Origin of the sequence: Helicobacter sp. 11S02596-1 (genome assembly GCF_002272825.1) — a bacterium.
Taxonomy (GTDB): Bacteria; Campylobacterota; Campylobacteria; order Campylobacterales; family Helicobacteraceae; genus Helicobacter_J.
In genome coordinates this window covers 57,672-115,342 of the sequence record NZ_MLAM01000003.1, presented here as the reverse complement: position 1 = coordinate 115,342, position 57,671 = coordinate 57,672, and the positions used below count along the sequence as shown (strand labels likewise).

General features: G+C 40.8%; 56 protein-coding genes, 1 tRNA gene and 3 pseudogenes (2 of these 60 cut by a window edge). 38 read left to right on the top strand and 22 right to left on the bottom strand.

Going from position 1 to position 57,671, the window contains the following annotated elements:
• The 3 genes from BJI48_RS03050 to BJI48_RS03040 form a co-directional block, all read right to left on the bottom strand.
• On the bottom strand, window positions 1-44 hold the start of the coding sequence (locus BJI48_RS03050) for an autotransporter outer membrane beta-barrel domain-containing protein (protein ID WP_095331756.1). 3,868 nt of this gene lie to the left of the window's left edge; only the first 44 of its 3,912 coding nucleotides appear in the window; the start codon lies at window positions 42-44; its stop codon lies beyond the left edge, outside the window.
• Window positions 45-947: 903 nt separating this feature from the next.
• On the bottom strand, window positions 948-1,736 hold the full coding sequence (locus BJI48_RS03045) for an ATP-binding protein (RefSeq protein ID WP_257874362.1): 789 nt from the start codon (window positions 1,734-1,736) through the stop codon (window positions 948-950).
• On the bottom strand, window positions 1,733-3,088 hold the full coding sequence (locus BJI48_RS03040; RefSeq protein ID WP_095331754.1) for an MFS transporter: 1,356 nt from the start codon (window positions 3,086-3,088) through the stop codon (window positions 1,733-1,735). Before BJI48_RS03040 ends, BJI48_RS03045 begins: the two co-directional genes overlap by 4 nt.
• 150 nt (window positions 3,089-3,238) lie before the next feature.
• Between BJI48_RS03040 and BJI48_RS03035 the strand changes: the two genes are divergently transcribed.
• On the top strand, window positions 3,239-3,952 hold the full coding sequence (locus tag BJI48_RS03035; RefSeq protein ID WP_257874361.1) for a non-canonical purine NTP pyrophosphatase: 714 nt from the start codon (window positions 3,239-3,241) through the stop codon (window positions 3,950-3,952).
• A 10-nt stretch (window positions 3,953-3,962) separates the two neighbouring features.
• Here the strand turns inward: BJI48_RS03035 and BJI48_RS09635 are convergent.
• From BJI48_RS09635 to BJI48_RS03015, 3 genes and pseudogenes are all read right to left on the bottom strand, one after another.
• A pseudogene (locus BJI48_RS09635) lies at window positions 3,963-4,693 on the bottom strand (methyl-accepting chemotaxis protein).
• A 662-nt stretch (window positions 4,694-5,355) separates the two neighbouring features.
• Window positions 5,356-5,856, bottom strand: a complete 501-nt coding sequence (locus BJI48_RS03020) for a PAS domain-containing protein (protein WP_095331748.1) — start codon at window positions 5,854-5,856, stop codon at window positions 5,356-5,358.
• A gap of 256 nt (window positions 5,857-6,112) precedes the next feature.
• A complete protein-coding gene (locus tag BJI48_RS03015) occupies window positions 6,113-6,607 on the bottom strand; it encodes a PAS domain-containing protein (protein ID WP_095331746.1) in 495 nt (164 codons plus the stop codon).
• A gap of 118 nt (window positions 6,608-6,725) precedes the next feature.
• On the opposite strand from BJI48_RS03015, the gene truB reads away from it, so the two are divergent.
• The 13 genes from truB (at window position 6,726) to BJI48_RS02950 (ending at window position 15,787) form a co-directional block, all read left to right on the top strand.
• Window positions 6,726-7,556: a tRNA pseudouridine(55) synthase TruB gene (truB, locus tag BJI48_RS03010; protein ID WP_095331744.1), complete on the top strand. Its 831-nt coding sequence runs from the start codon at window positions 6,726-6,728 to the stop codon at window positions 7,554-7,556.
• Window positions 7,550-7,780, top strand: coding sequence for a carbon storage regulator (locus BJI48_RS03005; RefSeq protein WP_095331742.1), 231 nt, complete (start codon window positions 7,550-7,552; stop codon window positions 7,778-7,780). Before truB ends, BJI48_RS03005 begins: the two co-directional genes overlap by 7 nt.
• Window positions 7,781-7,789: 9 nt before the next feature.
• Entirely contained in the window at window positions 7,790-8,605 is an 816-nt protein-coding gene (locus BJI48_RS03000; protein WP_095331740.1) for a 4-(cytidine 5'-diphospho)-2-C-methyl-D-erythritol kinase, read from the top strand.
• Entirely contained in the window at window positions 8,602-9,060 is a 459-nt protein-coding gene (gene smpB / locus BJI48_RS02995; RefSeq protein ID WP_095331738.1) for an SsrA-binding protein SmpB, read from the top strand. The genes BJI48_RS03000 and smpB overlap by 4 nt, the downstream gene beginning before the upstream one ends.
• 2 nt (window positions 9,061-9,062) lie before the next feature.
• A complete protein-coding gene (gene exbB / locus BJI48_RS02990; protein WP_095331736.1) occupies window positions 9,063-9,524 on the top strand; it encodes a TonB-system energizer ExbB in 462 nt (153 codons plus the stop codon).
• A 12-nt stretch (window positions 9,525-9,536) separates the two neighbouring features.
• Window positions 9,537-9,935 carry a biopolymer transporter ExbD gene (locus tag BJI48_RS02985; RefSeq protein ID WP_095331734.1) on the top strand — a complete coding sequence of 133 codons (399 nt, stop codon included), beginning with the start codon at window positions 9,537-9,539 and terminating at the stop codon, window positions 9,933-9,935.
• Window positions 9,936-10,004: 69 nt separating this feature from the next.
• Window positions 10,005-10,139, top strand: coding sequence for a 50S ribosomal protein L34 (gene rpmH / locus BJI48_RS02980; protein ID WP_095331732.1), 135 nt, complete (start codon window positions 10,005-10,007; stop codon window positions 10,137-10,139).
• Window positions 10,099-10,524, top strand: coding sequence for a ribonuclease P protein component (gene rnpA, locus BJI48_RS02975; protein ID WP_095331730.1), 426 nt, complete (start codon window positions 10,099-10,101; stop codon window positions 10,522-10,524). Before rpmH ends, rnpA begins: the two co-directional genes overlap by 41 nt.
• A gap of 59 nt (window positions 10,525-10,583) precedes the next feature.
• On the top strand, window positions 10,584-10,946 hold the full coding sequence (gene yidD / locus BJI48_RS02970) for a membrane protein insertion efficiency factor YidD (protein WP_095331728.1): 363 nt from the start codon (window positions 10,584-10,586) through the stop codon (window positions 10,944-10,946).
• A gap of 3 nt (window positions 10,947-10,949) precedes the next feature.
• Entirely contained in the window at window positions 10,950-12,680 is a 1,731-nt protein-coding gene (gene yidC, locus BJI48_RS02965; protein ID WP_095331726.1) for a membrane protein insertase YidC, read from the top strand.
• Window positions 12,677-13,471 (top strand): Jag N-terminal domain-containing protein, encoded by a 795-nt coding sequence (locus BJI48_RS02960; protein ID WP_095331724.1) that lies wholly within the window; start codon window positions 12,677-12,679, stop codon window positions 13,469-13,471. Before yidC ends, BJI48_RS02960 begins: the two co-directional genes overlap by 4 nt.
• Window positions 13,464-14,834 carry a tRNA uridine-5-carboxymethylaminomethyl(34) synthesis GTPase MnmE gene (gene mnmE, locus BJI48_RS02955; RefSeq protein ID WP_095331722.1) on the top strand — a complete coding sequence of 457 codons (1,371 nt, stop codon included), beginning with the start codon at window positions 13,464-13,466 and terminating at the stop codon, window positions 14,832-14,834. The genes BJI48_RS02960 and mnmE overlap by 8 nt, the downstream gene beginning before the upstream one ends.
• A gap of 38 nt (window positions 14,835-14,872) precedes the next feature.
• The gene (locus BJI48_RS02950; protein ID WP_095331720.1) at window positions 14,873-15,787 is read left to right on the top strand and encodes a pyridoxal-phosphate dependent enzyme; all 915 of its coding nucleotides are present in this window, start codon (window positions 14,873-14,875) and stop codon (window positions 15,785-15,787) included.
• Window positions 15,788-15,790: 3 nt separating this feature from the next.
• On the opposite strand, the gene BJI48_RS02945 is transcribed toward BJI48_RS02950, so the two are convergent.
• From BJI48_RS02945 to BJI48_RS02920, 6 genes are all read right to left on the bottom strand, one after another.
• Window positions 15,791-16,510: a TerC family protein gene (locus tag BJI48_RS02945; protein ID WP_095331718.1), complete on the bottom strand. Its 720-nt coding sequence runs from the start codon at window positions 16,508-16,510 to the stop codon at window positions 15,791-15,793.
• Window positions 16,510-17,472 carry a magnesium/cobalt transporter CorA gene (gene corA / locus BJI48_RS02940; RefSeq protein WP_095331716.1) on the bottom strand — a complete coding sequence of 321 codons (963 nt, stop codon included), beginning with the start codon at window positions 17,470-17,472 and terminating at the stop codon, window positions 16,510-16,512. The genes BJI48_RS02945 and corA overlap by 1 nt, the downstream gene beginning before the upstream one ends.
• 118 nt (window positions 17,473-17,590) lie before the next feature.
• Window positions 17,591-18,802, bottom strand: coding sequence for a phosphoglycerate kinase (locus BJI48_RS02935; protein ID WP_095331714.1), 1,212 nt, complete (start codon window positions 18,800-18,802; stop codon window positions 17,591-17,593).
• A 988-nt stretch (window positions 18,803-19,790) separates the two neighbouring features.
• A complete protein-coding gene (gene cydB, locus BJI48_RS02930; RefSeq protein WP_095331712.1) occupies window positions 19,791-20,930 on the bottom strand; it encodes a cytochrome d ubiquinol oxidase subunit II in 1,140 nt (379 codons plus the stop codon).
• Window positions 20,923-22,497 (bottom strand): cytochrome ubiquinol oxidase subunit I, encoded by a 1,575-nt coding sequence (locus tag BJI48_RS02925; protein WP_095331710.1) that lies wholly within the window; start codon window positions 22,495-22,497, stop codon window positions 20,923-20,925. The genes cydB and BJI48_RS02925 overlap by 8 nt, the downstream gene beginning before the upstream one ends.
• Window positions 22,498-22,506: 9 nt before the next feature.
• The gene (locus tag BJI48_RS02920; RefSeq protein ID WP_095331708.1) at window positions 22,507-22,725 is read right to left on the bottom strand and encodes a DUF4492 domain-containing protein; all 219 of its coding nucleotides are present in this window, start codon (window positions 22,723-22,725) and stop codon (window positions 22,507-22,509) included.
• Between the two features lie 160 nt (window positions 22,726-22,885).
• Between BJI48_RS02920 and BJI48_RS02915 the strand changes: the two genes are divergently transcribed.
• The 5 genes and pseudogenes from BJI48_RS02915 to BJI48_RS09715 all read left to right on the top strand — a co-directional run bounded on the left by BJI48_RS02915 (window position 22,886) and on the right by BJI48_RS09715 (window position 26,663).
• The gene (locus BJI48_RS02915) at window positions 22,886-24,832 is read left to right on the top strand and encodes a 6-hydroxymethylpterin diphosphokinase MptE-like protein (protein ID WP_095331706.1); all 1,947 of its coding nucleotides are present in this window, start codon (window positions 22,886-22,888) and stop codon (window positions 24,830-24,832) included.
• 58 nt (window positions 24,833-24,890) lie between these two features.
• Complete coding sequence (locus BJI48_RS02910; protein ID WP_180763030.1) at window positions 24,891-25,685, top strand: hypothetical protein; 795 nt, start codon at window positions 24,891-24,893, stop codon at window positions 25,683-25,685.
• A gap of 126 nt (window positions 25,686-25,811) precedes the next feature.
• A complete protein-coding gene (locus tag BJI48_RS02905; RefSeq protein WP_095331702.1) occupies window positions 25,812-25,979 on the top strand; it encodes a type II toxin-antitoxin system RelE/ParE family toxin in 168 nt (55 codons plus the stop codon).
• A 288-nt stretch (window positions 25,980-26,267) separates the two neighbouring features.
• Complete coding sequence (locus BJI48_RS02900) at window positions 26,268-26,489, top strand: type II toxin-antitoxin system HicB family antitoxin (protein WP_095331700.1); 222 nt, start codon at window positions 26,268-26,270, stop codon at window positions 26,487-26,489.
• Window positions 26,482-26,663, top strand: a pseudogene (locus BJI48_RS09715) (type II toxin-antitoxin system HicA family toxin). The gene BJI48_RS02900 and the pseudogene BJI48_RS09715 overlap by 8 nt, the downstream one beginning before the upstream one ends.
• Before the next feature lie 787 nt (window positions 26,664-27,450).
• Here the strand turns inward: BJI48_RS09715 and BJI48_RS02885 are convergent.
• Window positions 27,451-32,241, bottom strand: coding sequence for a vacuolating cyotoxin family protein (locus tag BJI48_RS02885; RefSeq protein WP_180763029.1), 4,791 nt, complete (start codon window positions 32,239-32,241; stop codon window positions 27,451-27,453).
• Window positions 32,242-32,754: 513 nt separating this feature from the next.
• Between BJI48_RS02885 and BJI48_RS02880 the strand changes: the two genes are divergently transcribed.
• Genes BJI48_RS02880 through BJI48_RS09705 form a run of 3 tightly spaced genes read left to right on the top strand, consistent with a single transcriptional unit; the run spans window position 32,755 to window position 33,241 of the window.
• Window positions 32,755-32,973: a hypothetical protein gene (locus BJI48_RS02880; RefSeq protein WP_095331694.1), complete on the top strand. Its 219-nt coding sequence runs from the start codon at window positions 32,755-32,757 to the stop codon at window positions 32,971-32,973.
• Complete coding sequence (locus tag BJI48_RS09710) at window positions 32,970-33,113, top strand: hypothetical protein (protein ID WP_180763028.1); 144 nt, start codon at window positions 32,970-32,972, stop codon at window positions 33,111-33,113. Before BJI48_RS02880 ends, BJI48_RS09710 begins: the two co-directional genes overlap by 4 nt.
• On the top strand, window positions 33,110-33,241 hold the full coding sequence (locus BJI48_RS09705) for a type II toxin-antitoxin system mRNA interferase toxin, RelE/StbE family (RefSeq protein ID WP_143428762.1): 132 nt from the start codon (window positions 33,110-33,112) through the stop codon (window positions 33,239-33,241). Before BJI48_RS09710 ends, BJI48_RS09705 begins: the two co-directional genes overlap by 4 nt.
• A gap of 102 nt (window positions 33,242-33,343) precedes the next feature.
• Here BJI48_RS09705 and BJI48_RS02870 read toward each other — a convergent pair whose 3' ends face one another.
• Window positions 33,344-34,636 (bottom strand): MFS transporter, encoded by a 1,293-nt coding sequence (locus BJI48_RS02870; RefSeq protein ID WP_257874358.1) that lies wholly within the window; start codon window positions 34,634-34,636, stop codon window positions 33,344-33,346.
• A gap of 129 nt (window positions 34,637-34,765) precedes the next feature.
• Window positions 34,766-35,464: a Fic family protein gene (locus tag BJI48_RS02865; RefSeq protein WP_095331692.1), complete on the bottom strand. Its 699-nt coding sequence runs from the start codon at window positions 35,462-35,464 to the stop codon at window positions 34,766-34,768.
• A 317-nt stretch (window positions 35,465-35,781) separates the two neighbouring features.
• On the opposite strand from BJI48_RS02865, the gene BJI48_RS02860 reads away from it, so the two are divergent.
• Both BJI48_RS02860 and BJI48_RS02855 read left to right on the top strand, forming a co-directional pair.
• Window positions 35,782-36,333, top strand: a complete 552-nt coding sequence (locus BJI48_RS02860) for a YbhB/YbcL family Raf kinase inhibitor-like protein (protein WP_095331690.1) — start codon at window positions 35,782-35,784, stop codon at window positions 36,331-36,333.
• Window positions 36,334-36,441: 108 nt separating this feature from the next.
• Window positions 36,442-37,140 carry an outer membrane protein gene (locus BJI48_RS02855; RefSeq protein WP_180763027.1) on the top strand — a complete coding sequence of 233 codons (699 nt, stop codon included), beginning with the start codon at window positions 36,442-36,444 and terminating at the stop codon, window positions 37,138-37,140.
• A 27-nt stretch (window positions 37,141-37,167) separates the two neighbouring features.
• On the opposite strand, the gene BJI48_RS09400 is transcribed toward BJI48_RS02855, so the two are convergent.
• The 3 genes from BJI48_RS09400 to gap all read right to left on the bottom strand — a co-directional run bounded on the left by BJI48_RS09400 (window position 37,168) and on the right by gap (window position 40,379).
• The gene (locus tag BJI48_RS09400; RefSeq protein WP_180763026.1) at window positions 37,168-37,320 is read right to left on the bottom strand and encodes a hypothetical protein; all 153 of its coding nucleotides are present in this window, start codon (window positions 37,318-37,320) and stop codon (window positions 37,168-37,170) included.
• A gap of 786 nt (window positions 37,321-38,106) precedes the next feature.
• On the bottom strand, window positions 38,107-39,378 hold the full coding sequence (locus tag BJI48_RS02850) for a glucose-6-phosphate isomerase (RefSeq protein ID WP_095331826.1): 1,272 nt from the start codon (window positions 39,376-39,378) through the stop codon (window positions 38,107-38,109).
• A gap of 8 nt (window positions 39,379-39,386) precedes the next feature.
• Window positions 39,387-40,379 (bottom strand): type I glyceraldehyde-3-phosphate dehydrogenase, encoded by a 993-nt coding sequence (gene gap / locus BJI48_RS02845; RefSeq protein ID WP_095331686.1) that lies wholly within the window; start codon window positions 40,377-40,379, stop codon window positions 39,387-39,389.
• 195 nt (window positions 40,380-40,574) lie between these two features.
• Between gap and BJI48_RS02840 the strand changes: the two genes are divergently transcribed.
• From BJI48_RS02840 to BJI48_RS02830, 3 genes and pseudogenes are all read left to right on the top strand, one after another.
• Entirely contained in the window at window positions 40,575-40,862 is a 288-nt protein-coding gene (locus BJI48_RS02840) for an HU family DNA-binding protein (RefSeq protein ID WP_095331824.1), read from the top strand.
• A 57-nt stretch (window positions 40,863-40,919) separates the two neighbouring features.
• Window positions 40,920-40,996: transfer RNA gene (locus tag BJI48_RS02835), tRNA-Arg, on the top strand.
• Window positions 40,997-41,235: 239 nt separating this feature from the next.
• Window positions 41,236-41,910: pseudogene (locus BJI48_RS02830) on the top strand (integrase arm-type DNA-binding domain-containing protein).
• A gap of 326 nt (window positions 41,911-42,236) precedes the next feature.
• Here the strand turns inward: BJI48_RS02830 and BJI48_RS02825 are convergent.
• Window positions 42,237-42,767: an LPP20 family lipoprotein gene (locus BJI48_RS02825; RefSeq protein WP_095331684.1), complete on the bottom strand. Its 531-nt coding sequence runs from the start codon at window positions 42,765-42,767 to the stop codon at window positions 42,237-42,239.
• A 422-nt stretch (window positions 42,768-43,189) separates the two neighbouring features.
• On the opposite strand from BJI48_RS02825, the gene BJI48_RS02820 reads away from it, so the two are divergent.
• From BJI48_RS02820 to BJI48_RS02805, 4 genes are all read left to right on the top strand, one after another.
• A complete protein-coding gene (locus BJI48_RS02820) occupies window positions 43,190-43,828 on the top strand; it encodes a hypothetical protein (protein WP_095331682.1) in 639 nt (212 codons plus the stop codon).
• 55 nt (window positions 43,829-43,883) lie between these two features.
• Entirely contained in the window at window positions 43,884-45,383 is a 1,500-nt protein-coding gene (locus BJI48_RS02815) for a hypothetical protein (RefSeq protein ID WP_095331680.1), read from the top strand.
• Window positions 45,380-45,994, top strand: a complete 615-nt coding sequence (gene lpoB / locus BJI48_RS02810) for a penicillin-binding protein activator LpoB (RefSeq protein WP_095331678.1) — start codon at window positions 45,380-45,382, stop codon at window positions 45,992-45,994. Before BJI48_RS02815 ends, lpoB begins: the two co-directional genes overlap by 4 nt.
• Window positions 45,995-46,095: 101 nt before the next feature.
• On the top strand, window positions 46,096-47,037 hold the full coding sequence (locus BJI48_RS02805) for an LPP20 family lipoprotein (protein ID WP_095331676.1): 942 nt from the start codon (window positions 46,096-46,098) through the stop codon (window positions 47,035-47,037).
• Window positions 47,038-47,286: 249 nt separating this feature from the next.
• Here BJI48_RS02805 and BJI48_RS02800 read toward each other — a convergent pair whose 3' ends face one another.
• The 3 genes from BJI48_RS02800 to BJI48_RS02790 all read right to left on the bottom strand — a co-directional run bounded on the left by BJI48_RS02800 (window position 47,287) and on the right by BJI48_RS02790 (window position 49,562).
• Complete coding sequence (locus BJI48_RS02800) at window positions 47,287-47,796, bottom strand: DUF3972 domain-containing protein (protein WP_095331674.1); 510 nt, start codon at window positions 47,794-47,796, stop codon at window positions 47,287-47,289.
• An 85-nt stretch (window positions 47,797-47,881) separates the two neighbouring features.
• A complete protein-coding gene (locus tag BJI48_RS02795; RefSeq protein ID WP_095331672.1) occupies window positions 47,882-49,219 on the bottom strand; it encodes an aminotransferase class V-fold PLP-dependent enzyme in 1,338 nt (445 codons plus the stop codon).
• Window positions 49,220-49,229: 10 nt separating this feature from the next.
• Window positions 49,230-49,562, bottom strand: coding sequence for a histidine triad nucleotide-binding protein (locus BJI48_RS02790; RefSeq protein WP_095331670.1), 333 nt, complete (start codon window positions 49,560-49,562; stop codon window positions 49,230-49,232).
• Between the two features lie 213 nt (window positions 49,563-49,775).
• Here BJI48_RS02790 and pheS point away from each other — a divergent pair, with 213 nt between their 5' ends.
• The 7 genes from pheS to serA form a co-directional block, all read left to right on the top strand.
• Window positions 49,776-50,765 (top strand): phenylalanine--tRNA ligase subunit alpha, encoded by a 990-nt coding sequence (gene pheS / locus BJI48_RS02785; RefSeq protein ID WP_095331668.1) that lies wholly within the window; start codon window positions 49,776-49,778, stop codon window positions 50,763-50,765.
• Window positions 50,765-53,128, top strand: coding sequence for a phenylalanine--tRNA ligase subunit beta (gene pheT / locus BJI48_RS02780; protein WP_095331666.1), 2,364 nt, complete (start codon window positions 50,765-50,767; stop codon window positions 53,126-53,128). The genes pheS and pheT overlap by 1 nt, the downstream gene beginning before the upstream one ends.
• 2 nt (window positions 53,129-53,130) lie before the next feature.
• On the top strand, window positions 53,131-54,465 hold the full coding sequence (aroA, locus tag BJI48_RS02775) for a 3-phosphoshikimate 1-carboxyvinyltransferase (protein WP_095331664.1): 1,335 nt from the start codon (window positions 53,131-53,133) through the stop codon (window positions 54,463-54,465).
• Between the two features lies 1 nt (window position 54,466).
• Window positions 54,467-55,291 (top strand): 4-hydroxy-3-methylbut-2-enyl diphosphate reductase, encoded by an 825-nt coding sequence (locus BJI48_RS02770; protein WP_095331662.1) that lies wholly within the window; start codon window positions 54,467-54,469, stop codon window positions 55,289-55,291.
• Between the two features lie 80 nt (window positions 55,292-55,371).
• Window positions 55,372-57,030 (top strand): 30S ribosomal protein S1, encoded by a 1,659-nt coding sequence (locus BJI48_RS02765; protein WP_095331660.1) that lies wholly within the window; start codon window positions 55,372-55,374, stop codon window positions 57,028-57,030.
• A gap of 44 nt (window positions 57,031-57,074) precedes the next feature.
• Entirely contained in the window at window positions 57,075-57,548 is a 474-nt protein-coding gene (locus tag BJI48_RS02760) for a hypothetical protein (RefSeq protein WP_095331658.1), read from the top strand.
• 15 nt (window positions 57,549-57,563) lie between these two features.
• Window positions 57,564-57,671, top strand: partial view of a phosphoglycerate dehydrogenase gene (gene serA, locus BJI48_RS02755; protein ID WP_095331656.1) — the beginning only. It continues 1,473 nt past the right edge of the window; the window shows 108 of its 1,581 coding nt (coding positions 1-108); its start codon is at window positions 57,564-57,566; its stop codon lies off the right edge, out of view.

Below are 57,671 nucleotides of genomic sequence, written 5' to 3'. Positions count from 1 at the left end.
ACACGAACAAATAGCGAAAAAAACGATGGTGTTGGAGACATCATTGAGAAATCCTTTTTGTAAAATTTAAAAATTTGATTGGCCGATGGGCGATTCCAATCAATCAGATTAGGCAACTATAAGTTACAATAATAATAAGCTATATTATTTTATCGGCATTTAAGCATAAAATTGAATTTATTTCAAGGTATTTTTTAAATTTTTTTATAAATTACTAGTAATTATTGATTTTTTGAATCATCATATTTCGTAATTTGAGGGAATTATAGATAATTTAAAAAATATTTTTTATTGAGAATATTTTTATTGCCTATTATCTGGTGCTTGGGGTAGGGGAGTGTTAGGAATTTTTTGGTTTTGGTATCCAAAAAGTGGATATAAGTGAATATTTTTAATAGGAGGAGCGTTAAGGTTAAGCCAACTGCTTGGCTTCACTAGCTCCGCACGGCGATGGCGATATGCGACTTTGGGAGCATACCATACGCCCATACTTTAGGAGCGAACACCGATTCAATTGGCGGGAGCGGTCTTCAGATTCGGGCTTTAACCCGAATCGAGTAAAAAATAATAATTCTTTTCCATAGCGATGTTTTCTAATAATTGTTTCTCATACTCGCTAGAAAGGGACTAGGCTGACCCGCCCACCCATAAAAGCTTAGAATTGCGAAGACCGCCCTTTATGGGTGGGCGGGTCAAGAAAGCCCCTTAAACAATGGGCGGGCGGGTAAAAACCCCTGTCACGCCCCCTTAATAATTCCAGATGAAAAAGCGTAGATAGCTTTTTTGTTAGCGGATAGGATTTTCAAAACCTTAGAAACCTATCTCCAATATTCAAGCTTGCTTGAATATGAGATGGTAGCTTTAGGAACAAACAGGGATTCATTCCCTGTGAGTGATCTTCAGATTCAGTTTAAAAAACTGAATTGAGTAAGCATAATGAAAACATATTACAAATGCAAATGATTTTTGTCGCTAAAGCTTTCTGCGTGCAGGTTACAAAAGGCATTTTTGAGGGATTTGAAAAATTCAGGATTACTCGCTTCCATCTGTGCGAGGAAGTTTTTGGTCGCAAGCCTTGCGATAGGGGGCTTGTCAGAATCGGGCTGTTTTGCAGGGCAGTTGCAATCGGGCGCTGTGGGGATATTTTGCGATTTGACAAAATCAATGGTTTGTCTTTCGCGTATGTGGATAAGCGGGCGGATAACGTGGAGACCATTTTCAGCCCGATAAATGGGCGACATACTCCGCAAAGAGCCATTATAAGTGAGATTCATAAAAAAGCTCTCTGCTGCATCATCGAGATGATGGGCGATGGCAACCTTGTTGTAGCCCAACTCGAGAGCCTTAGAATACAGCGACCCCCGGCGCATTCGCGAGCAAAAACTACAATACGAACTCCCCTCGCGCCGTTTTTCTTTGATGGTATCAGCAATCGTGGTGTAGGCGATTTCGTGCGGGATACCTTGTCGTTGGCATAATTGCGTGAGCCAATCGAATTTCTCGCCCAATCCATAATGGATCGTAACGGCTTTAAATTCAAAATTAAATGGGGCGTGGCGTTGCATTCTTTCTAAAATACACGCCAAAAGGATAGAGTCTTTTCCCCCGCTAAGCCCGAGTAGAACCTTGTCGCCCTCTTGGATCAGCCCATATTCGGCGTTGGTTTTCCCTACGGTGCTGAGGATTTTTTTGCTGATTTCGTATTTTTGGGTTTTTGGTGTGATTGCTTGTGTCAATGGCTATCCTTTTTGGCTTTAAATGGCGCACATAGCTCTATGATTTCATTTTCGGTGCGGGTTTGGGCGTCGTATTTTATGATGATGATATTTTCGGTTTGATTCACATACCATTCGATAATACCGGGTGCTTCGTTGATGGCTTTGAATTTTTCTTGATGATAAGTATCAAGCGGGAGATAAATATTTTTTTGTTTGGCGGGGTTTTTGAGCCAAAAAAGTGTGATTATCCAGAGGATACACACGCATACTACGCATAATGCGAGCTTTTCTACGCCAAGAAAATGATAAAGCACGCCCCCAGCAGTCCCGCCTACAAATGAGCCGACATAGCCATAAGTCGTAAATATCCCCAGTGCTGTGCCTCTCTGGTGGGCTTTGGCGTATTTGCTTGCCAAAGACTGCATAATGGGCTCTAAGGTCGCAAAACCAACAAAGAAAATCATCACACCCGTGATAAAAAGCCAGATTTTGGGCGAGGATAGATCGGTATCAGAAAAAGAAATGCAGGCATAGGCGAGCAAAAACATTGCCGTGCCAATAAACATCACGAGTTTTGATTTGCCGTATTTTTCTGCAATAATGCTCGCAGGCGCCATCGCCAAAACCCCGATGATTGCACCGGGTGTGTAGATTTTCCATAGACTTTCTTCGCTCATCCCAAATTCGCTCACAATCACCAGAGGGATGATTACAAAAATCAAGGTCATCAATGTTTTTTCAAAAAATGAGCTGAGATTGATGATCCAAAGATTTTTGTCTTTTAGGGTTTCTTTCCAGCTGGGTCTATCTTCGAATGAATAAGTGATTTTTGGGGTATCAGGGACTTTGGTAGCCAGCAAAATCATCGAACACAGCGTCAAAAATGCCGTGATCCCAAAAAGCCAGTTTGCCCCCAGATTTGCCCCGATGATAGGCCCAATCAACATCGCAAGCGTAAAGCTGGCAAAAATCCCCCCACCCATAATCGCCATCGCTTTGGTGCGTTGCTCCTCTCTGACAAGATCTGTGATCTGCGCACTCACGACCCCGCCGACTGCCCCAGCTCCCTGAATGAGCCTGCCGATGACAAGCATTTCAATCGTATGGGCTAACGCACAGATGATCGAGCCAACCATAAAGACAAATAATCCCAACATCACGATTTTTTTTCGATCGATGTGGTCGCTAGCGATACCGATGGGGGTTTGGAAAATCACTTGCGTGAGGTAAGCCCCGCCGACAGCAAGCCCTAACATCAACGGGGAGGCGTTGAAACTAACAGCGTAAAGCGAGATGACAGGCAGGACGATAAAAAGTCCCAAAAATCTAAGCACAGCGATTCCGGTGAGGGGTAGTGTATTTTTTATCATTAAAGCAGACCTTATAAAATGGGTTGTTTTTGTTATGATTATAACCAAAAAAGTTTGATGGATTTTATTGCTGGTGAGGAAATGGCGAGTAAAATCGTGGGCAAAATAGTGAAAAATGTCAGAAAAATTTGAATAATAAAGGTATCAAAAATGGAAAAAAGAATCAAAATTTTTATCGGGAGTTCTAATCAGGGCAAGATCAAAGAAATCCAAAAGATTTTTTGCGATCAAGAGATTGTTGCAGGCAGTGAGGTTTCTGAATTTTTTAATCGGCTTGATATTGAAGAAAATGGCGCTACATTTGAGGAAAATGCCTTGATCAAAGCTAGAAGTTTTTATGAAGCACTCGAAAAAAATATAGGCAAAAATTTGAGCGATTTGCCAGATGGGACACAAAAAGGCAAAATCGGGGTGATGGGCGATGATTGTGTCGTGATGAGTGATGATAGCGGTTTGTGTGTGGAGGCTCTGGGTGGGGCGCCTGGGATATATAGCGCCCGATATGCCAATCTTGCTAAAGGTATCTCCGGGAGTGCGTCAGATAGCGAGAATATCAAACATTTGATTGCCAATCTCTGTGAAAAAGGAGTTTGTGTCTCACGTGCGCATTTTGTGGCTACGATTGCTTTGGTCGGAAATATTGGAGGTAGGCGGGTCGAAAAAGTTTTTAGAGGGGAGCTTGAGGGTAAAGTCATTGATAAGCCCAGAGGACAAAATGGATTTGGTTATGACCCTTTGTTTGTCCCAACAGGCTATGAATGCACGCTTGGGGAGATAGAAGCGTGCGAAAAAAACAAAATCTCTCATCGCAAAAAAGCCTTGCAACAAGCAAGGGATTTTTTGGAGAGAATCAAGCAAGCTTGAAAATATTTTTTTAGGCATCCTTGACTTCGAGTTTTTCAAAAAGTATTTTACTTTGAGATTCCAAGCTTTGAATGTCTGCAAGGATTTGTTTGGCAACTTCTGGGGTGATTTCATTTGAAATCGCAGCAATCGCACTTTGAGAGTGCTTGGAAACCTCATTTTTGATTTTAAGCAGATCGTTTTCAGAAATAAAATGGTGCAAGATATTTTTTGTTTCTTCGTTGTCAAAAAGCGGTGAAATGGGATTTTTATCAAAATTTTGACTTTGACTTTGGTGATTGAGGCTAAGGTAAATATGGGATTTGTATAGGATGTGATCGAGTTTGGTAATGCTTAAAATGAGGTGCTTGGAAAGCTGGACGAACACACTGGAAAGTTCGTTGCTGTTTTGTTCCATCCCATCAAAAACGACATTGAAGTCGGTGATTTTTTCTTGTGAGGTGTTAGCGATTTGATAAACCTGCTCGCTACTGGTTTGGATACTATCGACTTCTTGTTGCATTGTTTGGATGGCGATAGAGATCTCATTGGTGGCTTTGTGGGTTTTTTCAGCAAGCTTTCTGATTTCATCAGCTACGACGGCAAAGCCTTTGCCGTGCTCGCCCGCCCTAGCTGCTCTATGCTGGCATTGAGTGCTAGGAGATTGGTTTGGGTGGCGATGTCGATGATGAGCTGGATAACATTGCCAATATCTTGGGATTTTTGTGCAAATCCTGAAATCGCAGCGTTGCTTTCATCCATCAAGACCATTAGGTTATTGATAGAATCTGTGATGGAGGCGACATCGCTTTTGCTTTCGTTAGAAAGGGTTTTGATGATTTGGATACGCTTATCGACATCGTGCATTAATTCAACATCGCTTCCCAGCTCATCAGATATTTTTGTCAAGTTATTGTTCTGGCTGTCGAGATTGACATCCATTAGAGATTTTGAAAGGGCATTTTTCGTGTTTTCTTTTGAATTTTTTTCAATAATCTTAAGGACATTATTGATACTGCGGATATTTTGCACAAATGTGCCTTTGAGACCATCTTCAATGCCTTTTCTATAAAATTCATTTTTTGAAGATGCTTCTAGTGACGTATTGATTTCACGCAAAAATGCTTCGAGATGATCGAGCAAGTCATTGATATTAGCTGCGATATGCACGATGTCTTCTGATCCGCTTGGTTCAATGATACGGCTTTCAAAATTGCCTTCTTTGAAACATCTGGAGACATCAAGGATTTTTTGAATGATTTTTTCTTGGCGACTATCCTGATAGATACTTATCGCACCTAGCACCATCAAGAGGACAAAGATCCCATCAACGATGATGATTCCTAATCCTTGTGGATTGAATAATGTATTGCAAACAATACCAACAAGGCTAATCAAAATGGCAATAATTGAAATTTTAGTATTCATTTGTGATCCTTTTGCAAGTCAAATATGACCTGATTATAGGGTTTGTTGAATTTTTCGCAGAGATTTTTGAGGATTTGGCTTCCTCCGGTTATGCCTTGGGTTTTTTCGACTTCGACCATTTGGGCGTAGATGTCAGAAATAACCTGAATGGCTTTGGGATTGGGCTTGCGCCTGACAGAATAATAGCCAATGATATTGTTTTGAATATCCAGACTGGGGGTAACATTGGCAAATACCCAATAAAACTGGTTATCTTTGGATTTGTTTTTGACAAAAGCAAAAATTTCTTTTCCACTTTTGACATAATCCCACAGCAGGCTAAAGACGGTCTTGGGCATATCAGGGTGTCGGATGATATTGTGAGGCTTGTTGATAAGCTCGCCTTCTGACAGCCCGGCATAATCGATAAAATCTTGATTGCAATAAATAATTCTTCCTCGTAAGTCTGTTTTTGAGGTAATGAGGGTATTTGTTCCTAATACTAATTCTTGTTCCAAAAGGCACTCCTTAGTTGATGTATAGATAGATTTAATTTTGAAACTGAAATAATACCTACAAATATTGTGCGATTCGTTTTTTGTTGCCAAAGACAATGTTTTTTTAGACATAGCTATATTCGTCGATACGATTATGATACAATCATTACATTAATGATAGATTTTTGGTGATATTTCTATTTTCTATATTGGTTTTTTGTTGTCATTGTTTTTCATTTTTTGTGCTTTTTGGTTTGCCCAATGGGTTTTGGGCGTTTCAATGCTTTTGCATATCAAAAACGATTTGATTATATGATTTTTTGGTTTTTTCGCAGAGTTCCTCTAACATCTTGATACCCCCAGGGATACCCGAAGTTTTTTCGACTGCAAGCATCTGGGCATAAATCCCTGAAATCGCTTCAACTGCCGCTCGATTGGGCTTGCGCCTAACAGAGTAATACCCGATAATGTTATGTTCAGCATCAAAACTTGGGGTAACATTGGCAAAAACCCAATAAAAATTGCCTTCTTTATTTCTATTCTTAACGAATGCAAAAATTTCTTTTTTGTTTTGGATATAATCCCACAGGAGCTTGAAAACGGTTTTGGGCATATCGGGGTGTCGGATAATATTGTGAGGTTTTCCGATAAGCTCGGATTCTTGGTAGCGTGCATAATCCAAAAAATCTCGATTACAATACGTGATCTTGCCTTTGAGATCCGTTTTTGAAGTAATGAGGGTGTCGGGTTTTAAGATGAGCTCCTGTTCCATAGTGAAAATCTCCTTTTCGTTTTTGTTATATGTGGATTATTTCATTATAAAAATAAAAATAATATTAAATTTAATAAATTTATATTTTCTTGCATAATTTTATCTCCTAAGGAAGCGATTGAATGCTTTGATGGTGGCTTACAAGCCCGCACAGATTTCTTGTAATCATTTTCTCCAGCGCTTAAAACGCACCTACGGGGTCAAAAAAGCTGGGTATTCTGGGACATTAGATCCCTTTGCACGGGGGAGTTTGATTGTTGGTTTTGGGAATTACACACGGCTGTTTTCTCATTTGTCAAAAACCCCAAAAGTTTATGAAGCAACGCTATGGTTGGGTGCAGAAAGCTTGAGTTTGGATACAGAAAATATCGTGTCTATCTCGGTGATAAAGGCATTTGAGGAGTCTCAGATTGAAGATGTGTTGGCGTCTTTGAAAGGTGAGATCACTTACACCCCGCCAGCATATAGTGCCAAAAAAATTCGTGGCAAACGTTCTTACGAGCTTGCTAGGGCGGGCTTAGAGGTGGTGTTGCCTGAGGTGAAAATGCAGATTTTTGATTTGGAGCTTTTAGCTTACAATCACCCCTATATTAGCTTCCGTATTAGCGTGAGTGAGGGGGCTTATGTGCGGAGTGTGGGGAAAATGATCGGCGATAGCTTGGGGGTTACTGCATCGCTATCATCTTTGGAGAGAATCTCTGAAGGGGCAATGAGGGGCAAAATAGGGGAGCTTATAGCAGTCGATGTATTGGAGGCTTTGAAATACCCTGTGATTTCGGATTTTTCAGATGAAATCTGCCAAAATCTATGGCTAGGCAGGAAATTTTCAATCCCCAATCAAAAACCCGGCAGATATATAGCCAACTTTGAGGATTTTTTTTCTATAATTGAAATCAAAGAAGACAAGAGTATCGAGTATTTACTCAATAGGATGGGCAAAAAATGTTAATTTTATCAAGAAAATCTGATGAGGGGATCGTCATCGGAGAAAATATCACTATCAAGGTCATATCCATCGATAGAGGGAGCGTGAAGCTCGGCTTTGAAGCCCCGCCAAATACGTTAATTTTGAGAGCGGAGCTCAAAGAAGCCATCACCTCTGAAAACAAAAAAGCCATTGGCGATATTGATCAAAATGCCCTTAGCACCATAGGCAAGGCTTTCAAGCACTAAAGGAAACAATTGATATTTGATGTATTTCCCAAACTGAATATTTTTTTGAAGATACTTGGCATAAAGGGTTCTTATCACGAGATTTTTTCACGTTTTGTTTTGGCAAAAGGGCAACTAAAAGATATTGTTGAGATAAAAACTTCAGAAAATTTTTGTTTGAAAGGGGATTTTGGTTGCCAGCAAGAAGATAATTTGATTTATCGTGCCATCATCGCTTTGGAAGCATTTCTCAAAGAGCATAACAAGGATTTTTCAATGCTGAAAAATCTCAGTATCGAGGTGCAAAAAGGTATCCCAAGCGGTGCGGGATTGGGCGGGGGAAGTGCCGATGCTGGGATGTGTCTGCGAAAAATCAATGAATTTTTTGATCTGGGATTAGATACAGCCACATTGTGCTTGATTGGTTCAAAAGTCGGGGCGGATGTAGCGTTTTTTGCCAGTGGTTTTGAAAGTGCGAATGTATCGGGGTTTGGCGAGATTATAGAAAGGTTTAATGAACCCAGCTATGATTTTGAGATTTTTGTTCCCGATGTGTTTTGTGATACGGCAAATGTCTATCGTCAATACGATAAAATGCTCCAAGAGGGCGCTTTATCCTTGAGTCCTGCTTGGCAAAACCATCAAGAAAATAGCGATAAAATCCTTTTTTCAAACACAAATAAATCAAATAAAGATGCAGCGTGTGGGCGTGGCAGTCTCAATGATCTTTTTTATCCCGCACTCCGGGCATATCCTGCCCTTTTGCACACGCATAATACGCTGGGGAATGAGTGGTTTTTTAGCGGGAGCGGGAGTAGCTTTTTCCGCCTAAAAGGGGATTTTTGAATACCATAGCACGAAATAAAAAGGCTTTTTTTGATTATGAGATTTTAGAAACCCTCGAAGCGGGTCTTTGCTTGCTGGGTTCAGAGGTGAAAGCCTTGCGAAAAGCACGGGTGAATCTCAAAGATAGTTTTGTTAAAATTGTTCGTGGTGAGGCGTTTTTGTTTGGGGCGCATATCTCTTATCTTGAAACCACAAATCCGCACTACAGACCCAATGAACGGCGTGAGAGAAAATTACTTTTGCATAGAAAGCAACTTGATAAATGGTTTGGAAAAGTAGGCACAGAGGGGTTGAGTATCGTGCCTTTGAAGGTTTATTTTAATCAAAAAAACAAAGCAAAGGTTCAAATCGCTCTGGTAAAAGGGAAAAATCTCCACGACAAGCGTGAGAGTATCAAAAAACGAATACTTGATAGGGAAGCCCAAGCGAGTGTGAAAAATTATATTAGAGGTTAGCGATGAAAGAATGGCTTGATTATGGGATTTTGTTTTTTTTGGGATTTTTATCTGTTGTTGTGATTGCGATTGGGATTGAGCGGGTTTGGTTTTATGCGACGGTTCGGGTGGATGATTATGCGGATAAGCGGGAGCTTGAGCTTGATTTGCACCGGCGACTGACCTTGATCGCTACGATTGGTTCAAATGCCCCTTATGTCGGGCTTTTGGGGACGGTTGCTGGGATTATGATTACATTTATAGATATTGGATCGACTTCTTTTGTGGATACCAAAGCGATTATGGTTGGGCTTGCTTTGGCACTCAAAGCAACAGGAATGGGGCTGATTGTAGCGATTCCCTCGATTGTGATTTATAATATGCTCGTGCGAAAAAGTGAGATTATTATCACAAAATGGGATATTTATCGCAATCCCCCCGCACAGGTAAAAACCTCTCCAAAACGCTTAGATAGAGATTCCTAAAAGGGGCGAGTGATGAAAAAAATGGACTCGATGAATCTCGTTCCTTTCATTGATATTATGCTGGTGCTTTTGGTGATTGTGCTTACAACCGCTTCGTTTATTTCGACTTCCAAACTCCCGATTAATATCCCAAAAGTTGATGAAAATTCCTCTCAAACCCAACAAGATATTGATAAAAAACAGGTCAATATTGCCATTACCAATGGTGGAAAATATTATCTCGATGAAAAACAAGTCGATTTTAATACGCTAAAAAACGCCATCAGTTCGTATCCAAAAGACACGCCTATCGTTTTGCAAGGTGATAAGGATAGTAATCTCGATAGCTTTATCAAAGTGGTAGATTTGTTGCAGAAAAATCATCTCAAAGAACTCTATATCTTGGTCGAAGACAAAAATAAATCCCCGTGATTCAAAGTAGATTTAAGTAAATTTGAAGTATAATATCGGTTTGATTTTAATTTAAAAAAGGGCATAGGAATGAAACGAACATATCAACCCCACAATACGCCAAGAAAAAGGACACACGGGTTTCGCACCCGAATGAAAACCAAAAGTGGCAGGAAGGTTATCAATGCGAGAAGAGCCAAAGGAAGAAGAAAGCTCGCGGTTTGATGTAGTCTGGATGGATTCTTTAAAAAATAAAAAAGAATTTGATATTGTGTATAAAAAAGGAAATAAAAGATATGCAAAAAATTTTACTTTGTATCTTTTAGCAGTGAATGATAAAAATTCATCGTTTTTTCCTCGAGACTTTGGACACGATTATTTTTTATTGGGTCTTAGCGTATCCAAAAAAATTGGAAAAGCTGTTAAGCGCAATTTTATCAAAAGAAGAATAAGGTTTATGTGCAGAAACCATCTTCAAAAGCTTAAGAATTGCGCATTGATTTTTGTTGCAAAAGACGGATTGGACACCATCTCTTATGCAGGGCTTGAGCGGGATTTTTTAAAATGCCTCAAAAGCGTTTCTTCATCGCATTCAATGGGGTCTGTATAAGATCGTATCGCTTGATGGGGTCTTGTATCGCTTAAAATATTTATTCTGGAAAAATGTTAATGAGAAAAAATTTTCTTTATTTTTGTATATTTTTTGTCTTCCAAAACCTCATCCTTGCTTATCAGAAATTCATTTCCCCAATGTTGCCAAATCGTTGCCGTTATTACCCGACTTGCTCGGAGTATGCGCTCTGGACGCTTCGATTTAACAATCCTTTCCGGGCGATTTATCGCATTGGCACAAGAATCCTGCGGTGCAATCAGTTTTTTGAGGGCGGGATTGATTATCCCATAGGTTACGGGGTTTTAGAAGTTGGCTTTTCTTCTCCCCAGAAAATGATGTTTTGGCTCGTTCCGTTGGGGGGATTTCGGTCTGCAAAAACAAAATTTTATATCATCAAATCATTATCACAAGAGGTGTAATAAGTGAAGCAGGATAACAATTCAAATTTAAGAATCATTTTAGCGGTGGCAATTTCGTTTTTATTTATCGTGATTTATAGCTATTGGCAAAAGCCCACACAAGCCCCTATGCAGGCTTCTACACAAGAATCCCAACATCAAACTAGCGGGAATGAAAATACTAATGGGGCGCTCGCCTCGAGTTCAGCCCCTATCGCTTCGAGTTCAAATAATATGCCCTCAAGCACGCAATCCCCCAAAGCCCCACTTAATGGGAAATCTGATGACATCATTGCCACCATCGTATCCAAAGATGTCCAGATTGATATGGATAGCCTAGGGAGGATCGCTCAGGTTTATCTGAAGGACAAAAAATTTACCGCCCCAAGACAAGAGGGCTTTTTTGATCATATCAAACGGCTTTTTGGATTTGCTTCACGCCCTCAAGAAAAGATTGACAAACTCCCGCTTTTAGGCACGGATGCGCTCCGACCGCTTGAGGTGAGATTTTCAGATGTTAGTGTGAATAATGAAGCTTTCACGCAAGCTTATGTGGCTTCAAAAGACAAGATCGAACTAGGTGGGACCCCCCAAACCCTCGTGCTAACCCAAAAACTTAAATCGCTAACCATCAAAAAAATCATCACGTTTTATCCCAACCTCAAATATGACATCAAGATTGAATTAGATCGCCCCGATTTGCCTTATGTCATCACCAATGGTTCTCGGCCGGTCGCTGATGCCGATGGCTATGCGTTTCACGGCGTTTTACTAGAAACCAATGATGATAAAATCGAAAAAGTTGAAGACAAGGATGCCAAAACTGCCGAACAATATAATGGGGCAAAGTTTATTGCCAGCGTCGATCGTTATTATACGTCGTTGTTTTTTACCCAGTCGCCAAAAGGTTTTGATGCGATCATTGATTCTCAAAGTGGCACAAACAACCCCTTGCCATTTGTTTCTTTGAGTGGAAATGCCGAGATTGAGGGCTACATAGGACCTAAAAATTATCAAGAACTCAAGCAAATTTATCCGATTCTTACCGATGTTGTCGAATACGGGATAATTACTTTCTTTGCCAAACCGGTGTTTTTGCTTTTGGATTTTTTGCATACCTATATCGGGAATTGGGGTTGGTCGATTATCCTTTTGACGCTGATTGTGCGGATTATTTTGTATCCTTTGAGCTACAAGGGGATGGTGAGTATGCAAAAACTCAAAGATCTCGCCCCCAAAATGAAAGAAATCCAAGAAAAATACAAGGGTGATCCGCAAAAATTGCAACAACATATGATGGGGCTTTACAAAAAAAATGGCGCTAATCCAATGGGCGGGTGTTTGCCTTTGTTGCTCCAAATCCCCGTATTTTTTGCGATTTATCGGGTGCTTTATAATGCTGTGGAGCTCAAAAGTGCCGGATGGATTCTATGGATAAATGACCTTTCTGTGATGGACCCGTATTTTGTATTGCCTTTGTTGATGGGTGTTTCGATGTATATGCACCAAGTCCTTACACCCAGCACCATCACCGACCCCACGCAGGCAAAGATTTTCAAGCTTTTGCCTGTATTTTTTACGATCTTTTTGATTACGTTCCCTGCGGGATTGGTGCTTTATTGGACGGTTAATAATATCTTTTCGATTATCCAGCAACTGATGATTAATCGGATGTTGGATAGAAAAAAAGCGCTTGAGATTGAAGAACACAAATCCCAGCACCACCATCTTGAAAAAAATAGTGAAAAGAAATGAAAAAAATTGTCGCTAAAACATTGCAAGAGGCCATCACACAAGCATCACTAGAGTTGGGTTGTTCGGTAACTGAGCTTGATTATGAGATCATCCAGACGCCCTCAAAAGGATTCTTTGGGATGGGCAAAAAAGATGCCATCATCGTAGCGACGCTCCTAAAAACCCATCCAGAAAATCCCCCGCTTACCGCTTCTCAAACAATCCAGACCCCTGCACCCACTATCGAAAACGAACCAAAACCATCTAGCCAAAGTTCTTTGCAGACCCATAGTTTGGATATAGGCAATTCTAGCATTGATGCGGTTTTCTTTAAAGACACCCCCGATCCTGCAAAAATCGCCCAAGAGATTCAAAATGAACTTGTCGCCTTGTTTGCTTTTATGCCTTATCGAATCGATAAAATCGAGGTGAGTGTTTATGATTCCCAGACGCTTTTGATTATTCTTGATGGGCAAGATTCTGCTTTGTTGATCGGCGAAAAAGGCTATCGTTACAAGGCATTATCTTATTTGCTTTTTAATTGGATTCATCCCAAATATGGCTACAATATCCGTTTGGAAATCGCACAATTTTTAAAAAATCAAGAAGAAGCGATGGATGTTTATCTCAAAAACATCATCACCAATGTCTATGAAACCGGCAAAGCCCAAACCAAACCACTCGATGGCGTCCTTGCCTATATTGCACTCAAAAAACTTCGAGAGATTTTCCCCAACAAATACGTTTCTTTTCGGACCAATGCCCTCAATGAACGCTATATCATCGTGAGTGATTTCATCAGAAATGAATGAAAAAGACACCATTGTAGCCATCTCTACGCCTCAAGGTAGCGGGGCGATGGCTATTGTGAGGCTTAGTGGCTCACAGGCTTTAGCAATCACTTCCAAGCTCACCAAAAAATCTGATTTCTTGCCCCGTTATGCCACGCTTTCATCGGTGTTTGATGAGACAGATACCTTGATTGATGAGGCGATTGTGATTTATTTTAAAGCCCCGCATAGCTACACCCGTGAAGAAGTCTGTGAGATCCAGTGCCACGGCGGGCTAATCAGTGCGCAAATGATTTTGCAAGCTTGCCTCAAAGCAGGTGCGCGACTTGCGAATGCGGGGGAGTTTAGCAAGCGTGCTTTTTTGAATGGTCGGCTCGATTTTTCACAAGTGAGTGCGCTTGCAAAACTCATCGAAGCCAAAAGCCAAAATGCAGCAAAAATCCTTGTGCGGCAGCTCAAAGGGGAGTTGGGCGATTTTGTAGAGCAGACCCGCCACGCTTTATTGCGCCTGCTTGCCCATAGTGAGGTGATGATCGATTATAGCGAGGAGGATATCCCTATTAATATCACAGAGAGCATTCTCTCCGAGCTAGAGGCCACAAAAGAGCGTTTGAGGCGTGTTTATGAGTTTTCAAATATGCGTCAAGGCACGATTGAGGGGTATCGTTTGAGTATCATTGGCAAGCCCAATGTCGGCAAAAGCTCGGTTTTGAATGCTATTTTGCTCAATGATCGTGCGATTATCAGCCCGATTGCCGGCACGACAAGAGATACGATAGAAGAAAATATCACCATCGATGGGAATACGATCCGCCTCATTGATACCGCCGGAATCAGAGGGACGCAAGACCCCATCGAGTCGCTAGGCATAGAGAAAAGTATCCAGTCAGCAAAACAGAGCGATTTGATTCTGGCTGTTTTTGATGTCTCTAGGACGCTTGATGAAGATGACAAAGAGATCTTAAACCTACTCAATAGTTTTCCTGATAAGCATTGTTTGATCGCTTATAACAAAAACGATTTGCCTGTAGCTTTAGATATTAATGCCATTGAAAAATGCTTGAAAGTCCCTTGCCAAAGTGTTTTTATCAATGCCAAAGATTCAAAAGAATGTGCGATAACGCTCAAGGAAATTTTTTCTGCGGTTTTGAAGCACGATGAGGTGGGTGAAGAAATACTCTTGACTTCGGCATTCCAGATACAAGCCGTCCAAAAGGCTTTAGATAGTATTACAGAAGCGATCAAGGTGTTTGGAAATCTTGAACTTGAATTATTTTCTTACAATATCACCGACGCCTTGCGGGCGATTTCGAGCATTACGCACCCTTATGACATTTCTGAAATGTTTGATACGATGTTTGGGGAATTTTGCTTGGGCAAATAAAATAATAATGGCAAGAAATTTGGTCGAAATGACAAAAAATGATGATGGCAAATGATTTGTTTGCATTCCCATCACCCCTAGAGCGATACCGCTGGCACAGCAGGGATGTTTATGTCAAGCGTGATGATTTGCTCCATCCTATTCTTGGGGGCAATAAAGCACGTAAATTTGAAGCCCTTTTGGAACTTAACTTGCGGGGGAAAACCCTCCTTAGCTATGGGGGCAACCAGTCCAATGCGATGGCAACGCTTTCTTATATTGCCAAAATGCGTGGCTGTGATTTTGTTTATGTAACCTCGCCATTGAGTGGCTATCTTCAAAAATTCCCGCAAGGTAATCTCGCCTATGCGCTTGAAAATGGAATGCAACTAGAAATTTTAGATGTTGCTTCAGATTTCCCATCAACTACAGAAGCCATCAAAAACAAAGCCTTACAAATCGCTAAAAGTTTGGGCGAACAGGCGGTGTTTATCCCGCAAGGTGGGGCTTGTGAGCTTGCCAAAAAAGGCATAGGAAGACTGGCTTTAGAATTACGCAAAGATTTGGCAGGCTTAAAAAACCCTGCGGTTTTTTATGTTTCAGGGAGTGGGGCGAGTGCGGGGTATTTGGCGGGCTTTATCCCTTGTGTTTTTAGCGTGAATGCAGCAGGGGATGCTTCTTATTTGAAAACCCTTTTTGAAAATATCAATGCAGGGATGCCTGAAATGATTTTGAGTCCAAAGACAAAAATTCCATTTGCAAAGCCTGATTGGCGATTGGTTGAGATCTATCGTGAATGGCTGGATTTGGGGGTGGAGTTTGATTTGATTTATGATTGTTTGGGGTGGCTGTGTGTGAGTGAAAATCTTAAATTATTTGAAGATAGAGACATTGTTTTTATCCATTCTGGTGGGCTTTTGGGGAATCTCACCCAAAAACTGCGCTATCAAAGGCGCTTTCAAAAATATTTTTAGCCATTATTTTTTGTGTTTTTTGCCCGCATAGATATTGATACATTCTACGCCCAAAGAAAATGCCATCGCAAAATAGATATAACCCTTGGGGATATGAAAGTCCAGCCCATCAGCCACCAACGCAATACCAACGAGTAACAAAAATGCCAAGGCGAGGGTTTTGATGGTCGGATTTGCTTCGATAAACCTCGAAATACTTTTGGATGCCACCATCATCACCCCCACAGCTAGCACGATCGCCATCACCATCACAGGCAAATGCTCTGCCATCCCCACAGCTGTGATGACAGAATCGAGCGAAAAGATAATATCCAAGATGGCAATTTGCAAAAGGGCAGAGAAAAAACCAAGGCTTTTTTGCGGGGCTTGTTCGTTTTCTAAAGAAGCAGGATTGAGTTGGGCGTGGATTTCATCGGTGCTTTTATAAATCAAAAAAAGCCCGCCTAAAATCAAGATAATATCCCTGCCAGAGATGGCATTGCCTAGGATTTCAAAAAGTGGGCGTGTGAGTTGCATCATCCAAAAAAGCGAGGCGAGCAAGGCGATACGTGTGAGCATTGCCAAAGCTAAGCCTAATATTCTGGCTTTATCGCGCTTTTGAGCGGGGAGTTTGGCTACGATGATGGCAATAAAGATAATATTATCGATCCCTAAGATGATTTCTAGCAGGGTCAATGTCGCCAAAGCCACCCAAGCACTGGGGTCAAAAATCCACTCCAGCACTACAACCAGCCTTTTTTCTTGAAATAAATCACGGGCAAAATCGTCGAAATTATCATCACCAATATGGCGAGGGGATAGCCAAATTCCCAATGCAGTTCGGGCATATTCTCAAAATTCATCCCATAGATTGTCCCAATGAGAGTAGGGGGCATCATCGCCATTGTCGCCACGGTAAAAACCTTGATAATCTTGTTTTGTTCGACATTGATTTGGCTGGTAAAAAGGCTCTGGACATTATCCAAAACATTCATATTCACCGTGGTAAATTCGACAAGCGAATTGATGTCTTTGAGGACAATGGTGAGATTTTTTTTGACATCCATATCGACCTTATCGCTTTTGAGGAGTGCGGTAATGGCACGGCGTTTGTCAAAAAGCGAGTCCCGCAAGCCCATATTGAGTTCTTGGAGGATAGAAAGTTTGGTGAGAATATCTGTATGATCGAGATTTTTTTCATTAAAAACAACATTTTTTCGCAGTTCGCTCGTTTCCCTGCCCGCACTTTCAAGCAAATCAGCGTCTTTTTCCACACGCACTTCAAAGATTTTACTCACCAGATCAAAGCCATCTTCAAAGTTTTTGGGGCTGGCTAAAACACGCTGTTGGATTTCATCAAAAACCTTAAATTCATTGTAACGGATCGTGAATAAAATGCCCTTATAGAGGATAAATGTAACCGTTTGGTTGTGGAGCTCTAGCTCAGAATCCCGCATTAAAAAGTAGGTATTGATGGTGATGCTGGTGCTATCTTCCCAATACCTCGCACTTTGCTCGATTTCTTCACGTTCTTCTTTGGTGGGAATATCAAGCATATAGGTTTTTGCGATATAGGAGACTTCCTCGCTGGTGGGGTGCAAAAGATCGATCCAAAGGATAATACCATCATCTAGGCGGATATCTTCGGTGCTGTGAAAACTTTCTCGCGATACAAGTGATTTTTTTTTCATAAATACATTCATCATATTTTCACCTTTTTATCTCATTTTACCTTGCAGATTTATCGCTACCAACAGCCCGCAAGCCTCACCACCATCGAACCAAAAATCCTCAGCTCTGCTAATCAATATCACTAATGATAACTTATTTTTTATCCAATACCTCAAATGCGGGTAAAATTTTACCTTCTAGCAGTTCCAAAGAAGCCCCGCCACCGGTCGAAATAAAACTCATATTATCCCTCTCGCCGGCTTTATCGATCGCATCAGCGGTATCGCCCCCGCCGATAAGAGAAAACGCATAGGTATCAGCAATCGAATGGGCGATATTGAATGTCCCACGTGAAAACTGCGAGATTTCATAGATTCCAAGCGGGCCATTCCAGATGATAGTCTGGCTAGAATGCACCACTTGGGCAAAAAGCTTCGTAGTCGCTGGCCCCATATCTACAGCCATATAGCCTTCAGGCACATCTTGGGCGGGGGTGATTTTTATGTTTTTGTGTTCTTTGATATCATCGGTGCTGACGACATCGACAGGCAAATAAATCTTGACATTTTTTGTTTTGGCAAGGCTGAGGATTTTTTTTGCATCTTCAATGAGCGCTTCTTCAATCAGGGATTTTTGCATATCGTATCCTAGGGCTTTGAGGAAAGTATTGCTCATTGCCCCGCCGATGATGATTTTATCGACGACATCTAAGATATTAAAGAGGAGATCGAGCTTGGAGCTTACCTTGCTCCCCCCAACGATGAGCAAAACGGGCTTGAGGGGGTTTGCCAGTGCTTTGGCAAATGAATCGATTTCTTTTTTGAGCAAAAGCCCCGCAACTTTTTCTTTCACAAACCCCGCCACGCCATACGTGCTAGAATGTGCGCGGTGGCTGGTGCCAAAAGCGTCATTGACATAGATATCGCACAAGCTTGCGAGCTCTTCGCTAAGCTCTTGAGAGTTTTTTTCCTCACCCTCATAAAAACGGATATTTTCTAGCAAGATAACCCCGCCTTTAGGCAGTGTGTTTTGGAGTATGCGAGCAGATTCGATATTATCTGCAAATGCGACATCTCTACCCAAAAGCCTTTCTAGGCGCTTGAGGATGTGTTTGAGTGAAAATTCGGGATTTTTGTCTTTGGGGCGCCCAAGATGGCTCACGAGGATGATGGATTGGGCATTATTATCGATACAATAATCAATCGTTGGGAGGGCTTCTCGCATACGTGTGTCATCAGAAATGTTAAAATCCTTATCCATTGGGACGTTGAAATCGACCCGAATCAAGATTTTTTTATCAGCGATAATGACATCACGGATGCTCTTTGTTTGCTGCATTAGCGTGATACTAGCGACTTGTAGCATAGAGAATCCTTTTTGAATAAAATATTAAAAACGTAATTTTATCAAAATTAAACTTTTTTATAAAACCTTTGAAACTTTGCCCGCCTGACTTGGGTTGGTATTTTTACGTTAGTTTGGAATAAATCGGGCGGGTGGGTTAGAATACTTTAGCAACGTTGCAAGATTTCATATCTTGCGGAGCGGTCTTCAGGTCTGTTTTTTCAAAACAAACCGAGTAAAAATAAATGTTCTTTTGTCGTGCTTGTGTGCTGTGAAAAATCGGAAACAAGGTTGCAGTAGTGCGACCGCCGATTTTGTTTTATTATTTTTTACTCGATTCAGTTTTGAAAAACTGAATCTGAAGACCATTTCGGGCAAGCAATTAAGGTTTGGGCGTATTGCTATGCTTCTGATAGTCGCATAAAACCATCGCCGTGCGGAGCTAGTTAAGACAAGCAGTTATCTTTTTTAATGCTCCTCCTGTTCCTAAAGGACACAAGCAAACGACTTCCCCTCCCATCGATAAATATTTGAGCCGAAAAGGAACGGAGGCTTATTCTTTTCGTGGGTTAATTGGGGGAGAGGCGTAAGCCAGAGCCAACTGCTTGGCTCTGGTAGCCTCGCACGCCGATGCGTATATGCCCGCAAGGGCATAGCAGACGGCAGGTTAGGGGTGGGATAAACAACGGGCGGGCGGGTGAAATTTCTTTTGCGATTAAAAAGTTTAAAGCATTAAAAAAAGCCAGCAGGCGAGAGCCTTTGGGAATAAAGCATAAATTAACTCTGAACTTTAGGAACGAAAAGAGGCTTTGCCTCTTGGAGCGGTCTTCAGGTTTGTTTTTAAACAAATCGAGTAAAGCATAATAAAAACCTCTAAAATTTATCTCCAATATTCAAGCTTGCTTGAATATGAGATGGTTACTTTAGGAACGTAGGGCAGTTTTACTGCCCGAAGTGGTCTTCAGGTTCGCCCTAGCGAACCGAGTCTATATAATGAAAGACCGAGTAACTAATAAAGGTGTTCGGATTTTTTGATTTCTTCTTCGCTGATTTTGACCCTATCCATACAATACCAAACATACACGATATAAGCAAGCACAAAGGGGATAAATAGCGATACATAGCTCATCGCCACGAGTGTGTAATGGCTTGAAGATGCATTCATAATGGTGAGCGAACTTGAAAGTGCGTAGGTGGATGGATAAAATGCACTCCCTCCCAAGCCGACATTCAAAAACACCGCCATTACCGCAAGAACACTGCCCGCCCCGAGGATAAAAATTGATCGTGTATAGTCTTTAAAGACATTCAAATAAATGCCCAATAATACCCCGATGACCCCGATGAGGAATATCGCAAGCAAATAAGGTTGTTCTATAAAAGCAAGAAAATATTGGTGGCTCACCATCACAATCTCCCCGATATTTTCTCCATTTTTGACGATATGAAAGCCATCTTTGAGGCATATCCAAGCAACAAACCCAAGAAAAAATGGCAAGAAAAGCAATGTGTTGATAAGGATGGCTCGCTTGGCTCGTTGCCTGATGATGATTTGATCGATATGATTGAAAAGATAGCTCGCCCCAAGGATTCGTGAGAGAAACACAAGCGCAAAGCCGAGCAGGTAATTTGCGGGGTTTTGCAATTGCTCAAGACCACGAAATGGGCTTTGCCAATATACAAAATTATGCTCGCCTAGCTCGAAACTCGAGCCTGAAAAAAACGTGCTGACCGCCACGCCGATGAGAAAGACCCCTAAATACCCATTGATATATAAAAATATCTCATAAGTTTTTTTGCCCCAGACATTCGCAGGCTTACTCCTAAACTCATAAGCGACAGCCTGCAGAATGAAGCAAAACAAAATACACAGCCACACCCAATATGCCCCGCCAAAACTCGTAGCATAAAACAACGGAAACGCCGCAAATGCTGCCCCGCCAAACAAAACCAATGTTGTGAAAGTCAATTCCCATTTGCGACCAAGCGAATTGATGATGAGGGTTTTTTCCAATTCTGTCTTTGCGAGCGTGCCTAAAAGCGATTGCCCACCTTGGACAAAAAACATCATCACCAGCAAACCACCCAACAAACTGATGATACACCACCAATAAACCTGCAGTTGGTGCAAACTCCATACCTCAAACATCTTGCCCCTCCTTTTGCCCCTTTTGGTGTGTGGATTTGAAGAACATAGGATTTTCAAAACCCAATTTGATTTGTTTAAGCATAATCGAGATTTCAGCAATCAAAAGTGCGGTAAAAAGGACCGCAAATATCACGAGCGAAATACCGACATTCACGCTTGAGAGATGGGTCGCTGCGATCCTTACTGGCATCAAATCTTGGATCGCCCAAGGTTGCCGACCCACTTCGGCGACTATCCAACCCGCTTCTGCAGCGATATAGCCCAAAGGGATACTCAACACACAAAGCCAGAGGATTTTTTTGTATTTTTCGATCGAATTTGCCATACTCAAATAAAGCACCACGATAAATAAAACCAAAAAATAACTCCCCAATGCTACCATCAAATGGAAGCTATAAAATGTCGTAGCAATCGGCGGGATAGTATCTTTGACATCATCTAAAAAGCCATAGCCAAAATTCTTCATATTTGCTTCCAAGATACTCTGGGCATTCTGCAAGGCTTGGGTGTTATTTTGGGCTTTGGCTTCTTTGTAGTCTTTGAGTGCTTCCCTAGCTAGCTTGCCACTTTCAAGTCGTTCTTGCATTGGCGGGATGGAAAATTTCTCATTCCCATAGATGAGATCATCGATTCCAGGCACGAAGCTATCAATTGAGCGATTGCCTAGTATGGAGAGGGCATAAGGGATTTGAAGATTGAATAAAAATGTTTCTTGATCATCCCCAGGCTGTTTTTTGGGGTTTAAAATCCCAAAGGCAACCAAAGAAGCCCGCTCCTCGCCTTTGTAAATCCCCTCCATCGCTGCGAGTTTCATCGGCTGGTGTTGGGTAACCCGATAAGCACTCTCATCCCCGCTAAACATCAAAAAAATCGCTGTGATAAGCCCAAAGCTCGCCCCTATAATCAAGCTTTTTTTGGCTGCCCAAAAATCCCTGTTTTTTAAAAGGAAAAAAGCCGATACACCCATCACAAACAACGCACTGATGACATAACCACTCCCGATGGTATGCAAAAACTTTGAGATCGCCACAGGCGAGAGGGCGACATCCCAAAAGCTTGTCATCTCATTTCTGGCACTTTGTGGGTTGAATGTCGTGCCGATGGGGTATTGCATCCAGGCATTAGCAACGAGTATCCAAAACGCACTCAGATTACTCCCGATCGCCACAAGCCACGTAGAAAGCAGGTGGAATTTTTTTGACACTTTGTCCCAGCCAAAAAACATCACCGCAAAAAATGTCGCTTCCAAGAAAAACGCCATAATCCCCTCAACGGCTAAGGGCGCGCCAAAAATATCACCCACAAACCAAGAATAATTTGCCCAGTTTGTGCCAAATTCAAACTCCATAATAATGCCCGTAGCCACCCCGATAGCGAAATTTACCCCAAAAAGCCCCATCCAAAATTTCGTGATCTTTTTCCATTCCTCTTTGCCAGTCTTGACATAGATACTTTCCATTATGGCGATGATAAAAGAAAGCCCAAGCGTCAAGGGCACAAACAAGAAATGATACAGGGCAGTCAGACCAAATTGCGCCCTTGAGTAATCCACGCTTGAAAAATCCATACTTTCTCCTTATTTTGTTAAGTTTTCTAACACAAAAGCACTTTTTTGTTCGTTGGTGCTGAACATATTGTCAATGTTTTTATCAAATATAAAGATTTTCAAAATCCCAAACATCACAATTAGCTTGATAATGATAATCTTCCAAAGCGTTTTTCCCAACTGCATTGTTTTGAACCCCTCAATATACAATAGAGAAAACTTTTTGAATAAATAGGCAAATTTTGACATCTTAGCCTCGTTTTGATACATTTTGAAAATCGTTTTGAGACCATCATTTTAACAGCTTAAGCTTAGGGGGAAATTCAAGCGATTTTGATGAAAAAAGTTCAATAAAATATAAAATAATTCATCAAATTAATCAAAAAATAACTTTATCTCAAGGATTGGAATGACACTTTTGGAAATTTTGAAAAACAATGATAAATCCGAGATTGAGAATGAGATCTCAAAAAGATTTGCCAAGAATATGGAGTTTTTCCAGCAGACTTCCCCGCGACTTTTTGACACGCTCAAAACCCCGCCAAGCGAATATAATCTCTTGTTTGATGAAAAGGGGCTTAATATCATCAATCTCAAAAACCAACAACTCACCTATCCTTGCGATGAAAATGGGCATCAGATGGTGCGGGTTTGTGAGGATTTGGCACATTCGCCCGTGTCAAATGCAAAATGGAAAATCCACACCAATCATATTTATCTCGACAAAATGGATACTTCCAAGCTCCCCATTACAGGCGCTGCTTGCAACCAATTCATCGATTTATTGCACAAGCACGGGGGGATTAAAGAATATTATTTAAGCCATTCTTTTCTCCCAACAACAACGATTTTTGGGCTATTGGGCGGGTTGTTTTTGGAATTTATTCGCGAACGTGGGGTGTTTTTTCATTCGTTGCTTATTTTTGAAGAAAATGTCGATATTTTTCGGGTGAGTTGCTATTTTGTCGATTATTGCGAGCTTTTCAATGCCACATCGCCCAAAAGTTGCTATATTTTTGTCAAAGACCTTATTGACAAATTTTTTATCCGCAATTTTTTTGCCCAAAAAAAGATTACTAATAATTTTTTGCGCCTTGAACTCAAGCTTTATGCTAGCCCCAAAATCGATGCAGCTCAAAAGGTCATCGAGGAGGAATATGCCAGTAATGCGAGGGGATGGGGGAGCTTTGAAGATGAGATGATTGGGGTGGATAATAGCTTCAAAAACATCGCATTCAAAACCCTTAAAAATCCCGTTTTGAGCTTGCCAAAGCGTGTGAATGCGCCTATTTGTGTCGTAGGCAATGGTGCGAGCCTCGATGGGTTGCTCCCATTTATCAAAAGCAATCAAAACAAGATGATTATTTTTAGCTGTGGCACGGCGTTAAAGCCCTTGAAAGCTTATGGGATTACCCCAGATTTTCAGATAGAGATCGAACGTATTGATTATCTTTTGGACGTTTTACAAGACGCTCCATTGGGGGATACGCCCCTGATATGCGGGAATATGGTAAATCCTAGCGTGCTTGATTTTGCCAAAGAGGCATATATCTTTATGCGTGGGGGGAGTGCGAGCGGGTATCTTGGGTGTTCTAAAAGCGTGATCGAATATAGCGCGCCTTTTGTAGGGAATGCGGGCTTTGCACTCGCTTGCCAGCTAGGCAGTGAGGTGTTGATGTGTGGCTTGGATTGTGGGTATATTGAGGGGTTTGGTAAGCACGCTTCGGATTCTTTTTATGGCAAGGAATCGTTTGCTTTGCCTGCTTCTGCAATGGTAGTGCGGGGGAATTTTGATAAAAATGTTTATAGTGATTCGATTTTTTTACTTTCAATGCACCAGATCACCCAAGCGATCAAAACCTTTGGGCCAAAGATGGCATTAAATCTCGGCGAAGGGGCGTATATACAGGGGGCTAGACCCACACGTGCGGAAGAATTTGATTTGGCAAAAATCAACAAGAAAAAAATCATCAAGCAAATTAAGAGTTATTTTAGAAAAAATCCCAAAGAGGTTTTTACAGATGTGCGAGAAGACCTCTATACTGGGGAACTTTCGGATTTCAAGGATGAAATAATCGAGATTTTCAAAACCTCTGTTTCTACCAAGCGCGAGGTTTTTGCCTTGATTGATCGGGTGAATTTGGCGTGTGTGAAAAAGAGTTCGACATCCCCTTTTGTAGGGATTTTGCTAGAGGGGTCTTTGGCACATATGTGTCAAAGCCTAATGATAGCGTGTTTGCATTTGCCAAATGATATGATTGGCGGGTTTTACGAAGATGCCAAGCTCGTGATTTGGGAAGCACTTGATAAGATGATGTTTAAATACCGCTTGCGTGCGTTAATGCAACCTGTTTGAAAGAGTTGATGCAAAAATAAACACTAAATTAAGCTTAAATTTGATACTATATGGACATTTGAGCTATAAAATTAAATTTATTAAGGAATCTTTATGCTTAACCCCCCCCCCCATTAAAATACCAGTTTTAGTGATTCTTTTTATCGGGCTTTTTTCGACAGGAAATGCAGAAGGATATAGGAGCTTTTTGGGTATTGGATTTGGATATTCGTTTGATAAATACGATATTGAGTTTTTAAAATATACTGATAAAGGGAAAGAAAATGTTCCAGCTTTAGAATTTTTTGCTGGCGGAGAATATATTTTTGATGATTTTAATGGAATACAAATAAATCTTAATGGGTCTGTTTTATTATCACACGATGACCCCAATAAAGGAACATTAACCGCTGGAATAAACTATGTTTTTGAACCGCAAGACTATATGCCTAATTTTGCAATTATTACAGGCTTTGATTTGGGTCTGAAATATTCTCTATATGCAAAAGAATTTACCTCAGGTTGTTATTCTCCCGATTGTTTATATTTTTATATGATTTATATTGAATCAGAAGAGTTAAAGCCTGCCTTTCACGATTTTAGCAGAAATCACGAATCTTCTGATAATGGTATCAATACATCATTTATTATGGATTATAATCTGGGTTTTCGTATAAGGTTACAGAGATTCGCCTTATTATTTAATGTTAAAATTCCATTATTTAGAAGTTCTATTCCACTAGAGGCAAGGTATTATGTTTATGAAACTCTTCGCACGAATAAGCCACCTATAGATTGGGCTGTGTTGGAATCGGGAGGAAAGCTAATGTCATATCCGATAACAACTACGGCAAGTTTAATATTTTTTTTCTAAATAAAATCAATGTGGGTAAAATATAATGCAATTATCTGACTTTTGATGTTTTACACTAGAAATGCATCGGTGATCTAAAAAACACCAAAAGCTCTATGGTGAGCCAAGTCATCAAGCAAAGGCTAATTGCCAACAAAAATCAAATCCCTCCAAGCGGGTAATTTTGCCAACGATAAGCCACTTAAAGGTAAATTCCTCAAACGTGCGGGTGATTATCGTATCATCTATCTCAAAGAGGGACATATTTTATTGATTACCATTATCCGTATCGCTCACCGCAGAGAGGTTTATTAACTTTTGCCTATTTGCAGGGGGCGGGTTTGGAACATTATGGTTTATTCGGTTTGTTTAAAAACAAATCTGAAGACTGCTTTATGGAAGCGAAGTTTCTTTTAGGCGTATTGCTATGCTCCTTTTGTCGCATATCGCAATCGCCGTGCGGAGCTACCAAAGACAAGCAGTTGTCTTTGGCTTAACGCTCCTCCTCCTAAAGTAATCATCTCATACTCAAACCTTTGGGCTTGTGTATTTGAGATAGGTTTTTAAGGTTCTGCTATAATCTCTAAAAACGCAGGAGAGCAGATGACATTTAATTCCATCATTCAAAAAGATAAAGACGGGTATTTTGCTTATGTTCCCGAACTTGAGGGCTGTGTATCACAAGGGGATAGTTACGAGGAAGCTATCTTTAATATCAAAGAGGCTATCGAGCTTTATTTGGAGAGTTTGCAAGTGGAGGAATTAAGAAATCTACAAACACAATCTAGTGCCATTGTCCCTATTGAGATAGCTATCAATGCCTGAATTACCCAGATTGAGCGCTAAAGAAGCCGAAATGCTTTTGTTTTTGAAAGGCAAAAAGGTAGCCATAAGATTTATTTTAAAAACTCCCATCGGATGGTCCTGCCCCATCACTCGGGAAAAACACTGCACCCAAAAATCATCAAACAAGTTTTAAACGCCATAGAAAAGGCTTAAATCCTTTATTTTTGCAATGTAATTATATTTTACTCGATTCACGTTGTGAATCGCAAGACCGCTTTATGGAAGCAAAGCGTCTTTTAGGCGGACTGCTATGCTCCTTTTGTCGCAGACCGATTGTGATATGCACTGCTAGTTGGACGGCAATACGGGCATAGGGAATGTGGCAGTATGAGTGGTCTTCAGGTTCGGGCTTTAAGCCAACTGAGTAAGCACAACAAGTAAAAACAAATAAAACATATCTCGAACGCACAGCCTTTTTGGCTGGGTGTGAGATGGTTACTTTAGGAGCATAGCAGAGTAAAACTCTGCGGAGTGGTCTTCAGATTCACAATGCGAATCGAGTAAAAAACAATATTTTTTAGTCTTCCACCTTTTTATTTTTTTATTATGCAGGGGGCGGGTTCTACTTGCGAAGCGTCGCCCGCCCCCTTGCAACCCCCACCCACTGCACGCCCCCTTAGTAATTTCAGATAAAAAAGCGTAGATTGCTTTTTTGCCACAATCCCACACAACAAACCTTAGAAACTGGGTTGATATTCCTGCGTTAGCAGGATATAACTCGGGTGGGTGGGTCGAAATCCTTTAGGAACAAAAACGGGCTTTGGGAGTGGTCTTCAGGTTCGCCCTAGCGAACCAATACCTCAAAAATTTATCTCCAATATTCAAGGCAAGCTTAAATATGAGATGGTTACTTTAGGAATGGAGCAGGGATTCACTCCCTGCGGAGTGGTCTTTAGATTCAGTTTGCAAAAACTGAATCGAGTAGAAAATAATGAAAGCCTCAGAACACATAGCGCATCCCGACATTGCCACTGATATTGATGTCTTTGTAGGCAAGCCCGGCTTTTGCCCCCAGCCCGAGATTGACATATATCCTTCTAAAAAGCTCCATTTCCCCGCCCGCAGTCAGCGATGCATAGGTATTGTGCAAATCGCCTTTTTTGTAGCTAAGTGTATTATTGCCTACAAATCGGACTTCTTGATCGCCTTTGGATTTCAAAAACAAATCACGGCTCACCCCAGCGATAAAATACCAATAGGACGCATTGTTAAAATACTGGCGGGTTTCAATAGCGAGATTGAGAGCGATATTTTGTTTTTGATCGGGATTGGCATCGACTCTGAGGTCATTGTCTTCGGGATTTACCATATTGCCCAGTATCTTAGTCGCTGCGATGTAGTAGTAGCTCAAGCCGACTTGGGGTTTGATGACAACAGATTTTTCGCTCAAACCAAACACATAGCCATAATTCACATTGACATTGGTTGTATAGGTGTTGTAGCGGTAGTTTTGATTCAGTTGCGACAAGATAGCATCTTGTGAGGAGATTTCTTCTTTGTTAAAGCCGATGGTTTCGCTCGCAGAGACATCAAATTCATTATTGCCTACATAAGCCCTCGAATAAAATCCTGCATTGACATTTTGGGATTGGTTGCGGATAATATCGCCGTTATAGTTTCCTCTAGCATAGGCGAGATAACCCCCGATGATGACATTTTTGACAAATCGATCATAGCCGGCATTGATACCATAAAGCGTGCTATTCCCACCCTCTACAAAGCTCGCTGTCCCGATAGCAGTCGCCCAGATGTTGTTTCTGTAGGTATTGCGATTGGCATATTTGTAGATAGTTGCCATCCCGCCTCGTGCATTCTTTCCTCCAGCAACAGCAAAATGCTTGTTTTCTAGGCTTCGCAACATATCGGCAAATGTGGGGGCATTGGATTGGGTGCTAGAGAGCTTGACAAGCCGGCTCATTTTATTCACATCGGTAGCGAGGCGGGTTGCAGCGGTGGAGTTGTTTTTGCGTTTGACTGATGAGAGCTGGCCCATCGTGCTTTCTAGCTGGGTGGCGATACGGGTGAAGTAGTGCAAATCGTTTGAAAACACCTTGTCTTTTGCCCATAAGCCATTGTGTTTATCTATCATCAAGACCTGTAGCCAGTCCATCACACCCATCCCAACATCGCCGATATGATCTACCCAGTGCTTGCCACCTTTTTTATAAAACCAGTAGCGGATGTCGTTGGGGTCATAGGGGTTGGTTGCGTCAGATTCATTTACAACAATGGAGATTTCTCTGTCATTGACATTTTTTTCTACACCATCATTGATCGAACCATCGCTATTATAAAGCGTGATACGATCTGCCATATCGCTATACAGAGCATTGGCGTTGTCTTTGTTGTCTTTGGAGTTGATTTCTTTGCCTGCAGAATCCGTATAATAATATACGATTTGCCCACTCCCATCGATTTTCAGCAGGGTATATTTTTGGTTGAGTTTGAGACCTTTGATCTCGCTTATTTTTATCAAAGGGGTTGCAATCCCGCTACTTGGGGTATCTTTGTCGCTAAAATAAAAATGCGCATTGCCTTTGACCGTGATAGTCTGGATACCCCCACTTGCGTTAATATCCATCGTGCCGTATTTGTTGGTAAAATCGCCATTGATGGTTAAATCCGTCTCGCCACCATAGTTCATATGTGTCCCGTTATTGAGCGTGAGGTTGTTAAATTTCACCGTGGAGTAGGGGAGATTGAATTCCTTGTTGATATAGACATCGGTGATTTTGCTAGCGTCTAGGAAGCTCCACGAGCCGACATCAAGCGTATCGATCGTGAGGCTATCTCCCCCACCGCTAAATTTCAATCCGGATTGATCGGCTGCACTGCTTCCTGCTTCTAGCTTGAGCGTGCCGATGGTTGATGTGCCGATATTGGTCGTGAATTCAGAATAAAAATTATTGGTAGTCCCCCCATTGCCCTTATAGACATTCATCGTGTTAATGCTGAAGTCTTTCATCTTGATACCGGCATTGTTATCGACACTATTGGGTCGTGCCGCGCGGGCATTGAGCGTGCCGATGTGGATTTTGCCACTGATACCGCTGAGATCCATCCCGACTTCATCGGTTACGGTGCCATTGCCTGTGAGGTTGATCGTGCCATTGTAGGTGAAGTTTTTGCCTGTGGCTTTGAGGGAAGAGTGGTTGTTGATGTTGATGACACCGGTGTTGTTATCACCGGTGGTAATATCGCCTGTTGCCTCCAAAACCAAATGCCCGCTGATAAGTGCGCCATCACCTAGATTGATAGTGCCACCTAGATAGATATTGTTAGCTTTGAGAACCATTGTGGATTTAGCATTATAAGGACCAATATTGATGACCCCCGTTGCTCCGCCGGGCTTTTCTTTTACCCCTAGGGCAAAATCACTGCCTGTGGCGTCGATAGTGAATTTTGCTGATGTGCTACCATAGTTGTTGTAACTAAGGTTTTGGAGATAGTAGGTGGTATTTTCATTTTTGCCCGAGACACTATTGACATAGCTTTGGACTTGGAGTTTGAGGGTATAGTCTTTTGCTAGTCCGCTTGCACCCGGTATCCCGCCGATAGAGCCAAATGCAGCAGAGCCTCCAAATGGCCAAACACCAGGCTTAATGAAAGGTGCAACATCGACATAGAGCTTGCCTGTGTCGTATTTGAATGATATAGTTTTGTTATCATCGCTGATGAAATACGTGATGGCAACCGGCGTGCCATCTGTGGCGGTAAAAAATATCCTATCATTGAGCTCTTTTTTGTATTGTTGGTAATCGCTATCATTGGGTTTGGAAAACGTAATGCTACCATCCAGACCATCTTTGAATTCGATACCATTTTTTGTTGTCAGGATATTGTAGGTTTGCTTCGAATCAAGGGCATCAAGATTGAGTGTCACATTAATAGAGGCTTTGGGAACTTTAATATCGCCATTGAGGGTGGTGAAATGCTCGCTTTTTGCATTGTTTGCATTGAAAAGTCCCTCGCTATCGGTGGCGATTTTGTTCCCTTTGGCGTCCATATACTGCAGGTAGTATTTGGTGCCTTCTTTGCCGTCCTTGCCGGGTTGCTCGATATAGTAGTGTTCTTTGCCATCGCTTTTGATTTGGCTTTTGTCGATTTGGCTTGGATCGAGATAGGAGAGCTTGCCATTAGCATCTTTATGCTCAAAGCTGGCATAGTAGGGGTTTTTTGCATTCTCTGCCGTTGTGCCTTGAGCAAACAGAAGCGGGATTTTTGAGCCATCTTGGAACTCTCCTATTTGCCCTGTGGAAACTTTGGTCATATTAAAGAAAAAAGACCCATCAGCTACGTTGATAAAGTTTGTGGCAGGGTTTTGGTTTCCTAGTGTGATATTGATCGCCCCTTCGTTGGTAAAATTCCCGCCGTGAATCGTGAGGCTGTTGCCATTTTGGATATTGAGATCCCCGCTATTGGTGTAGGTGCTTCCACTACTCAAATACACCTCTCCAGCACCTTTTACGCTGATGTTTTTTGTGATGAGATTGTTCGCATAGATTGTCGAACCATCAAATACGATATTATTGATGGTAGTAGCCCCACTCATCCCGCCGTTTTTTTGATCTGCATAGAGGAATGAACCCCCTGACATATTGAGCGTCTCCGCAGTGAATGTCTGCCCGCTTTTGAGATAGAGCTTTGCGCCCGTATTGAGTGAAATCGTGCCGGTTGTATCGGTGGTATCCGCATATAGATAGGTTTCATTGTTGCTAAAAGTTGCATTTTTTATAGTTAGTTTTTTGGCTTTGATGGTCGAATAATTGGCAATCAGGGTATCCACGCTTAATTCAGAAATTTTTGAGGCATCCAACACCCCCCATTTATCGGTTTTGAGCGTGCCGATGGTGAGCTTATCCCCTCCACCTTGAAATTCTAATATCGTGTTATCAAGTCCGCTAGTTCCATTGTCGGCGATATTTAAGTTGTCAATTTGGCTGGTGCCAATATTGTTATAAAAAATTGATCGGGAAGCCCCCTTGTGGGCTGTAAGCGTGCCGATGGTAAAATTGCTCCCTTTAACGCTGGCGGTGGTGAGATTGAGCGTGCCGATGGTGGTTTTCCCTGTAACGCCGGTAAAATCGAGCGTAGAATTACCCCCTGCAGTCAGGATACCATTGAGATTGATTGTGCCTGCGTAATCAAAGCTTTTGGCTTTGATTGTCAAGCTTCCTAGATTGCCGATATTGATGAGCGAATTGGCGTTTGTAACCTTGATGTCTGCATTGGTAGCATTAAATTTTCTATTGTATGCACCCGGGATAGTAGAATTTAGAGTTCCAATATTGAGTACAAGGCTTTTCCGTGTTGCTGTTGTTATCGTGCCGTCGCCATTCAACTGCAGTGTGGCGATGGTGATATGGTCATTATTATTTAAGCCAGAGAGATTTAATGTGCTATTAGCAAGCGTGAGTGTTTTATTGATAGCTAGATTGTTGCCACTGAAGTTAATAGTATTTCCCGAAGATGTGAGATTATTGATAGTGATGTCATTGGTGGCTTTTAGCGTCGTTGCACCTGTTACATTGAGTGTATCCAAGACGATATTGGTAGCTTTGTCAATGGTGAGGGTATAGCCATTATCCATCTGGATTTTTCCACTTCCTGAAATGCTCCCAGTGATTTGTATATTTCCTCTTTGTCCCTCTAGCATACTCCCACTTGCCATTGAGACATCACCATTTATTTTCAGATCGGCAGTGCCACCTACGAGGGTTCCATTACCCATTTTTAATAAAGAGTTTGCTTCAAAATTTACGCTATGCGCATTTATGGTTATTTTTTGAGATCCTAATCCTCCAGGTCCAACTTTATTGCTTCCTTTGATTGTTAGATTATGAGTAGCAAAATCATATGTTGGAGCATAATTGTAGGTACCACTATAGGTAGCTAAACCAGAAATATATCCATCGCTAGTGTAGCTAAAAGTGCTTATATAGTATCCATCAACTTTAGTGTATGGACTTTTATAAAGATCATTAAAATCTTTTGTAACATTCACTTCCGCATCAACAGGCATTAAGGCACTCAGAGCAAAGAGATAAAATAAAAGATATTTTTTCATTCTAAGTGCATTTTTTTGCATTTTTGCCTTCCATTTTGTCAGGATATCGCAAGGATTTTGGTCAAAATTTATATATTCATTATATAGTATAAATAATTAATATTCAAATCGGACAAATCGCAAGGCGATTGATAGTGTTTTGCTAAAATCGTGTAAAATCAAAAAAGGATAATAAAGATGACTTTGGTGATTGAGAATATTGACAATGTGGATAAAAACTTTCTAACAGCGATCAAGAGCATTGCGAAGTTGCGAAATTATAACGTGCGGGTTGAAAAAGAACCGGAGAAAAAATCCAAAAAAACCCAGCTTGATATTGCGCTTGAGGAAATTGAGCGAGGCGAGGTGATAACGGCTAAAACTTTTGAAGAATTCAAAAGAAAGATGGAAGAATGAGTTTGAAATATGAATTCAAAACTGCAAAACTTTTTAAAAAACAAATCAAGAAATTATCACAAGAAGATAGGGATAAGGTTTACTTTGTTATTGAAAAGCTTGCAAATGGTGAAGTGCTGGATAAAAAAATCACGGCTTGAGTGGCAAATATAGGGGTTGTGAAGAGTGCCATATCAAGCCCAATTTGCTACTTATCTATAAAAAACAAGATGATATTTTGGTGCTGACTTGTTTGGAGGCAGGCTCTCACAGCGAGCTGTTTGCGTAAATATTTTGCTAAAATCGCACAAATCCTTATTAATAAGACCCTTCAAAGCTTTTTGACTATTTTTCATAAGAAAGCACAGGCAAAAAAGGGGCTTGAGATTGGCTAGCGAAGCTTTTTCTCTCCCAAAAACAAGGCGATGATAAACGCTAGAAATCCCAAAAATGCGAGATAATACCCTACCCACATCGGATTGGTGGCATTGAGGCTCACCACCAGAAGTGGGGCAAGCCCGCCAAATACGGCATAAGCGAGGTTATAAGAAAAAGATAACCCGCTAAATCGGATATTGGGCGGGAAGATTTTGACCATCATTAGCGGGGTGAAATTCATCACACCGCCAAAGAGCGCACACACGCCATACCAAAAAAACACACGTTCAAGCCCGCCTTGATGGTGCAACTCATAGAAAAACACCAGGGCAGAAATCCCAAAGCCCAGCCCAAAAATCGAGCAGATTTTCACCAAACCAAAATGGTCGCTAAGCAAGCCTGAAATCACGCAACCAAGTGCCACAGCAAAAATGGCAAGCATTTGGATCAAAATGATTTGTGTCCGTGAGGTGTGCAAAATCTCTTGCATAAAATTTGGCATTAATAGCAACAGCACGATGATACAGCCTGTAAGCACCCACGTCATCAGTGCAGAAACCCCAATGCCTACCTTAGAATGTTGCAGGACCTTTTTGATGGGGAGTTTTAGCAGAGAATCACTCGCCTGCATTTCCTTAAATACGGGTGTTTCCTCCAAATAACGGCGTAAAAAAACCGAGATAATGCCAAATATCCCGCCCAAAATAAACGGCAATCGCCAAGCAAAATCCCCGATTTCTTCGGGCGTGAAAATGATATTAATAAAAAATGTTACGATCGAGCCTAGCAAAATCCCGCCGACTACGCAACCTGTGAGGATACCGATAGCAAAGCCCAAGCGTCTTTTTGGCACGTGTTCTGAGATAAACACCCACGCCCCGGGCAATTCCCCGCCAATAGCAATGCCTTGGAGTATGCGCACCAACAAAAGCAACAAAGGCGCAAAATACCCAATGCCTGCATATGTCGGTAGCACCCCGACCAAAAATGTCGGTATAACCATCAGCAAAATCGAAAGCATAAACATATTTTTTCGCCCGTTTTTGTCCCCAAAATGTGCCATCACCACACCGCCAAGCGGTCTGGCAAAATACCCTGCGGCAAATGTCCCATAGGTATTGAGCGTGCTCCAAAATGGATCAAGTGAAGCGGGAAAAAACAAATGCGAAATCACAGGGGCAAAAAACACAAAAATGATGAAATCATAAAATTCCAGCGTCCCGCCTAGCGATGAGAGCGAGAGGGTTTTGATGTCTTGTCTGTTGAGTGATGATTTGTGTTGCATAAAATCTTGCTTACTTTTCATTTGTTGCCTTTTTGATCGATTTATTTTTAAAATAAAGTATCTATTATATAAAAATTTTAAAAAATTTTATAAAGTTGTGATTTATTTTTATTGATGGGATAGGTGGAGGTTTGTTATTTGCTCAAAATTTTATATCAACTCCAAACTCCTATTTTGACAATACTTTAAAAATTGAACAAAGGGTTCAAGGTCGCCTTGAGTTTGAACGTGACTTAAACACTCAAGATATTCTGACCTTTTTTCATTCTCAATTAATGGCGGGATGAGATCGTTTTGGATGCATTGGAAACTCATTATAAGCCTCCCTGTCCTGCCATTACCATCAGAGAATGGATGGATTTGCTCATACATTGCGTGAAATTCTGCAATAGCATTCAAGTCCATTGTATGGGATTTGAATCGAAACAATAGATTTTCAAGATTTTGTGCGATTTGGCTTGGGAGCGATAGTTTTATATTGCAACCAGCTATGGAGACATTTTCAGTTCGATACGCCCCAATAGGCTTTCTGATGAAATTTGGCGTTATTTTATAAGCATTAGAAAATATCAAATAGTGCAAATCTTTGATAAAAGAAGTATCTAGCAATTTATTTGTGTTGCTTGCTTCCCGAATCACCATATCATAAGCTTGTGCAAACCCTAATATTACCAATTGCTCATCCATACGCTTATTGGGCGCTGTGATCCCATTTTCTAGTAGCTGTTTTGTCTCACCATATGTAAGTGTTGTCCCCTCTATGGCGTTGCTGTGATGGGTGATATTGACTCTTAAAGTCTTAAAAAGCTCTTCACGCTCAAGCAGACTTAGTTCGCTAAGTTTCTTCACCTCTTATCTCCTTTTTCATAAGCTATTTTCAATCAAAATGACAATGATAAACATTTGACTTTATTGGTATTGATTTTACTACAGAAGCATTTAAATTTTTCGGCATGTGGAAAAATTAAGCTCTTTATAAGAGTATTTAAATTTTGTGTCAATAGTCAAGCACGGGATTTTCTTGGTTTGGAGGCAAAAGTACACCGAAGCTTTGGGAGCAAAGATTTCTAAAATTTTTGAATCCTCTTGTGTCTAATTTATAATCTTCAATCCATTAATCTGCAAATGTTATTTTATGGCACGAAAATCAATTACAAGGAGCTTGAATGCAGTGCTTTGAAGTCAAAATGGAACTCGATAACAAGGGCTTTTTGCCCGCTCGCTATGGGGGCAATGCACCAAAGGAATTTTTGGATACCGCTGGGTTGCCTGATGTTTCGCCCAAAATCTCTTGGGAAAGCGTGGATGGGGCAAAAAGCTACGCCCTTGAAATCATCGATTATGATGCGTGCTATGTGTGTGGCAAGGTGTTTGTGCATTGGGTCGTGGGCAATATCGCTAAGAACGCCCTTGCAGAAAATGCCTCGTGGGAAAACAAAGACATCATTCAGGGTGTCAATAGTATGACGCAGGGCTTTTGGCGCATAGACTTACCCGAAAGCCAAAAGCTTGCTAACAATATCGCTTGTAGCAAATACGTCGGTCCAATGCCCCCAGATAAAGATCACCACTATCTCGTGAATGTCTATGCCCTCGATATTGCCAAGCTTAGCCTTTCAGAGCGCCCGTTTTTTATCAATCATCTCCACGACGCTATGCGTGGGCATATTATCGGGCTGGGGCGCACGGAGTTTTTATACGCTTGGTGTAAAAGGTAATAACTTTAGGTATATATTATCAATAAATTAAAATATTTATTTTCATTTACAAATTTATGTATATAATCCTTTTTGTGTATGTTTAAATTTACCAAAAAGGAAAGTAAAATGAAAAAAAAGATTGTAATGTGTTCGCTGTTGTTGGGCACGATATTGATGGCTGAGGACAGCGGGCTGTTTGCGGGCGTGAGTTATCAGATTGGCAAATCGCATTTAGATGAGAAAGGATCGACTGCGATGCAACAAGGGGGGATGGTGGTAGAGCAACATCATAACGTAATTGATGAACTCACCAATGGTGCAGGTATCCAGCTAGGTTACAAGCAGTTTTTTGGGGCTTCCAAAGCACTAGGGCTACGTTATTATGGATTTTTGGACTATGGTTATACCAATTTTGGTAGCAAAATTTTACATAATGGCGAAGATTATTATACGCATATGTTGGGCTATGGCGTGGGTGCAGATGTGCTGTGGGATTTTATCAACAAAGAAAGTCAGGATTTTGGTGTCTTTGCCGGCGTGGGGATTGGCGGGGAAACGTGGATTGCTAATGGTAAAGAAATACAAGAGCAAAATCTTCCCAAAGGCAAGGCAAGCTATGTGAATTTTCAAACCACCATTGATGTGGGCTTGCGAAGCAATCTCTATAAACACCACGGCTTTGAAATCGGTATGAAAATCCCGCTTTTAGAACAAACAATATTTGAAGATAAAGATGATAATAGCAAAATTGTAGTATCTACATCCGACAGAACCATCGTAAAACACAAATATTCTTTCTACGTAAGCTATTTATATACGTTTTGACAGGCTACTAAAAACTTTAGAAACTTTTCAAAAATCCCAAACAATGCCTGCTGCGAAGTTGATGTCCTGCGAATGCAGGGCATAAAATCGTGTAAGCAAAGTCAAAATTCTTTGGTAACACAGGCAAGCTTGGCTCGCCAAAGCGGGTTTCAGACCCACAACGTGAATCGAGTAAAACATAATGCAAACCTTAGAAACTTATCTCGAACGCACAGCCTTTGGCTGGGTGTGAGATGGTAACTTTAGGAACGAACGGGAGCTAAGCTCCCGTGAGTGGTCTTCAGGTTTGTTTTTTCCATAGTTTTACCGCTAGTTATTTTTTCTTATACTAGCTAGAAAGGGACTAGGGGGCTAGCCATCTGCTATGCTCCTAATCGGAGCATATACGCATTGTCGTGCGAGGCTACCAGAGCCAAGCAGTTGGCTTTTTTAAGGTTTGGGCGTATGGTATGCTCCTTAAAAGTCGCATAGAACCATCGCCGTGCGAGCCTAAAAAAGATAAGCAGTTATCTTTTTTAACGGCTCTCCTCCTTGCGAAGTCCGCCCAGATTCGACCCACCCACCCATAAAGGGCGGGTCAAAAAGACCCCTTTAGAACAATGGGTGGGCGGGTGAAAACCCCCTGACACGCCCCCAATGCAACACTGCATATCACAGCGTAGATTGCTGGGTTTGAAAGCGGATAGGATTGAAAACCTTAGAAAACGGGTTTGATGGGCAAACGTAGTGCGACCATACCCTATCCTTTAGGAATGGAAAGAGGCTTTGCTTCTTGAAATGGTCTTCAGATTCAGTTTGCAAAAACTGAATCGAGTAAGCATAATGCAAACCTTAGAAATTTATCTCGAACGCACAAGCTCTGCTTGGCTGACGAGATGGTTACTTTAGGAGCGAACACGGGTTTTACCCGTGTAAGCGGTCTTCAGGTTTGTTTTTAACAAACCGAGTAAAAAATAATGAAAACCTTTAAAACATTTCTCGCAGGCGAATTTTTCCAAATTCCACGCCGGGTTGGTCGTAGGAGTTGATATTAAAAATCGTTCCCACGCACGAAGTGAGGAGTTCAAAATAAATAATGAGCCTGCCCGCACTTGCTTCACAGAGTTCATCGATTTCGATGTGATCAGTCGGGATACCCTCTGTCTGGATGGTCTCCATCGTAGCGATTTGCTGGAGATTGAGCAATTTGGCAAAAGAAGTGCCATTGACAAAATCAGTCGATTCGAGGTATTTAAGCTTCATATCAGGGATTTTTGGCTCGCTGTATTTGGCACGATTGAGGCTGATGAATGTAACGGTTTTATCCATTAGCCCTTGGGTGATGAGTTGCAAAAAAGAATGCTGGTCGATACTGCCAATAAGCCCAATCGGCGTGAGCCCGACCTTTTTGCCATAAATATCAAGTTTGCCTAATGACTCCCCCCAAAGCTGGACATACCAAGCGTTAAAATCCCGAAACGCACTTGAATACGAAAAAAGGATATTGATAGGGAAGCGGTCGCGATTTTTTGCTAAAAAAATTGCTTTTTTCAGTAGATGTTCTTCCTTGCGTTCAAAAAATCTTTTTTCAAATTCGGCTGCCCCTTGCAAAAATTTTTGGACATCATAACCCAAAAGCATTAGAGGTAAAATCCCCACACTGCTCAATACAGAAAACCTACCCCCGATGTTTTTGGCGATGGTGAGGACGGCGATTTTGTGTTCTTTTGCCAAAAAATGCAAAGGCGAATCTTCATCGGTAATGCAAACCAAATGCGCCTTACTTTGGGCTGATTTGAGGAGATTGTAGCGTTTGATGACATATTTCATCAACGAGGAGGTTTCAATCGTGGTGCCGGATTTGGAAATAATACAAAACAATGAATCTTCCATCTTGAGCCCAAAAAGTGATTTTTGGATCTCAATAGGGTCGGTATGTTCCAAAAAAATCAAGCCAATATCCTTGCGCGATGGGAGATGGCACAAAATACCCTCGATCGCTTTGAGCCCCAAAGAACTCCCGCCGATACCGATGATAACGAGGTTTTTGATAGTTTCAAGGAGATTTTGGTTTTTTTGAATATAGTTTTGCGCGTCTTTAATGGCTTTTTGCTCAAAAGGAAGCTCATAATACCCGCTTTTTTTTGCCTCACGCTCTTTGGTAATCATCTCAAAGACATTATCCATCGCCTTTTTGCTCGGATGGGCAAGGTGTCTGATTTCGGCATTTTTGTCAAAAAATTGATTAAAAGTAAGCATTGGCAAGCTTAGTGGGTCAATGCCCAAATACTCATATCAATAAGCCGGTGGCTATAGCCCATTTCGTTGTCATACCAAGCGAGTATTTTGATGGTTTTATCTGAAAGGACAAGTGTTTTGTCTGGCACAAAAATCGCACTATAAGATGAGCCAATAAAATCGCTGGAGACGCATTGGTCTTCATCGACAAAAATAATGCCTTTCATTGTGTGATCTTGAGCGGTTTTAAAGGCTTGATTGATCGTGTCTTTGCTAACTTTTGCGCAAAGATTAGCACTCAAATCCACCAAGCTCACATCGGGTGTGGGGACACGAATCGAAATGCCATTGAGCTTGCCATTAAGCTCGGGCATCACCAGCCCGATGGCTTTTGCAGCACCGGTGGTGGTGGGTATCATATTGAGCGCAGCTGCCCTGGCACGGCGGATGTCTTTGTGCTTGACATCGAGGAGATTTTGATCATTGGTGTAGCTGTGAATCGTTGTCATCAAGCCATTTTCTAGCCCAAAATTTTCGTGAAGCACTTTTATTATTGGGGCGAGGCAATTGGTCGTGCAGGAGGCATTGGAGATGACGCTTTCGCCATTGTATGCGGTGTGATTGACACCATAGACGAATGTGGGTGTGTCGCTAGCGGGTGCGGAGATGATGACTTTTTTGATATTATCTTTGAGGTGCAGGGAGGATTTTTCGAGTGAGTTGAATTTGCCCGTGCATTCGATCACGCCTGTTGCGCCGTATTTGGAGAAATCTAGGTTGAGCGGGTCTCTATCAGAGAGGATTTTTACATTTTTGCTTTTACCGATTCGGAGTGTGGTGTCATCAATCTTTTGCGTATCATAATATTTATGCACAGAATCGTAGCGGATAAGGTGTAACAAGGTGTCGATATCAGCGGTGGTATTGATGGCGACGAGTTCGATATCATCTCGCATCCCAATGATTCGGCACGCACAAAGTCCGATTCTGCCAGTTCCGTTGATTGCGATTTTTAAAGCCATTTGGAATCCTTAGATTGAGAATATTTTTTGGAATTCAATGCGATTATTCTATATTAAAATGTCTTAAGAAAGCTCCAAAATTCACTAAAGTTTTATAAAATGCCCTTAAATACTTGATTTTAATAAAAAATATATGTAGAATACCCGCGTTTTGAATAAAAACAAAATATCCCATATGAATGGAGGTTTATGATTATGAATAAAGCAGAGTTTGTAGACTTTGTCAAGGATGCAGGTGAATTTGCAACTAAAAAAGACGCTGAAAATGCAGTGAATGCTTTTGTTGCAGCTGTCGAAAAAGCACTTTCAAAAAAACAAAGCGTTGAGCTTGTAGGTTTTGGAAAATTTGAAACTGTTTTGCAAAAAGGTAAATCCGGAAAAGTTCCTGGTAGCACCAAAACATACAAAACAGCAGATAAAATGGTTCCAAAATTCAAGCCCGGCAAAGGTCTTAAAGATCTCGTTGCAAAAGCAAAAAAATAATTTCTACCGCATTTTAGGCTTGTTTGAAGCTTAAGGTGCGGTTTTTTATTGTTTTTTGTCCCCGTAGCTCAGCAGGATAGAGCGTATGATTCCTAATCATAAGGTCGTGGGTTCGAATCCCGCCGAGGACACCAGCAAACCTTTCTTTTGCTATCTTTTTATTACCTATCATTGCTTTTTAGAACCTTTTCAGATTTGTTATTATGATGTTTTGGGCAATTTTTGTAAAAATAATTTACGTATTATTGTGTATTGATATATTTTATAACGTATGGCAGTCTTGAAAAAGTGGTTACAATTTTGATACAATCTTACAATACTTAAATTTTTTGTAATGACTTGAGATGATTATTTTGATAAGCAGGAGTTTTGTTTGACGGATACAGAAATCAAAAAAGCCAAACCGAAAGATAAAATTTATTTTCTGTCAGATACAAATGGATTAAGATTGTTAATAGGAACAAGTGGCTCAAAAACTTTTCAATTTCGCTATACCTATCAAAAATAAAGAAAAATTATCACGATTGGACCTTATCCTCATATCTCTCTTTTGGAAGCAAGGAAAAAGACTTTGAAATATCGTGAGGCATTGGCTCATCAAAAAGACCCTCAAGACCTCAAAAGAGAAGAGCAGATTGCCTTAACAATAGATGTGAAAGCGCAAATCCATCAGAAAAAAGATTTAAATTACTATTTTAACTTGCCCTATGATATTCTCATCAAAAAGATCCCAGAGTCTGAGGGCGGGGGCTATGGGGCATTTATGCCTGATTTTAAAGAAGTGGCGTTTTTCTATGGCGATGGCGATAGCCCTGATGAGGCACTCAAAGAGCTCAAAGAGGCTTTTATTGTGACATTAGAAAGTATGATGGATAGAAAAGTCCCTATCCCTGAACCCGCAACAGACAACAGCGATAAATCCGTGCGTCTCAATATCACTCTACCTGAACGCATTGTCAATATCCTTGATACCAAAGCCAAAGAGCTATGCCTCAATCGCTCCGCACTCATCGCTGATCTAGCCCGAAAAGCGTTTATGCAACATTAGGGCTTTTGGGCGTTGGGTTTGGGCGAATTGCCTACCCGCTAAAGCACTTGGGATTTCTGCCTAAGCAGATTTAAATAACGAAAGAATTATATTTGCGATATAGTTACTAGAATGGTTACTAATAGCAAAATAGTTTTACTTGATATTAGGCATATAGGCATTCTGGGAATATTAGAGAAATCCCGCCGAGTTTATTTTTTATATTTTATTGCTTTTTGAGATATTTTGAGGGTTCAAAGGGGGCTTATTGATCCAAAAACAGGGGTTTGACACCCTGATAAATTCAGACAGACCCCAGATGTGGGTCTAAAAGCTATTGGATAGCTTTATTTCTTTGCCCCATCAATAATTTCATCGACTGCTTCAGACAAAGCCTTTGCAGCTGCTTTATCTACAGCATTGCTTTTGGCTAGATTTTCTTGCAATAGTTTGGTATCGAGTTTATCAACTTTTACAAGCGCCCACAACACGCCATCATCACTGATCCAAATTTTATCAATCTTAGAACCTGCAAGCGTTGTATTTACGCTATTTCGGATCGCCTGAACGGTATCTTGAGAGACATTATCATCCCCGCTTGTCGTGAGTTGTTTGTATTTGCTCTCAACCTGCGTAGCGATTTGTGCAGCGATTTCTGCTCTAGCTGAATTGGCAGCTTGGGTTTTGGCAAAGTCAATGTTTCTGTTTTTGATTACCGCACTCGCTGTGGCACTGAGCAATCCATTGTCATTTTTAAGCACCCAATCAGGAGCATTTTTGAGTCCATAGGAGGCAGTGTTGCCAACATCATTTTTGGAAGCACAGCCTGCTAGAATGGCGATGATTGCCAACACACCTAAAAAATAACCTTTCTTCATTGGTGATCCTTTCTGATCGTTTTTGAGATTAATGAATTGAAATTCATTTCTAAATCTTAACAAGTTTTTCCAATAAAAATCAAGATAGAAAAGTAAAATAATAGAAACTTTTATATCCCAATAAAACCAAAAAGTTCAGATAATAAAAAATATTAATTGGTTATAAATTACATAAAATAGCTTCATACAAGACTATTTAGAATTATTTTTATATTTTTTTATTGATTTTTATTGACATACCCCCCCCCCCATTAATATATAATCTATTTGATAATTGATAAGCAAAAAATTTAACGAATGATTGCTTGTCAATTTAAAAAGGAAAAAACTCCTTAAGAATTTTTTCAAATTTTTTAAGGGAGTGGGGCAGGAGTTGTGATTTTTATCACTAGAGTAACTTTAAATCAATCAGGAGTATTTTTATGTCAAAGAAACTTTTAGTAGGCATTTTGGGTGTTTTATTGTTCGGGGGTGTGGCTGTAAATGCGGCAGAATGGGAAGGACTGAATCTTTTCAAAGGTTCAGAATCTGGGGCAATAGAAGGTTCTGGGGTTATGCTTATGGGAAATGTGGCGATAGATTATAAATCTATAAAGCTCAATGAAACAGATGAAATTTATGAGACTAAACTCAATGGTGTGGATATTACGGTTAATGCTGGGCTTGCTTATTATTATAAAAACTTTATGATTGGTCCTCAGATTGGTATTGGTTATCGCTATCTACAAATTGCAGATACTCCAAGCTATTATGGTCTCAAGCCAACGGCTTCCGGTTATCTGATCCCTATTGGCGTGGAGGCTCGTTTTGTTATACCAATGATGGAGAACAAAAAAATTTCTGAGCGTCCTGCAGTTATTCTAGGAACCAAATACAATATCAGTGCTTATGTCAGTGATTGGGAGCTTTATGTTGGTGCAAAATTCAGTTGGGTTGCTGTTACGGTAGGATATTCACCTAAAGTGAGCTACACATTTGATCCTTCATCTCATCTTACTGCTGGTGAAGTTAAGGGCAGTGGTGGCAGTGCATTCAGAATCGGAATTAGTGGTAATTTCTAGGAAAAATTTAGATTAATTTAAATACAATAAATAAAAAATCAAACAAGGGATTAAAATGATTTCAAAAATAAAAACACTTTTTTTCAACAAGATGTTTTTCTCTTCTCTTGCCTTATTTGTATTTTTTGGTTGTGCTTCCCAAGAAAGTCTCAATCGTTTCAATACGCTTTATTATGATCATAGCCCTCAAGAGGCTTATGATTTTGCAAAAAAAGAGATTAAAGGGGATAAAGACGGCAAAAATTTACTTTGGGAAATTCAAGCGGGCGTGAGTGCCTTTAGCGTTGCTGACTACAAAGATTCGGTCTCGATCTTGGAAAATGCAGAAATCGCTTTCAACAAAAACCACGAAGAAAATATTGCCTCCAAAGCGGTAAAAAATACAGGTGCGGTCCTTCTGAATGACAATGTCAAAAATTATGAGGGCTACTATTATGAAGGGGCTTTGATTAATTATTATAAGGCATTGGATTCTTTGGCACTCGATGATAAATCAAAAGCTCGAGTGGAATTTAATCGCGCCAATGACAGGCAACGTCGGGCTAAAGAATTTTATGAAAAAGAGATCAAAAAAGCGACAGAAGAAGCCCAACAAGACAAAAATATGCAAAAAGTCGATAAAGAAAAAACCAAAAATGAAATCGACAAAATCCTAAGTTCGGAATATTCTAATCTCGATCGCTATGGTGCTTATGATGGGTTTGTCAATCCTCTTATATCTTATGTTTCTGGATTGTATTTTTCTCTTGAGGGCGATTCTAAGGGGATTGATTTGCTCAAAGAAGCCTATGGCGTGGATAAAAACAAGTTTATTGGCGAAGATATGTTGATTTTTCAAAATCGCAAACAGCTCAAGAATAAATACACCTGGGTTATCATCGAGGATGGCAAATCCCCTATAAAAAAAGAAGTGAGCTTCAAATTCCCCATTATCACAAGTGATGGGGTTTATTATTTTGGCTTGGCATTGCCCCAGCTTGTTGATGGGGAGAGCTTCTATGATTCTTTTGTTCTCAAGGATGCTAGTGCTAAAAACCCAGAAGCTTATCAATTTGAGCCTCTGGTAATCTTAGATGGCGTGATTGCCAATGAGTTTAAAAAAGAATTGCCCTATATAATGACACGAGCGATCATTTCAGCAACTACAAAAGTAATCGTTCAAGGGACGTTAAACAAAAATGTCAGCCCGCTTGCAGGATTGGCGATGGGAATCTTTACTGCTGCTACCACCGCTGCAGATACAAGGATTACGAGCGTTTTTCCCCATAAAGTATGGCTAAACCGCATCGAAAACAACACCGCTTCAGATAAAATAATCATTGAGGGAAATGATGGCAAGAAATTGTTTGAGCTTGATTTGATGGATTGCTCCAAGACAAGCAAACAGCCAGAACCTGAAATGAAAAATCCTGAAGAAAATCCTCAAGAAAATGCTATGAAACAACAAACACAAGATATTTCTGGAAAAATTTGTAAAAATAGTAATAATATTGTCTATCTTAGAACGACAAAAAATAATATAATATTTAAATCAATTTTAGGAGAAAAACAATGAATCAAAAATTTATCTATGCTTCCATAATGGGCGTATTGATTTTGGCAGGCTGTGCCTCAAAAGTCGAATATATTGACCAAAAGGATTCCAAGTCGTATTCTAGTATCGGGCTTGACCAGCACGATATTGAAGATGCTGCGAGCAAAAGCGTGCAGTCTTTGCTCCAAAGTGGTTATGTCAAAAACCTTGCGACTGCCAAAAAACCAAAAGTGCTCGCCATTTCTGATGTTGTCAATGATACGATGCAAAACTTTAGCACCGAAGAATTGACAAGAAAAATTACCCGAGATATGAGAAATAGTGGCAAATTTATCCTTACAATGGCAATAAGTGGCAGCGGGGGTTCTACAGATAAAATGATCGCCCAAGCTAGAGATGCGAGGAAAAATGATGAGTTTAATCAATACACCGTGCAAGAAAAAGGGACTTTGATCGCCCCAGAGCTTTCATTATCTGGGAAAATCGTCCAACGCAATACAAAAGTAGGCTCCAAACAACGGGTGGATTATTTCTTTTTGCTCTCGCTTACTGATATTAAAACCGGTCTTGTAGTCTGGGATGATGAGGTCAATATCATCAAACTTGGCAAAAACAAATCGGTAGCGTGGTGAGTTTCAAATAAGAAAGGGAATTTGTGATTAGGCAAGGTGTTATTTTGATGGCATTAAAAATCTTAAAACGATTGATTTTAAAAAATGCGTGAGGGGGATGCGTGGAGCGGATAAAAAATTTGATCCAAAAATGCCTTTGGGGTGCGTTTGCCATCTTTTTAGGTGCTTGCTCATCGGGTATTGCTGGGGGGTCTGTGGCATCACCCCAGTGGTTTTTGAGTGCCCCTAAAGATGGCATTTATCTCTATGGTAATGGGAGTGCCAATAGTCTTGAAGAAGCCAAAAAAATCGCCCTCAATGATCTCGCTTCAAGTATCCAAGTCAAAATCAACTCCAACACCGCGATCACAAACACCCAAGATGACACCAAACAAAGCTCGAGTATGTCTCAAAATATCCAGCTATCCTTGAGCGATTTGGAGCTTCAAAACATTGAACTCAAAGAAAGTGCGTATCAAAATAACCGCTATTACGCCCAAGTCAGAGTTAAAAAATCTATTTTGCTTCAAAATCTTGAGCACAAATATAATGCCTTATTTGGCACGTTGCCTGCTATTGTGCCTCAATGTGCTTCAATCTCTCTAAAAGATAAAAATGAGCTAGAAGATTTGCTGGCGAGATTAGGCGTGCTAGCTCAAACCATCCTTGCTTTAAAGCCTAATGCCAATCTCACATCGCTAACACCCTATCAGAAAGTCTTGCAGGCAAATTCTCCGAATCCATTGGTGCATTTAGTTTTTTCTCCAACAGATGATGAGGCGCTTATCAACTCTTTGAGTGGCGAATATGCGAAGTTTTTCAAAAACACTTCGGATAAAAATACCTTTGTGATTAAAAACAAGCTTACGACTCAATCGGTTGGCAATGGGATTAAAATCACGCTAGAGGCAGATTTTTATGATTGCAATCAAAAGCTGTTTTTGCATATTGAAGCCAACGAAACTAATGAAACCAAAGAAAAGGCACAGAATCGATTAAAAGTGAAGCTTTATAAGAGCCTAAAAGAATATGGCGGTGGGGATGATGATATACCCAGGATTTGATAAATTGCAATAAATTAAATATCGTGCTTACCAAAATAAAAAATCATTCTCGATAAGACAAAAAAATCTTCAAACCAACCGGCAAAAAGCCATAAAATAATTATCTTAATTTTATATCTGATTTGCAAAAAATAAAAAACAAATCCAACATCAAAGGTCTAAAAAAGATTTTTGGGATTTGGCATTTTTGTCTTGATAAAAGGCGTATCCTATGCTAGCTATGCCTTTGAAATGCTAGCCTAGCAATCATCAATCGTTATTTTGCCCCTTGTCCCCCATACTAGAGACTTTGCCCCACATCAAGCGGTATTTTCTTTTCATAAATTCAATCTCCTCTCGGGCGTTTTGGAGCTCATTTCGCATTGTTTCGATGGTTTTTTTATCATCATCATAAACCTCTTGCATAGAAATCAAAGCGTCTTTGAGGAAGACATTTTCATTTTTGAACGCACCGATAGTCTCATCTTTTGCCGCAATGACCTTGTCGTGGAGACCCAATATCGTCCCAATCGTCTTTTCTACAAAAATCGGATCGAGGGCATTCCCGCTCATATCCGCCGATACGAGATTGTTTTCAACCCGCTTGATGATGGCATTTGTCCCGCTGGTAGCATCGATGAGTTGCTTGCCGTTTTGGATTTTGCTCTGGATACTGCCTTCGGCAACGAGTGCTAAAACCTTGCTTTCATCCATACCCGAAAGCTTGATGAATTCTTCTATGCTTAGCCACGCCGTGTTTGGAGATACTTTATTATCCATCTATTCCTCTTTCGTTGGTTGCACTTATTTTAGAAATATTTATCATATCAAAACTTCTATTTGCAACAGATAAAACCGCCAACAGCTACGCCCCACGCAACTTTTTGATAGCTTTTTTCAGGCTATCGATAAGGTATTCGATATCTTCTAAAGAATGCGTATAATGCAAGCTCACCCGCAACCAGCCCGGCTTTTCTTTGAAATCTTTGGAATGCGCGTCTTGCATTTGAAGCAAATCGTGCCCATAAGGACCAGCGCAACTACACCCCGCACGTGTTTCTATCGAATAATGACAGCTTAGGATATGGGCGAGATCGTAGGGCGAGACGCCACCGACATTAAACGACACTATCCCCAGTCTTTGGGCTTGTAAATTCCCATATACCCGCACAGCTGGGATCGAGGCAAGCTCATAGAGAAATGTTTGGGTCAAAATATGCTCCCTTCGAGAGATAGCTGCCAAAGAATATTCATCGCGCAACATATAGGCGAGCGCACTTCTATAGAGTTGCAAAAGTCCGGGTGTGCCAGCTTCTTCACGGGTTTGAATGTCTTCAAAATATTCTTGTGTTTTGCGGTTGGCATATTTGATGACACCCCCGCCACCAAAGCTTGGCGGGATACTCGTATCAACAAGATTTTTTCTAATCCCTAATAATCCATTGCTTCCCACCCCGCCAAGGAGCTTGTGCGGGGAGAGAAAGCACGCATCAAACAAGCTTGAATCAAGCTTGTCATACGCTGAAAAGCTTGCCATATCAAATGCCAGCCTTGCATTGTATTTTTTGCATAGACTACTAATTTGTGCGTAGGGCGAGATGATACCGGTTACATTGGAAGCCACGCTAAAAGAAGCATAGGCATTGGGATGCTTTTGGAGGCATTTTTCAAATATTTTTAAATCCAGCAAGCCATCTGAATCAAGCGGAATCCGCTCGAGCTCACAAAGCCCCTCCCGCCAGCTGATTTCGTTGGAATGGTGTTCATAAGGTCCGATAAATACTTTGGGTAAATCGATGTTTTTGAGGTTATTGGCAAATAGTTGCTTGGTTTTTGGCGGGATATAAATACCTAAAATCTCTTGAAACCGCTTGATCGCCCCAGTCGCACCAAAGCCTGTGCAAATCAAGGCAAAATCTTCGCTCAAACCCAAGCTTTTTTTGAGGGTATTTTTGCTCCTCTGATAGAGCGCATTCATCAGTGATGCGTGGCTTGAGGCTTCAGAATGCGTGTTGGCATAATAGGGCAGGAGTTTTTTGATACGTTTTTCTACCAGAGAACTCGCCAGCCCCGAAGCTGTGTAGTCAAAATACTTCACGCCTTTTTTGAGGATAATGCTTTCTCTTAGTTGCTCGAGTTTGTCCCTATCAGGGTGCAGAAGCGGGGCAAAAAAACTCTCTAAAATCTCAAATTTGTGGCGCATTCAAAAAACCTCAAACCAAATCAACCCATTTGAGTTTGCCCCCTCCAAGGATATGGAAGTGCAGATGAGGCACTTCTTGCCCCCCATCGCTCCCGATATTGGTAATGAGGCGATAGCCCTTGTCTTTGATACCTAGCACAGCGACAACTTCTAGGATAAAATCACTCATTTCTGCCATCAAATCTGGCGAGACATCATTGAAATCTTTGACACATTTTTTGGGGATGGCAAGCACGTGAATGGGGGCTTTGGGGGCAATATCGTGAAAGGCTAAAAATTTTGCATTCTCTAAAACCTTTTTGCAGGGGATTTCTCCGGCAACAATTTTTTCAAAAATATTCATTTTTTCTCCTATTTTTCATTTTTTCCATTGGACTTTTTAAAATTATATCTATTTATAAAGTTATTTTGACTAAAATCCTCCCAACGCTTATTTGATTCAATTTTAAAAACCGAATCTAAAAGACTGCTTTTTGCAAGCTTTGCCCCGTGATCGGTCTTGAGGATTTGGCAAACCAAATCATAGTAAAAAATATTTTAATCTTAGGATGCTAACGTGAATACACTCATACAAAAACTACAATCTGTTAAAAACTCTCAAGAACTCGAAGAAATTCGTCTGGAAGCATTAGGCAAAAAGGGCATTATCACGCAAAAATTTTCTGAACTCAAATCGCTTCAAGGTGAAGAAAAAAGACAATTTGCCCAAGAAATCAATACCATCAAGCAAGAATTTGAATCACTTTATTACCTCAAAAAAACGCAACTCCAAACCCAAGAACTCCAAGACGCCTTGCAAAATGAAAAAATCGATGTGAGTTTGTTTGCTTCCAGGTCTCACCGCAGTTTGGGGCATCCCATAAACTACACCAAAGACAGGATTATCGACTATTTTATGCATTTGGGTTATGAATTATGTATGGGACCTTTGATCGAGGATGATTTTCATAATTTTAGTGCGCTCAATCTCCCGGAATACCACCCAGCAAGAGATATGCAAGATACGTTTTATTTCAATGATGGGATGTTGCTACGCACGCATACTTCACCCGTGCAAATCCGCACAATGCAAGCACAAACCCCGCCTATCAAGATGATTTGCCCCGGTCCGACATTTCGGCGTGATTATGATCTCACCCATACCCCGATGTTCCATCAGGTCGAAGGGCTTGTCGTCGATAATGGCAGTCAAACCAGTTTTGCTAATCTCAAATACACGCTACAAGACTTTTTGAGACATATATTTGGTGATGTAAAAGTCCGTTTCCGCTCAAGCTTTTTCCCTTTTACAGAGCCGAGTGCTGAAGTAGATATTAGCTGTGTTTTTTGCAAGGGGGCTGGGTGTCGGGTATGCTCAAACACCGGTTGGCTCGAAATTCTTGGTTGTGGGGTTGTTGATGAGTATGTATTTGAGGCAGTTGGTTATCATAATGTGAGTGGCTATGCCTTTGGGATGGGGATTGAGCGCCTTGCAATGCTGACGTGTGGCGTGAATGATTTGCGGAGTTTTTTTGAAACAGATTTAAGAGTATTGGAGCAATTTTAATGATAGTTACCAGCCATTTATTATCAAAATTTATCAACCTATCAAATATCGATATTCACAAGCTTTGCGATGATTTGAGTAATATCGGACTTGAGGTAGAATCGTGCCAAAAAATCACATTGCCCCAAAGGATAGTCGTCGGAAAAATCATCGCCAAAACACCCCATCCCGATGCCGATAAGCTCAATGTCTGTCAGGTTGATGTCGGCGATGAGGTGCTTGAGATTGTGTGTGGGGCAAAAAATGTCGCCAAAGACCAATATGTCCCTGTTGCCCTCATTGGTGCGATACTCCCTCACGGCAAAGGTGGCGAGCTAGAAATCAAAAAAACCAATCTTAGAGGCGTAGAAAGTTGCGGGATGATTTGTTCAAGCACCGAGCTAGGGCTTCCTAAAATCAATGATGGGATTATGGTGCTAGATGAGAGCATTGGCAAGCTTGAATTAGGCGCGCCACTGGGTGCATTCCCGATATTTAATACCCACGTTATCGAAATCTCACTGACCCCTAATCGAGGCGATTGTCTCTGTATCCTTGGGATCGCCCGAGAAATCAGCTGTATTTATGATTTGCCAATTAGCAATTACAAAGAAATTGATTCGGGTGTGGCATTGGGCGTGGGGCGGATATTACAAGTTTTTACAGAGGGCAAAATCAAATCATCGCTCCTCTATAAAGTCATCGAGGTCAAACAAATCCAAACCCCGCTTGAAATCCAGCTGTCTTTGGGGTTTGCTGGGACACTCAAAGAAGACCCGATTCAAAATCTCATCGAGTTTAGCACGCATATGACGGGCGTGATTTTGAATGCTTATAGCGTTGATAATCCTGAGATTATTTCACGAACAAAAGGATCAGAAATATCTCTGACAATCAAAAAAGATGAAAATGGGTTTGAGAGTGTTTTTACCGATAAAAAAATCTCCATTATTGGGGTGGGTAATCAAATCGATCAAGATTTTAATCTGTTTCCCAAAACCATCATCATTGAAGCGAGCTATACCGATCCTGTCGGGATTTCGAAGTTATTGCACCAACACGCTATCAAAGAAAACAAATCCCTGACTTACCGCACCACACGCGGGAGCAATCCCCAGCTTGAAATCGGGATTAATTGTTTGTGTAATATATTTTCAGATTTCACAAAATGCTTGATTTATTCAGGGAGTCAAGAAATCAAACAAAATACTGAAGATACCCTCATCAACACGACTTTTGGTGCAATCGCTGCCATCGTGGGCAAATCGATTGAAAAAGAAGAAATCGCTCAAATCCTCAAAAGCCTCAATTTCACCATCAAAGCCACGTGCGATGATAATTTTTTCGCCATTATCCCGCCGAGCTACCGCCACGACATCAAGACAAAACAAGACGCTGCTGAAGAATTTTTGCGTATTTATGGGATCGAAAATATCCCGGCAATCCCGCACCATTGCAAGGAAAAACCAAATGTAAATCCGGGATATTCTGCGTATAAAAATCAACGAAATATCGCTTCTAGGGCTTTGGGATTGGGATTTGTTGAAACGATACATTATTTGTTTTATCAAAAACAAAAGCTCATAAATCTGGGTTATCCCGTGCTAAAAGATGAGCTAGATCTCAAAAATCCTATCACTTCTGAGCTTGATACCTTGCGAACCTCGCTGATCCCTGCTATGCTTGATTCTATAGAGAGAAATAAAAATCTTGGCTACAAAAATATGAAAATCTTTGAAATCGGTAGCGTTTATGATGCCAACCGCTCTGAAAAATCAAAAATCGCCCTGATGGTAAGTGGCTTGAAAGAAAGTGAGATTTACCCCTATCCCAAAGGCTTGCAATGGGATTTTTATAGTTTTGCTGGGGTGGTATCAAATGTGATTGGCAACTTTGAACTTGAGGCACTAGAGCCATTAGGGTTGAATAAAACGCTCCATCCCTTTGTGAGTGCAAGTGTGCGTATAGGGGGGCAAAAAGTCGGCATTATAGGCAAACTCAACCCGATATTGCAAAAAGAAATGGGTATTGATGAGAGCTTTTTTTGCGAGATTGATTTGGATGCTTTAAATCAAAACCATATCATCGCCAAAGAGTTCTCCAAATACCCCCAAAGCCTGCGAGACATCACCTTATTGATAGACAAAACTATCCCTTTTGCCTCTATCAAAAACGAGATCCTCAAGGCAAATATCCCCCATCTCAAAGCTATCTACGCCATAGATATTTATCAAGATGATCTAAATCACGACCAGATAGCCCTCAGCATTCGCCTATGTATCCAATCAATGCAAAACACACTCAAAGAAGAAGATTTGCAACTCGTAGTTAGCGAGGTTTTAGAGATTTTAAAAACGCATTTTGTAGCAACGCTCAAGGAATAATAATGCGACAAACCCAAATCCATCCGGCTAAAAGATTTGATATACAGCTTGATAACATCGCCACAGACAAGTCGATCTCCCATCGCTGTGCGATGTTTAGTTTGCTTTCTGATAAACCCTCCCGCATTCAAAATTATCTTTTAGGTGAAGACACCCGCAACACGCTAAAAATCGCCCAGCAACTGGGGCTAGAAGTCAAAAAAATCGATAAAAATACGATGGAATTTATCCCCCCAAATCAAGGCTTGCCAACTCCAGTTTTCAAAGAGCCTGGCGATATTCTTGATTGTGGGAATGCGGGGACGGCTATCCGCCTTTATACGGGGTTATTGAGTGCGCAAAAGGGTTATTTTGTCCTCACAGGAGACAAATACCTCAAGACCCGCCCAATGCAACGTGTCATCAAGCCACTCAAAGCCATTGGGGCGCAAATCTATGCTAGAGCGTGCGATTCCCTCGCACCTATCACGATTATCGGGAAAAAACTCCAAGCCTTTAGCTATCAAAGTCCCATCGCTTCCGCTCAAGTCAAAAGTGCGATGATTCTTGCAGGCTTGGGCGCTGATGGCATTTCGCATTTTTCTGAGCCTGCTTTGAGTCGGGATCATACCGAAAATATGCTCAAAGGGATGGGGGCAAATATAATAAAAAGTATCACAAAAAGCACCGCAAACACGCCTCATTCTGTCGCTATCACCCCGCTTAGCTCCCCGCTTGATCCCATTGATATTGTCATCCCTTCCGATCCATCAAGTGCGTTTTTTTTCGCCCTAGCAGCTGCGATTATCCCCGGGAGCAAGGTGTTGTTAAAAAATGTTTTACTCAATCCCACCCGAATTGAAGCCTTTGAAATCCTCAAAAAAATGGGAGCAAAGCTTGAATACCGCATTACAGATAAGGATTATGAAACGATTGGGGATATTATTGTCGAGCAAAAACCTCTCCGTGCGATCACTATCACAGAGAATATCGCTTGGCTGATTGATGAATTGCCCGCATTAGCCGTTGCGATGGCGATGGCAACGGGGAAAAGTGAGGTTAGAAACGCTCAAGAACTTCGGGTAAAAGAATCCGATAGAATCCATTCTGTCATTGTGAATCTTGCCAAAATGGGGATTGTTTGTGAGGAATACCCGGACGGCTATGCTATTACTGGCGGGGAGCTAAAAAACGCCACAATTGAAAGCTTTGGAGATCACCGCATTGCGATGAGTTTTGCCATTGCTGGGCTTGTGTGTGGGGTGGAGATAAAAGATTCTGATTGTATTGATGTTTCGTTTCCAAACTTTTTGGATATTCTCACAAGTCTAACAAAAGTCGAAAATGAGCGAGGATAAAATGGAAGTCAAAATGGCTAAAAACTATGGCTTTTGCTTTGGGGTCAAGCGGGCGATTCAGATTGCCGAAAAGACAAAGGATAGCGTTACGCTCGGTCCGCTCATCCATAATCCCAAAGAAATTTCACGGCTTGAATTTAAATTTGGCGTTAAGGTCGAAGAAAATCCTCAAGCTATCATTAACGGACAAAATGTCATTATCCGCACCCACGGCATCCCCAAAACCGATCTGGAATACCTCAAAAACAAAGCTATTCAAATCACAGACGCTACCTGCCCGTATGTAACCAAGCCCCAACAAATTGTTGAATCGATGAGTAAAGAGGGCTATCAAATCGTTATTTTTGGTGATAAAGCCCACCCAGAAGTAAAAGGTGTGATGAGTTATTCCACCACCCCGCCTCTGGTGGTTAGCTCCCTAGAAGAACTCCAAGAAGCAAAGCTCAAGAAAAAAGTCGCACTAGTCTCACAAACTACCAAACAAGCCCAAAAACTCCTTGATATTGCTTCATATCTGATCACACATTGCTATGAAGCAAGGATTTTTAACACCATCTGTAATGCTACATTTGACAACCAAGAATCTGCTAGAGAACTCAGCAAGGAAGCTGATGTTATGGTGATTGTCGGGGGCAAAACATCTTCAAATACCAAACAACTCCTCAATATCGCCCAGCAAAATTGCCCTGATAGCTATCTAGTCGAAGATGAAAATGATTTGAATCCAGAATGGTTTTTGGGTAAAAAACTCTGTGGCATTACTGCGGGGGCTTCGACTCCTGATTGGATTATCGAAAAGGTGAAACAAAAAATCCTCGCTATCTAAAATCTAAAAATTTGATTGAATTTAAGCCTTTAAAAGGAAACGAAAGCTAAAATACAAAAAATTAATTTCAAAGGCAGTAGATGAAAGTGGTTTTAGAGAATCTAGAAGACTTCGATGAAGGCGAAAATTTTGCAAAACTTTTAGAAGAAAGTGAGAAATCCTATGAGAGCGGTGTAGTTAAAGAGGGTTTGATTGTATCTATCAATGATGAATATGCGATGATCGATGTGGGGGAAAAGATTGAGGGCAAATTGGGTCTTTTTGAGATAAAAGATACTGATGGACGGCTTTTGTTTAACGAGGGAGATAAAATCCAAGTCTATGTGTCCCGAGGAAGAGGCGAGAGACCAAGTGTTTCCTACAAAAAAGCTATTCGCAACAAAAAAATGCAAGAAAAAATCAAAGAATTGGGTCAAGATTACAAAGACAAGGTGATCGAGGGCAAAATCATCAAGAAAAACAAAGGCGGTTATATCGTAGAATCCGATGGGATTGAATATTTTATGCCTAAGTTCAACTCATCTTTGCGCGATGATGCAAAAAATATTGACAAAAAAATCAAGGCGTGCATCGTCAATATCCGTCCTGAAGACAACTCTATTATCTTATCGAGAAAAAGATTCTTTGAAATCGACAGCAAAAATCAATCCGAGGGTGCCAAAAAACTTGTCGAATCTGGCGAGGTTCATCAAGGCGTGGTCAAAAACATCACAACATTTGGGATGTTTGTAGAGGTTGGCGGTGTCGAGGGATTGGTCCATTACACAGAAATCAGCCATAGAGGTTCAATCAATCCAGCCAAACATTACAAAGAGGGCGATTGCGTTCAGGTCAAAGCAATTGCCTACGATGAGGCAAAAAAACGCCTTTCACTTTCTATCAAAGCCACAGGAGAAGATCCGTGGAAAGAGATTCAAAACGAGCTTAAAGCGGGCTATGCTATCAAGGTGGTCGTGAGTAATATCGAGCCTTATGGGGCATTTGTTGATATTGGCAATGATATTGAGGGATTTTTGCATATTTCTGAAATTTCTTGGGATAAAGACATTAAACACCCGCAAGATTATCTAAAAATCGGTCAAGAAATTGATGTGGAAGTTATTGAGATCGACTCACAAAATAGGCGCTTGCGTGTTTCTTTGAAGAAATTATTAGACAAGCCTTTTAATGATTTTGCAAAAAAACATCGGGCAGGAGATGTTATCAAAGGCAAGGTCGCTACATTGACAGATTTTGGTGCGTTTGTGAATTTTGGGGGCGTAGATGGGCTTTTGCATAATGAAGACGCTTCTTGGGATAAAAACCAAAAATGCAAGGATATGCTAAAAGTTGGCGATGAAATCGAAGTCAAAATCATCAAAATCGACAAAGAAAATGAAAGAATTTCATTGAGTATCAAAGATTTTACACAATCGCCTGCTGAAGCGTTTGCGCAAAAATATGATGTTGATGATATTGTCAAAGGCAATGTGATTGATATTAAAGATTTTGGCGTGTTTGTTAAGGTCGATGATATGGACGCTCTCATCAAAACTGAAGATCTCTTTCCTTTGAAAAAAGAAGAAATCAAGATTGGAGATGAGATTGGAGGTGTGGTTGTCTCTATTGATAAAGCCAACAACAAGGTCCGCATTTCTGTCAAAAGGCTTGAGCGCAAAAAAGAAAAAGAAGATCTCAAAGCGTTTAACTCTGATGATGACAAAATGACATTAGGCGACCTTATCAAGGGCAGGATATAAGCTAGTTTTTAACAATGAAAGTAAAATTACTATTAGGATTTTTTTTGATAGTTGTTTTTGCTTTCTTGATTTATATGCTTTTTTTTTATTACCGATCGATCCCAGAAATGGCTTTGAATATCGATCATCGCTCCCCTGAAGCTAAAGAAAACAAAACACAAGAAAAAACCTCGTGGCTCCAAACGCTCTTGAAAAAACCTCAAGATTATTCTTACCCTGCGACCGAAGTCAAAATCGGCGTGGATTTTAGAGCGCCAAATGAAAAAGTTGCCCCCACAAAATTGGTAGTCAAACACCTTGATGATTATAAATTTTTTTGCCTCAATGAGGTGTTGAAACAAGAAAAAATCGAGTTTGCTTATTACCAATCACAGGCGCAATCACCGATAGGACATTCCAAAAAGTCTGCTCAGTTGGGGAAATTTGCCGATGTGATTATCTATCTCCCTGACAATCCCAAAAGAAACCAAATCATTGAAGATCTCAAGCATTATGAGATACAATACGAAGTCCAATAGCCCAAGGAGAATCCTATGCATAAAATAATCGTTTGCGATCATATCCATCAAAAAGGTCTTGATTTGCTCAATAATCAAGATGACATTCACGTAGAAAATCTTGCCGATCTCTCAAAAGATGAA

Excerpts from the sequence above, each read along its gene's own strand:
- BJI48_RS03040 (WP_095331754.1), bottom strand. The coding sequence starts at position 3,088 with ATGATAAAAAATACACTACCCCTCACCGGAATCGCTGTGCTTAGATTT.
- BJI48_RS03035 (WP_257874361.1), top strand. The coding sequence starts at position 3,239 with ATGGAAAAAAGAATCAAAATTTTTATCGGGAGTTCTAATCAGGGCAAG.
- BJI48_RS03015 (WP_095331746.1), bottom strand. The coding sequence starts at position 6,607 with ATGGAACAGGAGCTCATCTTAAAACCCGACACCCTCATTACTTCAAAA.
- BJI48_RS03005 (WP_095331742.1), top strand. The coding sequence starts at position 7,550 with ATGTTAATTTTATCAAGAAAATCTGATGAGGGGATCGTCATCGGAGAA.
- exbB (WP_095331736.1), top strand. The coding sequence starts at position 9,063 with ATGAAAGAATGGCTTGATTATGGGATTTTGTTTTTTTTGGGATTTTTA.
- BJI48_RS02985 (WP_095331734.1), top strand. The coding sequence starts at position 9,537 with ATGAAAAAAATGGACTCGATGAATCTCGTTCCTTTCATTGATATTATG.
- rpmH (WP_095331732.1), top strand. The coding sequence starts at position 10,005 with ATGAAACGAACATATCAACCCCACAATACGCCAAGAAAAAGGACACAC.
- rnpA (WP_095331730.1), top strand. The coding sequence starts at position 10,099 with ATGCGAGAAGAGCCAAAGGAAGAAGAAAGCTCGCGGTTTGATGTAGTC.
- yidD (WP_095331728.1), top strand. The coding sequence starts at position 10,584 with ATGAGAAAAAATTTTCTTTATTTTTGTATATTTTTTGTCTTCCAAAAC.
- BJI48_RS02960 (WP_095331724.1), top strand. The coding sequence starts at position 12,677 with ATGAAAAAAATTGTCGCTAAAACATTGCAAGAGGCCATCACACAAGCA.
- mnmE (WP_095331722.1), top strand. The coding sequence starts at position 13,464 with ATGAATGAAAAAGACACCATTGTAGCCATCTCTACGCCTCAAGGTAGC.
- BJI48_RS02950 (WP_095331720.1), top strand. The coding sequence starts at position 14,873 with ATGATGATGGCAAATGATTTGTTTGCATTCCCATCACCCCTAGAGCGA.
- corA (WP_095331716.1), bottom strand. The coding sequence starts at position 17,472 with ATGATGAATGTATTTATGAAAAAAAAATCACTTGTATCGCGAGAAAGT.
- BJI48_RS02935 (WP_095331714.1), bottom strand. The coding sequence starts at position 18,802 with ATGCTACAAGTCGCTAGTATCACGCTAATGCAGCAAACAAAGAGCATC.
- cydB (WP_095331712.1), bottom strand. The coding sequence starts at position 20,930 with ATGTTTGAGGTATGGAGTTTGCACCAACTGCAGGTTTATTGGTGGTGT.
- BJI48_RS02925 (WP_095331710.1), bottom strand. The coding sequence starts at position 22,497 with ATGGATTTTTCAAGCGTGGATTACTCAAGGGCGCAATTTGGTCTGACT.
- BJI48_RS02920 (WP_095331708.1), bottom strand. The coding sequence starts at position 22,725 with ATGTCAAAATTTGCCTATTTATTCAAAAAGTTTTCTCTATTGTATATT.
- BJI48_RS02915 (WP_095331706.1), top strand. The coding sequence starts at position 22,886 with ATGACACTTTTGGAAATTTTGAAAAACAATGATAAATCCGAGATTGAG.
- BJI48_RS02900 (WP_095331700.1), top strand. The coding sequence starts at position 26,268 with ATGACATTTAATTCCATCATTCAAAAAGATAAAGACGGGTATTTTGCT.
- BJI48_RS02885 (WP_180763029.1), bottom strand. The coding sequence starts at position 32,241 with ATGGGTAATGGAACCCTCGTAGGTGGCACTGCCGATCTGAAAATAAAT.
- BJI48_RS02880 (WP_095331694.1), top strand. The coding sequence starts at position 32,755 with ATGACTTTGGTGATTGAGAATATTGACAATGTGGATAAAAACTTTCTA.
- BJI48_RS09710 (WP_180763028.1), top strand. The coding sequence starts at position 32,970 with ATGAGTTTGAAATATGAATTCAAAACTGCAAAACTTTTTAAAAAACAA.
- BJI48_RS02870 (WP_257874358.1), bottom strand. The coding sequence starts at position 34,636 with ATGAAAAGTAAGCAAGATTTTATGCAACACAAATCATCACTCAACAGA.
- BJI48_RS02860 (WP_095331690.1), top strand. The coding sequence starts at position 35,782 with ATGCAGTGCTTTGAAGTCAAAATGGAACTCGATAACAAGGGCTTTTTG.
- BJI48_RS02855 (WP_180763027.1), top strand. The coding sequence starts at position 36,442 with ATGAAAAAAAAGATTGTAATGTGTTCGCTGTTGTTGGGCACGATATTG.
- BJI48_RS09400 (WP_180763026.1), bottom strand. The coding sequence starts at position 37,320 with ATGTTTTACTCGATTCACGTTGTGGGTCTGAAACCCGCTTTGGCGAGC.
- BJI48_RS02850 (WP_095331826.1), bottom strand. The coding sequence starts at position 39,378 with ATGCTTACTTTTAATCAATTTTTTGACAAAAATGCCGAAATCAGACAC.
- gap (WP_095331686.1), bottom strand. The coding sequence starts at position 40,379 with ATGGCTTTAAAAATCGCAATCAACGGAACTGGCAGAATCGGACTTTGT.
- BJI48_RS02840 (WP_095331824.1), top strand. The coding sequence starts at position 40,575 with ATGAATAAAGCAGAGTTTGTAGACTTTGTCAAGGATGCAGGTGAATTT.
- BJI48_RS02825 (WP_095331684.1), bottom strand. The coding sequence starts at position 42,767 with ATGAAGAAAGGTTATTTTTTAGGTGTGTTGGCAATCATCGCCATTCTA.
- BJI48_RS02820 (WP_095331682.1), top strand. The coding sequence starts at position 43,190 with ATGTCAAAGAAACTTTTAGTAGGCATTTTGGGTGTTTTATTGTTCGGG.
- BJI48_RS02815 (WP_095331680.1), top strand. The coding sequence starts at position 43,884 with ATGATTTCAAAAATAAAAACACTTTTTTTCAACAAGATGTTTTTCTCT.
- lpoB (WP_095331678.1), top strand. The coding sequence starts at position 45,380 with ATGAATCAAAAATTTATCTATGCTTCCATAATGGGCGTATTGATTTTG.
- BJI48_RS02800 (WP_095331674.1), bottom strand. The coding sequence starts at position 47,796 with ATGGATAATAAAGTATCTCCAAACACGGCGTGGCTAAGCATAGAAGAA.
- BJI48_RS02795 (WP_095331672.1), bottom strand. The coding sequence starts at position 49,219 with ATGCGCCACAAATTTGAGATTTTAGAGAGTTTTTTTGCCCCGCTTCTG.
- BJI48_RS02790 (WP_095331670.1), bottom strand. The coding sequence starts at position 49,562 with ATGAATATTTTTGAAAAAATTGTTGCCGGAGAAATCCCCTGCAAAAAG.
- pheT (WP_095331666.1), top strand. The coding sequence starts at position 50,765 with ATGATAGTTACCAGCCATTTATTATCAAAATTTATCAACCTATCAAAT.
- aroA (WP_095331664.1), top strand. The coding sequence starts at position 53,131 with ATGCGACAAACCCAAATCCATCCGGCTAAAAGATTTGATATACAGCTT.
- BJI48_RS02770 (WP_095331662.1), top strand. The coding sequence starts at position 54,467 with ATGGAAGTCAAAATGGCTAAAAACTATGGCTTTTGCTTTGGGGTCAAG.
- BJI48_RS02765 (WP_095331660.1), top strand. The coding sequence starts at position 55,372 with ATGAAAGTGGTTTTAGAGAATCTAGAAGACTTCGATGAAGGCGAAAAT.